The organism is Sphingomonas metalli (assembly GCF_014641735.1).
In the GTDB taxonomy this organism is placed as follows: domain Bacteria; phylum Pseudomonadota; class Alphaproteobacteria; order Sphingomonadales; family Sphingomonadaceae; genus Sphingomonas; species Sphingomonas metalli.
Genome location: NZ_BMIH01000002.1, coordinates 55,034 through 112,498, shown reverse-complemented (window position 1 = coordinate 112,498; position 57,465 = coordinate 55,034). Strand labels below are relative to the sequence as shown.

The 57,465-nt window shown below is 67.6% G+C and carries 47 protein-coding genes and 2 pseudogenes (1 of these 49 running past the window's edge); 27 read left to right on the top strand and 22 right to left on the bottom strand.

Annotated elements, in window-relative coordinates:
- Both IEX18_RS06670 and IEX18_RS06665 read right to left on the bottom strand, forming a co-directional pair.
- On the bottom strand, window positions 1–1,978 hold the 5' portion of the coding sequence (locus IEX18_RS06670; RefSeq protein WP_188657968.1) for an NAD(+) synthase. The gene continues 98 nt to the left of window position 1, outside the view; the window shows 1,978 of its 2,076 coding nt (coding positions 1–1,978); it begins with the start codon at window positions 1,976–1,978; its stop codon lies beyond the left edge, outside the window.
- Between the two features lie 309 nt (window positions 1,979–2,287).
- Complete coding sequence (locus tag IEX18_RS06665; protein WP_188657967.1) at window positions 2,288–2,848, bottom strand: hypothetical protein; 561 nt, start codon at window positions 2,846–2,848, stop codon at window positions 2,288–2,290.
- Window positions 2,849–3,007: 159 nt separating this feature from the next.
- On the opposite strand from IEX18_RS06665, the gene IEX18_RS06660 reads away from it, so the two are divergent.
- The 6 genes from IEX18_RS06660 to IEX18_RS06635 all read left to right on the top strand — a co-directional run bounded on the left by IEX18_RS06660 (window position 3,008) and on the right by IEX18_RS06635 (window position 8,288).
- Window positions 3,008–3,358 (top strand): ArsC family reductase, encoded by a 351-nt coding sequence (locus IEX18_RS06660; protein ID WP_188657966.1) that lies wholly within the window; start codon window positions 3,008–3,010, stop codon window positions 3,356–3,358.
- Between the two features lie 37 nt (window positions 3,359–3,395).
- Window positions 3,396–4,268, top strand: coding sequence for a 3-methyl-2-oxobutanoate hydroxymethyltransferase (panB, locus tag IEX18_RS06655; protein WP_188657965.1), 873 nt, complete (start codon window positions 3,396–3,398; stop codon window positions 4,266–4,268).
- 85 nt (window positions 4,269–4,353) lie between these two features.
- Window positions 4,354–5,067 (top strand): tetratricopeptide repeat protein, encoded by a 714-nt coding sequence (locus IEX18_RS06650; RefSeq protein ID WP_188657964.1) that lies wholly within the window; start codon window positions 4,354–4,356, stop codon window positions 5,065–5,067.
- A complete protein-coding gene (locus IEX18_RS06645) occupies window positions 5,064–6,392 on the top strand; it encodes an outer membrane protein assembly factor BamB family protein (RefSeq protein WP_188657963.1) in 1,329 nt (442 codons plus the stop codon). The genes IEX18_RS06650 and IEX18_RS06645 overlap by 4 nt, the downstream gene beginning before the upstream one ends.
- A 10-nt stretch (window positions 6,393–6,402) precedes the next feature.
- Window positions 6,403–7,773 (top strand): ribosome biogenesis GTPase Der, encoded by a 1,371-nt coding sequence (gene der, locus IEX18_RS06640; RefSeq protein WP_188657962.1) that lies wholly within the window; start codon window positions 6,403–6,405, stop codon window positions 7,771–7,773.
- Window positions 7,774–7,847: 74 nt separating this feature from the next.
- Window positions 7,848–8,288: an Hpt domain-containing protein gene (locus IEX18_RS06635; RefSeq protein WP_188657961.1), complete on the top strand. Its 441-nt coding sequence runs from the start codon at window positions 7,848–7,850 to the stop codon at window positions 8,286–8,288.
- Here the strand turns inward: IEX18_RS06635 and IEX18_RS06630 are convergent.
- The 4 genes and pseudogenes from IEX18_RS06630 to purL all read right to left on the bottom strand — a co-directional run bounded on the left by IEX18_RS06630 (window position 8,282) and on the right by purL (window position 13,122).
- Window positions 8,282–9,523, bottom strand: a complete 1,242-nt coding sequence (locus tag IEX18_RS06630; protein WP_188657960.1) for a DUF418 domain-containing protein — start codon at window positions 9,521–9,523, stop codon at window positions 8,282–8,284. The genes IEX18_RS06635 and IEX18_RS06630 overlap by 7 nt on opposite strands.
- 64 nt (window positions 9,524–9,587) lie before the next feature.
- Window positions 9,588–9,704 (bottom strand): annotated as a pseudogene (locus IEX18_RS18855) (PEPxxWA-CTERM sorting domain-containing protein); the annotation flags it as partial.
- A gap of 441 nt (window positions 9,705–10,145) precedes the next feature.
- Window positions 10,146–10,637: pseudogene (locus tag IEX18_RS18850) on the bottom strand (trypsin-like serine protease); the annotation flags it as partial.
- A 253-nt stretch (window positions 10,638–10,890) separates the two neighbouring features.
- A complete protein-coding gene (gene purL / locus IEX18_RS06620; RefSeq protein ID WP_188657958.1) occupies window positions 10,891–13,122 on the bottom strand; it encodes a phosphoribosylformylglycinamidine synthase subunit PurL in 2,232 nt (743 codons plus the stop codon).
- A 112-nt stretch (window positions 13,123–13,234) separates the two neighbouring features.
- Between purL and IEX18_RS06615 the strand changes: the two genes are divergently transcribed.
- Both IEX18_RS06615 and IEX18_RS06610 read left to right on the top strand, forming a co-directional pair.
- The gene (locus IEX18_RS06615; RefSeq protein WP_188657957.1) at window positions 13,235–13,507 is read left to right on the top strand and encodes a type II toxin-antitoxin system ParD family antitoxin; all 273 of its coding nucleotides are present in this window, start codon (window positions 13,235–13,237) and stop codon (window positions 13,505–13,507) included.
- Entirely contained in the window at window positions 13,504–13,800 is a 297-nt protein-coding gene (locus tag IEX18_RS06610) for a type II toxin-antitoxin system RelE/ParE family toxin (protein WP_188657956.1), read from the top strand. The genes IEX18_RS06615 and IEX18_RS06610 overlap by 4 nt, the downstream gene beginning before the upstream one ends.
- Before the next feature lie 76 nt (window positions 13,801–13,876).
- Here the strand turns inward: IEX18_RS06610 and ahpF are convergent, their stop codons facing one another.
- The 3 genes from ahpF to map all read right to left on the bottom strand — a co-directional run bounded on the left by ahpF (window position 13,877) and on the right by map (window position 17,149).
- On the bottom strand, window positions 13,877–15,457 hold the full coding sequence (gene ahpF, locus IEX18_RS06605; protein ID WP_188657955.1) for an alkyl hydroperoxide reductase subunit F: 1,581 nt from the start codon (window positions 15,455–15,457) through the stop codon (window positions 13,877–13,879).
- A 152-nt stretch (window positions 15,458–15,609) separates the two neighbouring features.
- Window positions 15,610–16,173 carry an alkyl hydroperoxide reductase subunit C gene (gene ahpC / locus IEX18_RS06600; RefSeq protein ID WP_188657954.1) on the bottom strand — a complete coding sequence of 188 codons (564 nt, stop codon included), beginning with the start codon at window positions 16,171–16,173 and terminating at the stop codon, window positions 15,610–15,612.
- Between the two features lie 148 nt (window positions 16,174–16,321).
- Entirely contained in the window at window positions 16,322–17,149 is an 828-nt protein-coding gene (gene map, locus IEX18_RS06595) for a type I methionyl aminopeptidase (RefSeq protein WP_188657953.1), read from the bottom strand.
- 62 nt (window positions 17,150–17,211) lie between these two features.
- Here map and IEX18_RS06590 point away from each other — a divergent pair, with 62 nt between their 5' ends.
- Entirely contained in the window at window positions 17,212–17,973 is a 762-nt protein-coding gene (locus IEX18_RS06590; protein ID WP_188657952.1) for a competence/damage-inducible protein A, read from the top strand.
- Window positions 17,974–18,007: 34 nt separating this feature from the next.
- On the opposite strand, the gene IEX18_RS06585 is transcribed toward IEX18_RS06590, so the two are convergent.
- Window positions 18,008–18,928: a PAS domain-containing protein gene (locus IEX18_RS06585; protein WP_188657951.1), complete on the bottom strand. Its 921-nt coding sequence runs from the start codon at window positions 18,926–18,928 to the stop codon at window positions 18,008–18,010.
- On the opposite strand from IEX18_RS06585, the gene IEX18_RS06580 reads away from it, so the two are divergent.
- Genes IEX18_RS06580 through treS form a run of 4 tightly spaced genes read left to right on the top strand, consistent with a single transcriptional unit; the run spans window position 18,918 to window position 24,772 of the window.
- Window positions 18,918–19,223, top strand: a complete 306-nt coding sequence (locus IEX18_RS06580) for a hypothetical protein (RefSeq protein WP_188657950.1) — start codon at window positions 18,918–18,920, stop codon at window positions 19,221–19,223. The two genes, IEX18_RS06585 and IEX18_RS06580, sit on opposite strands and share 11 nt — an antisense overlap.
- 27 nt (window positions 19,224–19,250) lie before the next feature.
- On the top strand, window positions 19,251–19,556 hold the full coding sequence (locus IEX18_RS06575; protein WP_188657949.1) for a DUF2934 domain-containing protein: 306 nt from the start codon (window positions 19,251–19,253) through the stop codon (window positions 19,554–19,556).
- Window positions 19,557–19,568: 12 nt separating this feature from the next.
- A complete protein-coding gene (locus IEX18_RS06570; RefSeq protein ID WP_188657948.1) occupies window positions 19,569–21,578 on the top strand; it encodes an alpha-1,4-glucan--maltose-1-phosphate maltosyltransferase in 2,010 nt (669 codons plus the stop codon).
- Window positions 21,575–24,772: a maltose alpha-D-glucosyltransferase gene (gene treS, locus IEX18_RS06565; protein WP_188657947.1), complete on the top strand. Its 3,198-nt coding sequence runs from the start codon at window positions 21,575–21,577 to the stop codon at window positions 24,770–24,772. The genes IEX18_RS06570 and treS overlap by 4 nt, the downstream gene beginning before the upstream one ends.
- A gap of 114 nt (window positions 24,773–24,886) precedes the next feature.
- Here the strand turns inward: treS and ligD are convergent, their stop codons facing one another.
- On the bottom strand, window positions 24,887–27,397 hold the full coding sequence (ligD, locus tag IEX18_RS06560) for a DNA ligase D (protein ID WP_188657946.1): 2,511 nt from the start codon (window positions 27,395–27,397) through the stop codon (window positions 24,887–24,889).
- Window positions 27,390–28,277: a non-homologous end joining protein Ku gene (gene ku / locus IEX18_RS06555; protein ID WP_188657945.1), complete on the bottom strand. Its 888-nt coding sequence runs from the start codon at window positions 28,275–28,277 to the stop codon at window positions 27,390–27,392. Before ku ends, ligD begins: the two co-directional genes overlap by 8 nt.
- 88 nt (window positions 28,278–28,365) lie before the next feature.
- On the opposite strand from ku, the gene pdxH reads away from it, so the two are divergent.
- From pdxH to IEX18_RS06540, 3 genes are read left to right on the top strand one after another with little or no spacing between them, the layout of a single operon-like run.
- Window positions 28,366–28,941 (top strand): pyridoxamine 5'-phosphate oxidase, encoded by a 576-nt coding sequence (gene pdxH / locus IEX18_RS06550; protein WP_188657944.1) that lies wholly within the window; start codon window positions 28,366–28,368, stop codon window positions 28,939–28,941.
- The gene (locus IEX18_RS06545) at window positions 28,938–29,885 is read left to right on the top strand and encodes a cation diffusion facilitator family transporter (protein WP_188657943.1); all 948 of its coding nucleotides are present in this window, start codon (window positions 28,938–28,940) and stop codon (window positions 29,883–29,885) included. The genes pdxH and IEX18_RS06545 overlap by 4 nt, the downstream gene beginning before the upstream one ends.
- Window positions 29,886–29,929: 44 nt before the next feature.
- Window positions 29,930–30,709 (top strand): PhzF family phenazine biosynthesis protein, encoded by a 780-nt coding sequence (locus tag IEX18_RS06540; protein WP_229664417.1) that lies wholly within the window; start codon window positions 29,930–29,932, stop codon window positions 30,707–30,709.
- A gap of 283 nt (window positions 30,710–30,992) precedes the next feature.
- Here IEX18_RS06540 and mnmA read toward each other — a convergent pair whose 3' ends face one another.
- Window positions 30,993–32,114, bottom strand: coding sequence for a tRNA 2-thiouridine(34) synthase MnmA (gene mnmA, locus IEX18_RS06535; protein WP_188658619.1), 1,122 nt, complete (start codon window positions 32,112–32,114; stop codon window positions 30,993–30,995).
- A gap of 134 nt (window positions 32,115–32,248) precedes the next feature.
- Here mnmA and IEX18_RS06530 point away from each other — a divergent pair, with 134 nt between their 5' ends.
- The 3 genes from IEX18_RS06530 to IEX18_RS06520 all read left to right on the top strand — a co-directional run bounded on the left by IEX18_RS06530 (window position 32,249) and on the right by IEX18_RS06520 (window position 33,156).
- Window positions 32,249–32,404: a hypothetical protein gene (locus tag IEX18_RS06530; protein WP_188657942.1), complete on the top strand. Its 156-nt coding sequence runs from the start codon at window positions 32,249–32,251 to the stop codon at window positions 32,402–32,404.
- Window positions 32,405–32,508: 104 nt separating this feature from the next.
- Complete coding sequence (sciP, locus tag IEX18_RS06525; RefSeq protein WP_188657941.1) at window positions 32,509–32,808, top strand: CtrA inhibitor SciP; 300 nt, start codon at window positions 32,509–32,511, stop codon at window positions 32,806–32,808.
- Window positions 32,809–32,898: 90 nt separating this feature from the next.
- A complete protein-coding gene (locus tag IEX18_RS06520) occupies window positions 32,899–33,156 on the top strand; it encodes a GlsB/YeaQ/YmgE family stress response membrane protein (protein ID WP_188657940.1) in 258 nt (85 codons plus the stop codon).
- Between the two features lie 110 nt (window positions 33,157–33,266).
- On the opposite strand, the gene IEX18_RS06515 is transcribed toward IEX18_RS06520, so the two are convergent.
- A complete protein-coding gene (locus IEX18_RS06515; protein WP_188657939.1) occupies window positions 33,267–33,989 on the bottom strand; it encodes an SIMPL domain-containing protein in 723 nt (240 codons plus the stop codon).
- Between the two features lie 199 nt (window positions 33,990–34,188).
- On the opposite strand from IEX18_RS06515, the gene IEX18_RS06510 reads away from it, so the two are divergent.
- The 8 genes from IEX18_RS06510 to IEX18_RS06475 all read left to right on the top strand — a co-directional run bounded on the left by IEX18_RS06510 (window position 34,189) and on the right by IEX18_RS06475 (window position 44,115).
- Complete coding sequence (locus IEX18_RS06510) at window positions 34,189–35,364, top strand: efflux RND transporter periplasmic adaptor subunit (RefSeq protein ID WP_188658618.1); 1,176 nt, start codon at window positions 34,189–34,191, stop codon at window positions 35,362–35,364.
- A 5-nt stretch (window positions 35,365–35,369) separates the two neighbouring features.
- Entirely contained in the window at window positions 35,370–38,516 is a 3,147-nt protein-coding gene (locus IEX18_RS06505) for an efflux RND transporter permease subunit (protein WP_188657938.1), read from the top strand.
- 51 nt (window positions 38,517–38,567) lie between these two features.
- Window positions 38,568–39,827 carry a DUF445 domain-containing protein gene (locus IEX18_RS06500; RefSeq protein WP_229664416.1) on the top strand — a complete coding sequence of 420 codons (1,260 nt, stop codon included), beginning with the start codon at window positions 38,568–38,570 and terminating at the stop codon, window positions 39,825–39,827.
- A 109-nt stretch (window positions 39,828–39,936) separates the two neighbouring features.
- Complete coding sequence (locus IEX18_RS06495; protein WP_188657937.1) at window positions 39,937–41,034, top strand: ABC transporter permease; 1,098 nt, start codon at window positions 39,937–39,939, stop codon at window positions 41,032–41,034.
- Window positions 41,034–41,951, top strand: coding sequence for an ABC transporter ATP-binding protein (locus IEX18_RS06490; RefSeq protein ID WP_188657936.1), 918 nt, complete (start codon window positions 41,034–41,036; stop codon window positions 41,949–41,951). Before IEX18_RS06495 ends, IEX18_RS06490 begins: the two co-directional genes overlap by 1 nt.
- Entirely contained in the window at window positions 41,951–42,913 is a 963-nt protein-coding gene (locus tag IEX18_RS06485; protein WP_188657935.1) for an MlaD family protein, read from the top strand. The genes IEX18_RS06490 and IEX18_RS06485 overlap by 1 nt, the downstream gene beginning before the upstream one ends.
- 8 nt (window positions 42,914–42,921) lie before the next feature.
- Entirely contained in the window at window positions 42,922–43,521 is a 600-nt protein-coding gene (locus tag IEX18_RS06480; RefSeq protein WP_188657934.1) for an ABC-type transport auxiliary lipoprotein family protein, read from the top strand.
- Between the two features lie 111 nt (window positions 43,522–43,632).
- Complete coding sequence (locus IEX18_RS06475; RefSeq protein WP_229664415.1) at window positions 43,633–44,115, top strand: DUF4142 domain-containing protein; 483 nt, start codon at window positions 43,633–43,635, stop codon at window positions 44,113–44,115.
- A gap of 40 nt (window positions 44,116–44,155) precedes the next feature.
- Here IEX18_RS06475 and IEX18_RS06470 read toward each other — a convergent pair whose 3' ends face one another.
- The 8 genes from IEX18_RS06470 to IEX18_RS06435 form a co-directional block, all read right to left on the bottom strand.
- Entirely contained in the window at window positions 44,156–45,001 is an 846-nt protein-coding gene (locus tag IEX18_RS06470; RefSeq protein WP_188657933.1) for an HpcH/HpaI aldolase/citrate lyase family protein, read from the bottom strand.
- The gene (gene treA / locus IEX18_RS06465; RefSeq protein ID WP_188657932.1) at window positions 44,998–46,533 is read right to left on the bottom strand and encodes an alpha,alpha-trehalase TreA; all 1,536 of its coding nucleotides are present in this window, start codon (window positions 46,531–46,533) and stop codon (window positions 44,998–45,000) included. The genes IEX18_RS06470 and treA overlap by 4 nt, the downstream gene beginning before the upstream one ends.
- Window positions 46,530–48,335: a glycogen debranching protein GlgX gene (gene glgX / locus IEX18_RS06460; RefSeq protein ID WP_188658615.1), complete on the bottom strand. Its 1,806-nt coding sequence runs from the start codon at window positions 48,333–48,335 to the stop codon at window positions 46,530–46,532. Before glgX ends, treA begins: the two co-directional genes overlap by 4 nt.
- A gap of 65 nt (window positions 48,336–48,400) precedes the next feature.
- On the bottom strand, window positions 48,401–50,014 hold the full coding sequence (locus IEX18_RS06455) for an alpha-D-glucose phosphate-specific phosphoglucomutase (protein ID WP_188657931.1): 1,614 nt from the start codon (window positions 50,012–50,014) through the stop codon (window positions 48,401–48,403).
- Window positions 50,011–51,498: a glycogen synthase GlgA gene (gene glgA / locus IEX18_RS06450; RefSeq protein WP_188657930.1), complete on the bottom strand. Its 1,488-nt coding sequence runs from the start codon at window positions 51,496–51,498 to the stop codon at window positions 50,011–50,013. Before glgA ends, IEX18_RS06455 begins: the two co-directional genes overlap by 4 nt.
- Window positions 51,495–52,754: a glucose-1-phosphate adenylyltransferase gene (gene glgC / locus IEX18_RS06445; protein WP_188657929.1), complete on the bottom strand. Its 1,260-nt coding sequence runs from the start codon at window positions 52,752–52,754 to the stop codon at window positions 51,495–51,497. Before glgC ends, glgA begins: the two co-directional genes overlap by 4 nt.
- 113 nt (window positions 52,755–52,867) lie before the next feature.
- A complete protein-coding gene (gene glgB, locus IEX18_RS06440; RefSeq protein WP_188657928.1) occupies window positions 52,868–55,033 on the bottom strand; it encodes a 1,4-alpha-glucan branching protein GlgB in 2,166 nt (721 codons plus the stop codon).
- Entirely contained in the window at window positions 55,030–57,456 is a 2,427-nt protein-coding gene (locus IEX18_RS06435; protein ID WP_229664413.1) for a glycogen/starch/alpha-glucan phosphorylase, read from the bottom strand. Before IEX18_RS06435 ends, glgB begins: the two co-directional genes overlap by 4 nt.
- Between the last annotated feature and the right edge of the window lie 9 nt (window positions 57,457–57,465).

Genomic DNA, 57,465 nt, shown 5'->3' with positions numbered 1-57,465 from the left:
ACACCTTCGGGCCGTTGGGCAGGGCCGACCGCTTGAACTGGCTGGTCTGAAAGAAGCGCCGGCAGAAGCGCTCCAGCCAGACCCGGATCGTCGGCAGGTCGTAGGCGACCTGCGCCTCTGCCGGGACATCCGTCGGCCAGCGCCCGGCCGCCGCATCGCGCCACGTATGCCAGGCGAGGAAAGCGATCTTGGACGGGCTCAGTCCGTGGCGCAGCACATAATGCGCGAAGAAGTCGTTGAGGGCATAGGGGCCGATCATGTCCTCGGTGGACTGGAGCGCGCCGGTCGTTTCATCCGCCGGCACCAGTTCGGGGCTGATTTCCTGCGCCAGGATCGCGGCCAGTACCCGATTGGTCTCGTCGTCATATTGGCCGGTGCGGATGCACCAGCGGATCAGGAACTGGATCAGCGTTTTGGGCACGCCGGCATTGACCGCATAATGGCTCATCTGGTCGCCGACGCCATAGGTGCACCAGCCCAGCGCCAGCTCCGACAGGTCGCCCGTCCCCAGCACCAGCCCGCCGCGCTGGTTGGCGAGGCGGAAGAGATAGTCGGTGCGCAGCCCGGCCTGCACATTCTCGAAGGTCACGTCATAGACCGGCTCTCCGGCCGCGAAGGGGTGGCCCATATCGGCCAGCATCTGGCGCGCAGCGGGTCGGATATCGATTTCCGCGGCGGTAATGCCCAGCGCGCGCATCAGCGCCCAGGCATGGGCCTTGGTCCCCTCGCCGGTGGCGAAGCCCGGCATGGTGAAGCCGAGGATCGTGTCGCGCCCGCGGCCCAGCCGATCCATCGCCTTGGCCGCGACGATCAGCGCGTGGGTCGAATCCAGCCCGCCCGACACGCCGATCACCAGCGTCGACGCGCGCGCCGCCTCCAGCCGCTTCGCCAGACCCTCCACTTGGATGTTGAAGGCCTCGTAGCAGTCCGCGTCGCGCTTGGCGGGATCGTTCGGCACGAAGGGGAAGCGGCGGATATCGCGCGCCAGCCCGCCGCGCTCCGCGACGTCGTCCAGATCCTCGCCATGGGTGAAGGCGATCAGACGGAACCGGGTCTCCGGGTGCCCCGCCTCGCGCGCGGCATCGTTGAAGGTGCCGAAGCGGGTCCGCTCCTGGATCAGGCGCTCGGCATCGACATCGGCGAGCACGAGTTGGGGCCCGCGCGCGAAGCGCTCGGATTCGGCGAGCAGCTCGCCCAGTTCGTAGACGAAGCCCTGCCCGTCCCACGACAGGTCGGTGGTGCTCTCCCCGATCCCCGCCGCCGAATAGACATAGGCGGAGGCGGTCCGGGCCGACTGGGCCGCGGCGAGCAGCATCCGCTCGCGCGCCTTGCCGATCACGATGTTGCTCGCCGACAGGTTGCAGCAGATGAGCGCTCCGGCCAGCGCGCCCATGGTCGAGGGTGGGGTAGGGGCCCAGTAATCCTCGCAAATCTCGGCATGGAAGGTGAAGAAGGGCAGGTCGTCCGCCGCGAACATGAGGTCGGCGCCGAAGGGCACCGGCCCGGCGGCGTCGAGCCCCCCGCCCAGGTCGATCGTCAGCCCGGTCAGGCCGCCGCCGCTCGCGAACCACCGCTTCTCGTAATATTCGCGATAGTTGGGCAGATAGGTCTTGGGCACCACGCCCAGCACCCGCCCGCGCGCGATCACGACCGCGCAGTTATAGAGCCGCCCGGCCCGCTCGATCGCGGCACCGACCAGCAGCACGGGCTTCAGCGTCACGCTCGCCGCCGCCACCGCGCGGATGCCGGCGAGCGTCGCCGCCTGTTGCGCCGATTGCAGGTGAAGATCGTCGATCGCGTAGCTGGTGAGGTTCAGCTCGGGGAAGACGACGAGGTCGCAGCCCTTGGCGTGCGCCTCCTGCGCCAGCGCGATCGTGCGCGCGGTGTTGGCGGGCACATCCCCCACGCTCGCCGGCGGCGTCGCCGCCGCGACCCGGATCATGCGATGGTGATGGAGCGAGAAGAAGCGATGGGTCATCGCTTCACTAATCATGTGGGGAGGGGTTTGCACCATCCTCGGTCAAGTGGGGCCGGGTTGGATCGGGGTGTGTGGTGGCTCTGTTCTGTCCATCATGCCCGTAACTGCGGGACCCCTGTGCAAGTCGCGACGATAGCCTCCTACAATCGTCATCCCGGACCTGTTCCGTGATTCATGATTTGGCAGAATGAAGGGCTTGTATGCGAGTGGGACGGTGGATGCGGGAACGAGTACGGCATCGGGGTAGTATTTTCGCACAGGTCTCGCAAATGCGGGAACAAGGGCTCTACAGGTCGTGGAAGCCAAGGATCAAAGGTGGACGACACCCAGAATGACGACATGGTCTGCGTTCCACGACGTGGGCCGCGGCACGTCGTCGCTGCACGGGCCACCGTCAGGCATCACAACTTCGATGGCGCCGTGTGCTTTGAGTTCACGTGCAACGGATTCTAGGGAGCGGATTCCGCCGCTATAGTCTCGTCCTTGGGAGGCTGAGCGATAGCAGATGATAAATCTCTGCAAATTCAAGTCCGTCCACTGACGCACCGCATTTTCAGCGACGCCTCGCGATTGCTCATCTATTTCGCCGTCAGGGGTCATGCGAACGATGAAGGGCCCACTTTGCGGGTCGTAGATTTCTGGAGGCGGTGGCGGCGTCGGTGGCACGCCATGCGTCCTGCTCGCTGAATGGTTCGCGCTGGGCTGAGATAATTGGAGGCCGTTCAGCGCGGCTGTTGCTGTTGTCAGCGTGATGACCGCTGAAAAGGCAAAGGACATGACATTCAGCCTCATGATGCGAAGCCGGAACCGTATAGACCGCTCGTATTTCCGGACGATGACCGCTACGATGCTTCCGGCCTGCGAAATCATGGGTCGATCATATTAGATCTGACAACCGCAATGATTCTCACTGCCGCCTACACTGAACGAATGATTGATGTTTTTTGAAGGTTTATCGCTCCCGTGTCGCGGGAGGTCGCGGCGTTCGGTAGTAAAGCGGTCGACTCATCCCCGCCGATTGGACCTACAATGACCGCCACCCTCTACGGCATCCCCAATTGCGACACCGTCAAGAAGGCCCGCACTTGGCTCGATCAGGCGGGCATCCCATTCGCCTTTCACGACTATAAGAAGGCCGGCATCGACCCCGACACATTGCGCGGCTGGGTGGAGCGGCTCGGCTGGGAGGCGGTGCTGAACCGCTCCGGCACCACCTTCCGAAAGCTGCCCGAGACCGACCGGACGGACCTCGATGCGGAGCGGGCGATCGCGTTGATGGTGGCGCAGCCGTCGATGATCCGGCGGCCGATGCTGGTTCATGGCGAGGTGCTGGAAGCAGGGTTCAAGCCTGATCGCTACGCGGCGATCTTCGCGCGCTGACTGGCCGCACCATCGGACTGCGGCTAGAAGCGCGCAAATGTCCACCACCTACACGCTCGACACCGCGACCAGCCGCGCGAACCCGACGCCCGCGCCGCTCAAGCGGCTGACCGTTCCGGCGATCCGCGCGCGAAAGGTCGATGGCACGACGGCGGAGCCGCTGGTGATGCTGACCGCCTATACGGTGCGCACCGCGCAGTTGCTCGACGCGCATTGCGACCTGCTGCTGGTCGGGGACAGTCTGGGGCAGGTGGTCTATGGCCTGCCCTCGACCGTACCCGTCACGCTCGCGATGATGGCGGCGCACGGCGCGGCGGTGGTGCGCGGCAGTTGGCATGCCGTCGTCGCGATCGACATGCCTTTCGGCAGCTACGAAGCCTCGCCCGAGAAGGCGTTCGAGAGCGCCGCCTGGCTGCTCAAGGAAACCGGCGCCGCCGCCGTCAAGCTGGAGGGGGGTGAGGCGATGGCGCCCACCGTCCGCTTCCTGACCGAACGCGGCATTCCCGTCATCGGCCATGTCGGGCTGACCCCGCAGGCGGTGAACATGCTGGGCGGCTATGGCGCGCGCGGACGCAGCGACGCCGAAGCCGCCAAGATCGAGGGCGACGCCCGCGCCGTGGCGGAGGCGGGCGCCTTCGCGGTGGTGGTGGAGGGCGTGGTCGAGCCGATCGCGATCGCCATCACCCGCGCGCTCGCCTGCCCGGTGATTGGGATCGGCGCCTCGGCGCAATGCGACGGGCAGGTGCTGGTGGCGGAGGACATGCTCGGCCTGTTCGAGAGGGTGCCGCGCTTCGTGAAGAAATACGACGATCTCGGCGCTCGGATCGGCGAGGCCGCGGCCCGCTATGCCGAGGAGGTGCGGGCGCGCAGCTTTCCCACCGACGACCAGGTCTATGCGCCGCGGGATTGATCGGCTTCCGTTTGGCGGTGAGTGCGGCTAAAGGCGCTGATCGCCCCTTTCCTGTCCGTTCCCCTCCACAACCCGGAGCCGCTCCTTGGCGCTGTCGCCCGAATCCAACGAAGCCTTCCTGCGCGAGGTCGATGACGAGGTCCGCCGCGACGATCTGGTCCGGTTCTGGAAACGTTGGGGCATCGCGGTCGGGGCCGTCGTCCTGATCGGACTGGCGGCATTCGGCGCCTATCTGTTCTGGCAGCATCGCCAGGGCGAATCGGCCGGGCAGGAGGGCGAACGGCTCCAGGCCGCCTATGACGCGCTGTCGACCGGCCAGATGGACAAGGCGCAGCCGCTGCTGGCGGAGCTGAGCAAGTCGGATCGTGATGCCTATCGCGTCCTCGCCCTGTTCAGCGAGGCGGACATCCTGCTCCGCCGCGGCGACACCAAGGGCGCGGCCGCGAAGTTCGCCGCCGTGGCGGGCGACAGCGGCGTCGCCCAGCCGTTCCGCGACCTTGCGCTGGTCCGCCAGACCGCGACCGAGTTCGACACGCTGCCGCCGCAGCAGGTGGTCGACCGCCTGCGCCCGCTCGCGGTGCCGGGCAATCCGTGGCTGGGAAGCGCGGGCGAGATGATGGCGGTGGCGCAGATGCGGCTCGGCCAGCGTGGTCCCGCGGGCCAGCTCTTCGCCCGCGTCGCGCAGGATGAAGGCGTGCCCGAGTCGATCCGTCAACGTGCGGTTCAGATGGCGTCCCTATTGGGAGTCGATGCGAGCCCCGCCGGCGGCCGGGCCAATCAGGATAGTCCCGCGCAATGATGAAGCAGTTTCGCGCGCCCGCGATGGTCGCGGCGCTGGTGGCGCTCAGCGCGTGCGGCGTGTTCAAGGGCGGTGGCCCGAAGAAGACGCCGACAGTCGGCCAGCGCGTGCCGATCCTCACGTCCGAGAACGGGGTAGAGGCGGACGCCGCGCTCGCCCAGATGGCGGTCACGCTGCCCGCCGCCGAGGTCAACGACGCCTGGGCGCAGCCCGGCGGCAATGCGGCCAAGTCGGTCGGCCAGCTCGCGCTCGGTGAGACGCCGGCCCGGGCCTGGCGCACGACCATCGCCGGCGGCTCGCCCCGCGAGCGACTGGGCGCGGCGCCGGTCATGGCCGACGGCAAGGTGTTCGTCGTCGACGTCACCGCGACGCTGCATGCCCTGTCGGCGGACACGGGCGCGTCGCTCTGGACCGCGCAGCTCGCGGCCGACACCAAGAAGAACCGGCCGGCGCGTTTCGGCGGGGGCGTCAGCTTCGACAACGGCCGGGTCTATGCCACCGACGGGCTGGGCGACGTCGTCGCGTACGACTCGGGTAGCGGCAAGGAATTGTGGCGGGCACGGCCAGGCGGGCCGCTGCGCGGCGCGCCGACCCTGGCGAACGGCAACGTCTATGTGCTGACCCAGGACAACCAGATCTATGCACTCGGCGACGCCGACGGCAAGGTCCAGTGGGTCCAGTCCGGCACTGTCGAGACGCAGGGCGTCTATGGCGTGGCCGCGCCCTCGGCCAGCCAGGGCTCGGTCGTGGCGGGCTACAGCTCGGGCGAGCTGTCGGCCTATCGCTACGAGAACGGGCGCGTGCTGTGGCAGGACGCGCTGTCGCGCTCCTCGACCACGACCGCGGTCGGCAGTCTTGCCGACATCGACGCCTCGCCGGTGGTCGACCAGGGCCGCGTCTATGCGGTCGGGCAGGGGGGGCGCATGGTCGCGCTGGAGCTGTCGACCGGTCAGCGGCTGTGGGAACAGAATATCGCCGGCATCTCCACGCCCTGGCTGGCGGGCGACTGGCTGTTCGTCGTCACCGACGACGCGCGGCTGGCCTGTCTGTCGCGGGCCAGCGGCAAGGCGAAGTGGATCGCGCAGCTGCCGCGCTTCCGCAAGCCGAAGGGGAAGAAGGGGCCGATCACCTGGTTCGGTCCGGTGCTCGCGGGCGGTCGCCTGACCATGACCAACTCGCTGGGCCAGATCGTCATGGCCTCGCCCGCCGATGGCAGCGTGGTGCAGACGATCGAGACCAAGGTGCCCTTCGCGCTGCCGCCGATCGTCGCCAACAACACCCTGTTCACCCTCGACCAGAAGGGGCAGGTCACCGCCTGGCGGTGACGCGAACGGCATGGCCCGGCTTCCCACCGTCGCGATCGTCGGCCGACCCAATGTCGGCAAGTCGACGCTGTTCAACCGCCTGGTCGGCAAGAAGCTGGCGCTGGTCGACGACCGACCCGGCGTGACCCGAGACCGGCGCGAGGGCGACGCGCACCTCCTCGGCCTCGACTTCCGCGTCATCGACACGGCGGGCTATGAGGATCACGACGCCCAGACGCTGCCCGGCCGGATGCGGATGCAGACCGAGGCGGCGTTGCGCCAGGCCGATGTCGCGCTGTTCCTAGTCGACGCGCGCGCGGGCGTCGTGCCGCTCGACGAAGAGATCGCCCGGTGGCTGCGCCAGTCGACCACCCCGGTCGTACTGGCGGCCAACAAGGCCGAAGGGCGTGCGGGCGAGCAGGGCATTCTCGAATCGCTGGCGCTCGGCTTTGGCGATCCGGTCCAGCTCTCCGCCGAACATGGCGAGGGCGTCGGCGACCTGTTCGAGGCGCTGCTGCCCCATCTGGAAAAGACGGAAGACGAGGCCGAGGACGAAGAGGATGAAAGCCCCGACGCGCCGCTGAAGCTGGCGATCGTCGGACGTCCCAACGCGGGCAAGTCGACCCTCATCAACCGGATGCTCGGCGAGGAACGGCTGATCACCGGCCCCGAGGCGGGGATTACCCGCGACTCGATCGCGATCGACTGGGAGTGGCACAGCCCGGCCGGCGAGACGCGGGCGGTGCGGCTGATCGACACCGCCGGGATGCGCAAGAAGGCCAAGGTGCAGGACAAGCTGGAGAAGCTTTCCGTTGCCGACGCCCTGCACGCGATCGACTTCGCCGAGGTGGTGGTGCTGCTGCTCGACGCGACCCTGGGACTGGAGGCGCAGGATCTGCGGATCGCCGACCGGGTGCTGCAGGAAGGGCGGGCGCTGGTGATCGCGCTCAACAAATGGGACATCGCCGAGAACGCCTCGTCGCTGTTCAACGGCGTGAAGAAGGCGCTGGAAGACGGGCTGAGCCAGGTGAAGGGCGTGATCGTCATCACCGTCTCCGGCGCGACCGGCAAGGGTATCGACCAGCTGCTCGGCGCGGCCTTCGAGGTGCGCGAGGCCTGGTCGAAGCGGGTCGGCACCGGCGAGCTCAACCGCTGGTTCGAGCGGGCGGTCGAGGCCAATCCGCCCCCCGCGCCGGGCGGCAAGCGGATCAAGATGCGCTACGTCACCCAGGTGAAGACGCGGCCGCCCAGCTTCGTCATCTTCGGCACGCGCGTCGACCAGCTGCCCGCCAGCTACGAACGCTATCTGGTGAATTCGATGCGGCGCGAACTCGGCTTCGGTGCGGTACCGGTGCGCCTGACCCTGCGCGCGCCGAAGAACCCCTTCGACAAACAGGACTAATTGCCGGGCGCAACCCGCTGTTTACCTTCGCCCGGTAAGCGGACGACTGGGGTTTAGACAGCCGGAGCAGGGCCGTGTCGTTCGAGGGAAGCACTTTGGTGGACTGGACCGCCTATCATGCCGCGCGGGCGGAGCTGGGCAGCGGGTTCGTGCGCATCCTCGGCTATTTCCGCGAGGACGGCGTGAAGTCGGTGGCGGCGATCGAGGCAGCGATGCGCGCGAATCAGGCGGCGGCGCTGGTGATCCCGGCGCACACGCTGAAGGGCGAGGCCCGCCAGTTCGGTGCGGAGCCGCTCGCGATGTTGGCCGAAACGATCGAGATGACGGCGCGGGACTGCGTCGAGCGACAGGATACACCGGAGCACGCCTTGCAGGACGTGACCCGGCTGCGCCCGTTGTTCGAGGAGACGCTGGCGCTCTTGGAGCGTGAAGCGAGCCCGCTGGTCACCCAGCGTCGGCCCACACCGCCCGCCGCTGGCGGCTTCGGTCGCCGCTCGGGACCGACCGGCTACTGAACGCGCCGCCAGCGCTGCCACTCCGCCCGTGACAGGCTGCGCCACAGCCATTCGAACGGGCCATAAGGATGGCGGCGGAGCCAGGGCGCGCTCCACGCCAGCATCGTGATCCATGCGAGCGGCGCCAAGGCATAGACCGATGCGCGGCTCCACTGGCCGAACTGCGCCAGACCCCAATTGAAGAAGAACGTCATCACGAGGCTGGTGCCGAGATAGTTGGTGAAGGCGCAGCGCCCGGCTGCGGCGACCCGCGAGGTCAGCCGGCCGCCGGGCCGCATCGCCAAGATGATCAGCGCCGCAAAGCCCAGGACACCGGCCTGTCGCAGCGGCTCGGCGACCGCGATCGAGGCGAAATAGACGGCGGGCATAGCGAAGCCCCGGACGATGGTGTTGCAGCCCAGGGCCGTATAGCCGGCGAGGGACAGAAGGAGTCCGGTGGTCGCCCACCGCCGGTAGCGCTCGCGCTCCCACCGGCCGGTCAGGAACCCCGAGCGCAGGCCGGCCATGCCGAGAAACATGGAGCCCAGTGTCTCGGGTCCCACCGCCAGCAGCGCCGTGAGCGGACCGGTAGCGTGATGCCACCGCCAGCCGAACTCGCTCAGCCATCCACCGCGCTGGGCCGCGACCTCCGCCGCGATCTCGCGCGCTGGCGGAACGCCAAATACGGCTGCGAAGCCGTTCCACGTCGCCTGTGCCGACGCGGTCGCTCTCGGGGCGCTCTCCAGCAGCGCTACGAGGCCCGCCACAGCCATCACCATGCTCAGGACGAGGCAGCCGATCCCGATCATGATCAGTGTCCGCGTCCGGTAGCGGGTCATCGGATAGGCGATCAGCCCGCACAGCGCATAATGCGCCAGGATATCGCCCCACCAGATCAGATAGAGATGGATCAGGCCGATGCCGAACAGCACCGCCATCCGCCCGCCATGGACGGCCAGCGGATCGTCGCCAGCCGCGCGGGCTCTTTCGATCACCAGCAGCAGCGATGCGCCGAAGAGGAAGGCGAACAGCCCGCGCATCTTCCCCTCGATCAGGACGAAGTTGATCAGCCACAAAGCGATATCGAGGGGCCGGGTGCCGCCCGCCGCCAGCGGCGAGAAATAGGCGGCGGAGGGCAGGCCGAAGGCGGGCAGGTTGGCGGTGACGATGCCCATCACCGCAACGCCGCGAATGACGTCGAGCGACAGATGACGGTCGGCGTGCGGGATTGCCGGGGCGGAAACGGCTGCGGTCATGCACCCGCGCCTGTCATGGCAATGTGGCGAGCGGACGGCATCCGCCCGCTCGCCGCCCCTTGGGTCAGGACATCGAGAAACGGATACGGGTGCGCGTGCGACGACGCATCGATCCGCCGATCAGACCAAATCCGGCGATCATCAGGGCCCAGGTCGATGGTTCCGGCACGGCCAGGACGCTGTTGATCCAATTGCGATGGATCGACGTGGGGACGAAGCCGCTATATTCGCCGAAGGAGTCGTTATAGACTTTGTCGATGTCGCCGAGATTGTAATAGGTGAGGCCGAACGACGTCACGCTCGCCAGCTTGCCGTCGACGAACTGCGGCCCGCCGGAATCGCCGGGCGCCGTGGTTGCTTCGGTCGGACCGCGACCCAAATCGCAGAATTTGTAGCTCTGTACCCCGACGAAGCCGGTCAGGACACAGGCAGCATCGTTGGCGCGCTTGCCGTTGTCGAAATCGGCGAGATAGACGTGGCTGTAGTCGGCCTTGCCGAATTCATCATCGAAGGCGCCGTTGAGGATCGGGTCCCCCAGCCTGAACTCGTAGCGATTGTCGCCCTGCCGCCGGCGCCCGACTCCCGCATCGACCCCGAGATCTCCACCGACGGTCGAGCGGCGACCATAGCCGGCGGTGTTGAAGTCGGTCAGACTGAGATCGTCACCGTCATAAAGGTCGTAGCTGTTGGCGAAGAGCGGCGCCAACTCGGACAGGCGCAGGACGGCGATGTCATTCTGGTCGATGACCTCGCCGGTATAGGCCGCGTTGACGAAATAGTCGCTGACGTCGACGGCGGTCGCCGCGCTGCTTTGCCACGGAATCGTGTCGGGATCGCTGCCGTTATAGAAATAGGCGGTCGTCTTGATGGGGGCGGCCGTCCCCGCCCCGTCGCTAACACAATGGCCCGCGGTCAGGATCGAGCGCCGATCACCCAGCAGCGATCCCGAGCATACGAAGCTGCCCGCCGCGCCGCGGTCCATCAGAAGGGCGACGACACCGCTATATTTCTGCGCAGTCGCGAAATATCGCGGGTCTCCACCAAAGGCTACACTGGCAGTGGAGGTGCGTCCAACAATAGCATTAGACGCCTCGAATTTTAGTCCGTTTGCCATAGTACTAGTCACCGTGGCGGCGACGGAAGGAACAGGGAGCGCCATGATCAGCGAAACAGCTGCAGCATAAAAAGCTTTGTTTTGCATATCTTTGTCCCCTTGTTTAGCGTGCGAGCCAAAAGTCTGGCGGCAACTGAAGGTTAACAAAGATCATCGGCGCGTAAAGAATGCGTCACGCCTTTTTCTCGCACTTGCAACATAAACGCGAGGTCGTCAGATCTGGAAGTTTTGGCCGCAGGTGCCAGCGTGGGCCCTATGCCAGCGCGGCGTCTGCACCCATCAGGCGGGGAAAGAAGCCCTCATGTGCCGTCCGCAGATCCGCCAGAGACACCACGTCATCGCGGTCGGGCCGCTCGAAGATCAGGCGGCTGCCACCGGTGCGTCCCTGCGGCTCCACCTCCACGCCCGCGGCATGGGCCGCGCCGAGGAAATCGAGCAGCGCATGGTCGTGGACGGTGACGATGTAGACGCCCTGATCCTCGGCGAAGAAGCTGCGTGCGCAATCGAAGGGCTGCTTGCGGTCGATCATCGCGCCGATGTTGCCGGCGAGCGCCATCTCGGCGATCGCCACCGCCACGCCGCCGTCCGAGACGTCGTGGCAGGCGGTCACCTGACCGGCGGCGATGGCGGCGCGGAGAAAGTCACCGGTGCGGCGCTCGGCGGCGAGATCGACGGGCGGCGGCGGACCCTCTTCGCGGCCATGGCATTCGCGCAGCCAGAGCGACTGGCCGAGATGCCCGCCGCGCGTGCCGACCGCCAGGATCACGTCGCCCGTTCCCTTGAAGGCGATGGTCACGTTCCGCTGCCAGTCCGGCATCAGGCCGACGCCGCCGATCGCGGGCGTGGGCAGGATCGCCGAACCGCCGCCGGTCGCCTTTGATTCATTGTAGAGCGAGACGTTGCCCGACACGATCGGGAAGTCGAGCGCACGGCACGCTTCGCCCATGCCCTCCAGGCAACCGACGATCTGGCCCATAATCTTGGGCCTCTGGGGATTGGCGAAGTTGAGGCAGTTGGTGATCGCGAGCGGTGTCGCGCCCACCGCGGTCAGATTCCGCCACGCCTCCGCTACGGCCTGCTTGCCGCCCTCGACCGGGTCGGCAAAGCAATAGCGCGGCGTGCAGTCGGTGGTGATCGCCAGCGCCTTGTCGGTGCCATGGATGCGTACGACCGCGGCGTCGCCGCCGGGGCGCTGGACGGTGTCCGCGCCGACCATATGGTCGTACTGCTCCCAGATCCAGCGGCGCGAGGCGATGTCCGGCGAACCCATCAGGGTCAGGAGATCGGCGGCGATGTCGCGGCTGTGCGGAGCATCGGCGAGCGGTGCAGGCTTCGGCGTCGGCACATGCGGACGGTCGTAGAGGGGCGCCTCGTCGGCGAGCGGGCCGAGCGGAATGTCACAGACCGTCTCGCCCTGCCATTTCAGGACCATGCGGCCGGTATCGGTGACATGGCCGATCACGGCGAAGTCGAGCTCCCATTTGCGGAAGATCGCTTCCGCAAAGGCTTCGCGGCCGGGCTTCAGCACCATGAGCATCCGCTCCTGGCTCTCCGACAGCATCATCTCATAGGGCGTCATGCCCTCCTCGCGCTGCGGCACATCGTCCATGACGAGTTCGATGCCGACGCCGCCCTTCGACGCCATCTCGACCGAGGAGGAGGTGAGGCCGGCCGCGCCCATGTCCTGGATCGCGACGATCGCGTCCGACGCCATGAGTTCGAGGCAGGCTTCGATCAGCAGCTTTTCGGTGAACGGATCGCCGACCTGCACTGTCGGGCGCTTGGCATCGGCGTCCTCGCCGAAGTCGGCCGAGGCCATGGTGGCGCCATGGATGCCGTCGCGACCGGTCTTGGAGCCGACATAGACGATCGGATTGCCGATGCCGGAGGCCGCCGAGTAGAAGATCTTGTCCTGATCCGCGACTCCCACGGTCATCGCATTGACCAGGATGTTGCCGTCATAGGCGGGGTGGAAGTTCACCTCGCCGCCCACGGTCGGCACGCCCACGCAATTGCCATAGCCGCCGATGCCCGACACGACGCCCGAGATCAGGTGCCGCATCTTGGGGTGATCGGGCCGGCCGAAGCGCAGCGCGTTCATGTTCGCCACCGGCCGCGCGCCCATGGTGAAGACGTCGCGCAAAATGCCGCCGACGCCCGTCGCCGCGCCCTGATAGGGCTCGATGTACGAGGGATGGTTGTGGCTCTCCATCTTGAAGATCGCCGCCTGACCGTCGCCGATATCGATCACGCCGGCATTCTCGCCGGGACCGCAGATCACCTGCGGCCCCTCGGTCGGCAGCTTCTTCAGGTGTATGCGGCTCGACTTGTAGCTGCAATGCTCCGACCACATGACGGAGAAGATGCCGAGCTCGACCAGGTTCGGCTCCCGCCCCAAAGCGTGGAGAACGCGGTCATATTCCTCCGGAGACAGGCCATGCTCGGCGACGAGTTCGGGCGTGATCTGGGGCGCGGTCTGAGTCATGGCAGCGCCTTTAGCGATGCAGCGCTGGCGCGTCACCCCGGGAGGTGGGGGAGGCTATTGCAACCACGGTCTCGCGATGCCATTTTTTGCCATCATGCATCAGGAGGCGCCCATGGCCACGATGAACATCTCGCTGCCCGATCTCATGCGCGACTATGTCGAAAGTCGGATCGATAGCGGTCATTATGCCAGCGCCAGCGATTATGTTCGCGACCTAATCCGCCGCGATCAGGATGCGCTGGATGACGAAGCGCGCTGGTTGCGCGATCTGGATGCGTCGATAGCCGAGAGCCTTACGGAGATGCGCGCCAGCGGAGGCATCGATCTCGATGCCGCCTGTGATCGCGCGTTGGAGGAGACTGCGAACCCCGCCGAACCGAAATGAGGGTAATCCTGTCTTCCCGCGCCTCAGCCGATCTGACGCGCATCGGCGGGTTCATCGCGCGTGACAATCCGGCGCGGGCCAGAAGCTTTGTCGGTGAGCTGCGCGAGACTGCGCTGACGCTGGCCGCGATGCCAAACGCCTTTCCGCTCGTTCCGCGATACGAGGCGGAAGGAATACGCCGACGATCGTGGAAGGGCTATGGCATACTCTACTCGGTGCTGCCTGACCGTATCTTCATCCATCGTATTCTGGGGCCGGGTCAGGACCATGACCGTGCCTTGCGGCTGCGTTAGTGCGTAACGTCGATAGGCAGAGCAGCTGAACCGTCGACGGGGAGGACGGTTCAGCTGCTCACAATCCCATACCGCGTCAAGCCGCCACCGTCTCCACCTCGGCCGGCAGGCGGATCAGATAGTCGAAGGCGGACAGCAAGGCCTTCGAGCCTTCGCCCATGGCGATCACGATCTGCTTGAACGGCACGGTCGTGACGTCGCCCGCCGCGAAGATGCCGGCGACGGAGGTTTCGCCGCGGGCATCGACCTCGATCTCGCCGTGCAGCGTCAGCGCGACCGTGTCCTTCAGCCATTCGGTGTTGGGGACGAGACCGATCTGGACGAACACGCCCTCCAGCGGCAGCTCATGCGCTTCGCCGCTATTGCGATCCTTATAGTGGAGGGCGGTGACGCGGGTGCCGTCGCCCTGCACTTCGGTGGTGAGGGCGGACGTCACGACGCTGACATTCGGCAGGCTGGCGAGCTTGCGCTGGAGCACCGCATCCGCCTTCAGGTCGGCGGCATATTCGATCAGCGTGACATGCGCGACGAGGCCGGCAAGGTCGATCGCGGCCTCGACGCCCGAATTGCCGCCGCCGATCACCGCGACGCGCTTGCCGCGGAAGAGGGGGCCGTCACAATGCGGGCAATAGGTCACGCCCTTGTTCCGGTACGCCTCTTCGCCCGGCACGTTCATCGAGCGCCAGCGCGCGCCGGTCGACAGGATCACCGTGCGCGCCTTCAGCGTCGCGCCGCCCGCCAGCCGCAGCTCGTGCAGTCCGCCAGGGCTGCGCGCCGGAATCAGCCGCTCGGCGCGCTGCAGGTTCATCACGTCGACGCCATATTGGTCGACATGCGCCTCCAGCTGCTGGGCGAGCTTCGGCCCCTCGGTATGCTGGACCGAAATGAAGTTCTCGATCGCCATCGTGTCGAGCACCTGCCCACCGAAGCGCTCGGCGACGAGGCCGGTGCGGATGCCCTTGCGCGCGGCATAGATCGCCGCCGACGCGCCGGCCGGGCCGCCGCCGACGACGAGCACGTCGAACGGATCCTTGCCCGCGATCGTCGCGGCGGTCCGCGCGGCGGCGCCGGTGTCCAGCTTGGCGAGGATCTGCTCCACCTCCATGCGACCTTGCGCGAACGGCTCGCCGTTGAGGAAGACGGCGGGGACGGAGAGGATGTTGCGGCTCGCCACCTCGTCCTGGAACAGCCCGCCCTCGATCGCGGTATGGCGGATGCGCGGGTTAATGACGCTCATCACGTTGAGCGCCTGCACCACGTCCGGGCAGTTCTGGCAGGTCAGCGAGAAATAGGTTTCGAAATGCCAGTCGCCCTCCAGCGCGGCGATCTGCTCGATCACTTCGGGCGCGAGCTTGGGCGGGTGGCCGCCAACCTGAAGCAGGGCGAGGACCAGCGAGGTGAATTCATGGCCGAGCGGAATGCCGGCGAACCGAACCGCCACGTCTGTGCCGGTGCGGCGGATCAGGAAGGAGGGGCGGCGCGCATCGTCGTCGCCCTGTGCGACCGATACCTTGTCCGACAGCGCGGCGATCTCGCCGAGCAGTTCGACCATCTCGCGCGACTTGGGGCTGTCATCGGCCGCCGCGACCAGTTCGATCGGCTGGCGGATATTGGCGAGATAGGTCTTGAGCTGGGTCTTGAGCGCGGTGTCGAGCACGGATGCCTCCGTTGGTTATACAATCCTCCCCGGCACGGGGAGGGGAACCGCCGCACAGCGGCGGTGGAGGGTGGCTGCCGCCAGTAAACCGTATGCGGCGGCCCCCCTCCGTCAGCCCTGACGGGCCGCCACCTCCCCAAATTGGGGAGGAGTTAGATCTTGCCGACGAGGTCGAGCGACGGGGCCAGCGTGGTCTCGCCCTCTTCCCACTTGGCGGGGCAGACCTCACCCGGATGGGCGGCGATATACTGCGCGGCCTTGATCTTGCGGAGCAGCTCCATCGCGTTGCGGCCGACGCCCTCGCTGGTGATCTCCATCAGCTGGATCGTACCCTCCGGATCGACGACAAAGGTGCCGCGGTCCGCCAGGCCCTGGCCCTCACGCATCACGCCGAAATTGTTGGTCACGACACCCGAGGGGTCGCCCAGCATCGTGAAGTTGATCTTGCCGATCGCCGGCGAGGTGTCGTGCCACGCCTTGTGGCTGAAATGAGTATCGGTCGACACCGAGTAGATCTCGACGCCCATCTTCTCGAAGGTGGCGTAATTGTCCGCCAGATCCTCGAGTTCGGTCGGGCAGACGAAGGTGAAGTCGGCCGGATAGAAGAAGAAGACCGCCCACTTGCCCAGCACGTCACCCTCGGAGACGGTCAGGAACTTGCCCTGGCGATAGGCCTGGGTGGTGAAGGGCTTCAGCTGGGTGCCGATGATCGACATGCTCGTATCTCCAGTTGTGCAATGCGGTAACGACACGCCATGTAGTGCGCCGCGATGCAGCAGGAAAGGGCGATTATTTCACTGCGAATAATCGCCTGTGTCGATCAGTGTGAGTCGATGAAGATCAACATATGCTGAGCCGTGCAGCTCAGGCGTAGGGTGGCTGATCCAAGCCCTTCGGGCTGAGGGTGAAAATCTCGCAACCGGATTCGGTGATGCCGATCGAATGCTCGAACTGCGCCGAGAGCGACCGGTCCCGGGTCACGGCCGTCCAGCCATCGTCGAGCAGCTTCACGTCCGGGCGGCCGATGTTGATCATGGGCTCGATCGTGAAGATCATCCCCGGCCGCAATTCCGGCCCGGTGCCCGGACGGCCGACATGCACCACCTCCGGCGCGTCGTGGAACAGGCGGCCGAGCCCGTGACCGCAGAAGTCGCGGACGACGCCGTAGCGATGCCTTTCGGCATGGGTCTGGATCGCGTGCGCGACATCGCCCATGCGGTTGCCGGGCCGAGCCTGCTCGATGCCCAGCATCAGGCATTCATACGTGACCTCCACCAGCCGCCGGGCCTTCAGCGGAACGTCGCCGATCAGGTACATGCGGCTGGAATCACCGTGCCAGCCATCAAGGATCGGCGTGACGTCGACATTGACGATGTCGCCGGACTTCAGCGTCTTCTCGCTCGGTATGCCATGGCAGACGACATGGTTGATCGAGATACAGGTCGAGTGCGCATAGCCGCGATAGCCCAGCGTGGCGGGCACGCCGCCATTGGCGGTGACGAAGTCGTAGATCAGCCGGTCGAGCTCCGCGGTCGTCACGCCCGGCACCATATGCGGCACCAGCATGTCGAGCGTCTCGGCAGCGAGCCGCCCGGCCTTATGCATGCCGGCAAAGGCGGCGGGGCCATGAAGCTTGATCGCGCCGTTGCGACCCATCGGCGCGTCGGACGTTACGGTCACATATTCGGTCATCCGGGGCATATAGCGCAACCGGCCGGATTTTGCGAGATGGTGGCGTGGTGGCAGGAGCGGGGATGGCCGAGCAGGAACGGGTTTGGACGGCGGCGCTGGTCGTGATCGGCGACGAGATCCTGTCGGGACGCACGCAGGACAAGAACGTCGCCCAGCTGGCGAGCTGGCTCAACGTGCAGGGCATCCGCCTGGCCGAGGTGCGCATCGTCGGCGATCGCGAGGACGCGATCGTCAAGGCGGTCAATACGCTGCGGGCCCGCAACGACTATCTTTTCACCACCGGCGGCATCGGGCCGACACATGACGACATCACGGTCGACGCGATCGCTGCGGCGCTGGGGCGGGGCGTCGTCCATCATCCGCAGGCCTTGGCGGTGCTCGAACGCTATTACGAGACCCGCGGTGGTATGACCGACGCGCGCGCCCGCATGGCGCGGGTGCCCGAGGGTGCGGATCTGATCGAGAACCGCGTATCGGGCGCGCCCGGCATCCATGTCGAGAACATCTTCATCATGGCGGGCGTGCCGCATATCACCGCGGGGATGCTCGACCGGCTGACCGGTACGCTGGAAGGCGGCCGGCCGGTCGTCTCCGGCACGATCGGCTGCTGGGTTGCGGAAAGCGAGGTCGCCGACCTGCTGCGCGCGACCGAAAAGGCGCATGAGGGCGTGTCGATCGGCAGCTATCCCTTCTTCCGCGACGGCCGGACGGGCGCCAATTTCGTGGCGCGCAGTCCCGATGAAGCCGTGGTCGGAACCTGCCTGGCCGCGCTGACCGCGGCGCTCGAGGCGGACGGGCGCGTGGTGGTGCCGGGCGGGATCTGACCGGCGCATGGCCGATACGCCGACGTCCCCCTAGCTATTGCGCTGCCGGTCGAGCGGCGCCGCTCTCTTCGAAGGGAAGGGTCATCGTCACGTCGAGGCCGTCGTCGTGCCATTCGAGCGCGATCGCCCCGCCACGGGTACGGACGATCCGCGACATGAGCGTGAGGCCCTGTCCGCCCTGACGCGAGCGTTGCCGGATCGCGCGCAGGGCGCGCTCCTTCCAGCGCACGGTCAGGATGCCCTTGTCGGCGATCGAGCTGACATGGATCTCGCCGCCATGGTTGAGCGCGCCGTGCTTGGCCGAATTTACCGACAGCTCGCCGAGCACCAGTGCGATCGCGTCCGCCACGCCCTGGTCGACGATCGCGGGCGATTGCTCGTCGACGAAGACCGGGCAGCCCGGATTGTCGAACGGCGCGAGCAGGACGGGAATGAGGTGCGAGATCTGGCAGTGCGCCTCGTCGGACAGGAACAGGGACTGTGCCGTGCTCAGCGAGGCGAGCCGCTCGGTCATCGCGGCGGCGAAGGCTTCGGTGCCCTTGTTGCCGCGGGCGAAGGCGTTGAGCAGGCCGCCGACCATCGTATAGGTGTTCTTCAGCCGGTGCTTGATTTCCGCCGAGCTGATTTCGAGCGCCTCGCGGGCCGCATGGCTCTCGGTCACGTCGCGGGAAACGCAGAGATAGCCCTGAAGCTCGCCGCCATCGTCGGAGATCGGCGAGACGGTGACGTCGCACCAGCGCGGCAGTCCGGCGCGGGTGGGGCAGAAAGCCCGAAAACGCGACGTCTCGCCGCCCGCCGCCTTGCCATAGGCGAGCGCGACGAGCCGGCTAGTGTTCGTGGGCAGCAGCGCATCCCAGCGCAACCCGGCGACCTGTTCGAAGCTCTCGACCTCCAGCATCTGGAGGCCGGCGGGATTGACGTAAAGGATCTCGCCCTGGATCCCAATGAGCTTCACGCAGTCAGGACTTCCGTCCAGCACGCCGCCAAGCGCGGCGGGCGAAAGCCTGAAGATCGCCGCAGAGGACGCCAGCCGTTCCATCCATGCCCCCGCGATGCGGGTGCAGGATGCACCGTATCGCTGCCAACTTTATAACAGCGTGTCGCGCCGGGGAAATAAATCCATGTATATCGACCGGCATTGCAATGTGGAACCTACCGTACAGAAGCGGCGACGAACCCATGCAACCCTATCGCTTTGCCGGTTGTTTCGCGTGAGGGTTGCCCTGCCGATGCGATGCCCCGCATCGTGACCGGCAGTCACGGAGGAGAAGCCGACCATGTCCGACGATCGTCATCACGCCATCAGCCGCCGCGCCTATGAGCTGTGGGAGCAGGGCGGGGGCGAGCATGGCCGTCACGAGGAGCATTGGCACCAGGCGGCGGGCGAGGTCGGCGGCGACGATCCTTCTGCATCGCAGACGGCAACGGGCGATGCGCCGGCTGAGTCCCCGAAGGACCGCGCTGCCTCCAAGCAGACGGCGGCCGATGGCGGCGCGGTTCCGAAGGCGGCGCCCGCCTCGCCAGCATCCGCCGCCGCAAAGCCGGCAGCCAAGCCGCGCAAGCCGAAAACGCCTGCCAAGTAAAAGGCTGAATCCATGGCCGAACCCGTTACCGCCGCGCCGGTCGCGGCGACCGATCCCGTGTCGCTCGTGTCGGCCGACACCGCGGCCCGCGACTGGCCTCGTCTCGTCGTCGAGGAGTGGTCTCCCCGCGTCGATGGCGGCGACTTCGCCGTAAAGCGGGTGGTGGGTGAGACCGTGACGGTCGAGGCGACGCTGTACGGCGATGGCCACGAGCAGCTAGCGGCGGAGCTGCTGTGGCGCGGGCCGGGTTCGGAAACGTGGCAGCGCGTGCGCATGACCGCGCTGCCGACCGATCGATGGACCGCCGAGTGGCGGCTGGAAGAGATCGGCCGGCACGAATATGTCATCGAGGGCTGGCTGGACATATGGGGCGGCTTCCGTCGCGACTTCGCCAAGAAACTGGACGCGGGCGTCGCGCAGGATGTCGATGCGCAGGAGGGCCGCGGGTTCGTCTCCGCCGCCGCCGAGCGCGCGCCGGCGCCGCTGGCGACGCGGCTGCGGGCGTGGTTGGAGCGGCTGGAGGGTGCGCCGCCCGAGCTGCTGCTGGACGCCGAACTGGCCACGCTGATGGCGGAGGCGGACGAACGGCCGTTTCGCGTCCGGTCGCCGCGCCAGCTCGTCGATGCGGAGCGGATCGCCGCGCGCTTCTCCAGCTGGTATGAGCTTTTCCCGCGGTCGATCACCGACAGCGAGGATCGGCACGGCACGTTCGACGACGTGATCGGGCGACTGCCGCAGATCCGCGACATGGGCTTCGATACGCTCTACTTCCCGCCGATCCATCCGATCGGGCGGACCAATCGCAAGGGGCCCAACAACACGCTGAGCGCTGGGCCGGGCGATCCCGGCAGCCCCTATGCGATCGGCGCCGAGGAGGGCGGGCACGATGCCGTCCATCCCGAATTGGGCGGCTTCGCGGCGTTCGGCCGGCTGGTCGAGGCGGCGCGGCAGCATGGCCTCGAGATCGCGCTGGATTTCGCGATCCAATGCTCGCCCGACCATCCCTGGCTGAAGGATCATCCGGGTTGGTTCGCCTGGCGGTCCGACGGCTCGATGAAATACGCCGAGAACCCGCCGAAGAAATATCAGGACATCGTCAATGTCGACTTCTACGGTCCGGACGCGATCCCGGACCTTTGGGTGGCCCTGCGCGACGTCGTGCTGCTCTGGATCGAGCACGGCGTGAAGACCTTCCGCGTCGACAATCCCCACACCAAGCCGCTGCCCTTCTGGGAGTGGATGATCGGCGACGTGCGCGCGCGGCATCCGGACGCCATCTTCCTTGCGGAGGCCTTTACCCGGCCGACGATGATGTACCGGCTCGCCAAGATCGGCTTCAGCCAGTCCTACACCTATTTCACCTGGCGCGACACCAAGGTGGAACTGACGGAATATATCACCGAGCTGACGACCACCGCGCCCAAGGAGTTCTACCGCCCGCACTTTTTCGTCAACACGCCCGACATCAATCCGGTCTATCTCCAGACGTCGGGCCGGCCCGGCTTCCGCATCCGCGCGGTACTGGCGGCGACCCTGTCGGGACTGTTCGGCGTCTATTCGGGCTTCGAACTGTGCGAGGCCGATCCGGTGCCGGGCAAGGAAGAGTATAACGATTCCGAGAAGTATATCGTCAAGCCGCGCGATTGGAACGCGCCGGGCAACATCATCCTCGACATCGCGATGCTCAACCGCATCCGCCGCCGCTATCCGGCCCTCCAGACGCACCTCGGCACGAAGTTCTTCGTTGCGCATGACGACAATATCATCTGGTACGGGCGGCCCGATCCGGACGGCGGCGAGGGGATGATCTGCGTGATGATCAATCTCGATCCGCACAATGCGCATGAGTGTCGTTTCGAGGTACCGCTTTGGGAGTTCGGCCTCGGCGACGACGGCGACGTCGCGGTCGAGGATCTGGCCGAGGGCTATCGCTTCCGCTGGTACGGCAAGGAGCAGACCATCCGCATCGCGCCCGACCAGCCCTATCGGATCTGGCGCCTGACCCGGGAGCATGAGGCATGAGCGGTGAGAGCGCAGCGACGCACGAAGCGAGCGTCGGCGACGATCCGCTCTGGTACAAGGACGCGGTGATCTACCAGGTCCATGTGAAGTCCTTCTTCGATTCCAACAATGACGGGATCGGCGACTTCAAGGGATTGATCGAGAAGCTCGACTATATCGCCGACCTCGGCGTCACCTGCATCTGGCTGCTGCCCTTCTACCCCAGCCCGCGGCGCGACGACGGCTACGACATCGCACTCTACGAGGGCGTCTCGCCCGATTACGGCACGATGGACGATGCGACCGCGTTCATCGCGGCCGCCCATGCCCGCGGCATCCGCGTCATCACCGAACTGGTCATCAACCACACATCCGACCAGCATCCCTGGTTCCAGGCGGCACGCAAGGCGCCGCCGGGAAGCCCGGAGCGCGACTTCTACGTCTGGTCTGACGACGACAAGCTCTACAGCGGCACCCGCATCATCTTCCTCGATACCGAAAAATCGAACTGGACCTGGGACGAGGAGGCGGGCGCCTATTTCTGGCACCGCTTCTACAGCCACCAGCCGGACCTGAACTTCGACAATCCACGCGTGCTCGAAGAAGTGCTGAAGGTCATGCGCTACTGGCTCGACCTTGGCGTCGACGGCCTGCGGCTCGACGCGATCCCCTATCTGATCGAGCGCGACGGCACGTCGAACGAGAATTTGCCCGAGACCCATGCGGTGCTGAAGAAGATCCGCGCCGCGCTCGACGCCGAATATCCCGACCGGATGCTGCTCGCCGAGGCGAATATGTGGCCGGAGGATACGCAGCAATATTTCGGGGACGACGACGAATGCCATATGGCGTTCCACTTCCCGCTGATGCCGCGCATGTACATGGCGGTGGCACAGGAGGATCGCTTTCCGATCACCGACATCATGCGCCAGACGCCCGATATTCCGCCCAGCTGCCAATGGGCGATCTTCCTGCGCAACCATGACGAACTGACGCTGGAGATGGTGACCGACGCCGAGCGCGACTATCTCTGGAACACCTATGCCGCCGACAAGCGCGCGCGCATCAACCTGGGCATCCGCCGCCGCCTCGCGCCGCTGATGGAGCGGGATCGTCGCCGTATCGAGCTGATGAATGCGATGCTGCTGACGATGCCGGGCACGCCCGTGCTCTATTATGGCGACGAGATCGGGATGGGCGACAATATCCATCTCGGCGACCGCGACGGCGTCCGCACGCCGATGCAATGGTCGGTCGACCGCAATGGCGGCTTCAGCCGCTGCGATCCGCCCGATCTGACGCTGCCGGCGATCCAGGATCCGCTCTACGGCTTCTATGCGGTCAATGTGGAGGCGCAGGAACGCGACCGGCATTCGCTCCTCAACGCGGTGAAGCGAATGCTGGCGGTGCGTCGCGAGCATTCCGCCTTCGGGCGTGGCACCCAGACCTTCCTGCGGCCCGCCAACCGCAAGATCCTGGCCTATGTCCGCGAGCATGAGGGCGACGCGATCCTGTGCGTCTTCAATCTCGGCCGTACCGCACAGGCGGTCGAGCTGGAGCTGCCCGACTTCGAGGGGCGCACGCCGATCGAGCTGACCGGCGGCACCGCCTTTCCGGCGGTCGGCCACGCCCCCTATGTGCTGACCCTGCCGCCCTATGGCTTTTTGTGGTTCGCGCTGTCCGAACAGGCCAATGCGCCGAGCTGGGCGACCGCGCCGGTCGCGCTCGAGGCGGAGCGGTTCACCTTCGTGCTGCGCCCCGCCTTCGAGGACATCGCGGTCGGCAGCAACCGCTCGGTCCTAGAACGCGATGTGCTGCCCGGCTATGTCCAGCAACGCCGCTGGTTCGGCGCGAAGGACGAGGATCTGCACAGTGTCGCTATCAGGCACCTACAGCCGCTGCCCGGCGCGGCCGATCTGCTGCTCGCCGAGATCGCGGTCGAGACCGACCGGACGGCCTATCGCTATGCGCTGCCGCTCGGAATCGCCTGGGAAGGCGAGGCGCAGAGCCGCGTCGCCGGCGGGCTGGCGCTGGCGCGGGTGCGGCGAGGGCGGCAGGTCGGGCTGCTGACCGACGGCTTCGCGGTCGCCGACTTCGCCCGCGCGATCGTGGACGCGATGCGGGCGGGCGCGACGATCGGCGAGGGGGAAGCCGCGCTGGCCTGCACGTCGGACGGACTCGATCTGCCGGAAGATGCCACGATCGAGTGGCTGACCGCCGAACAGTCCAACAGCTCGCTGGTCATCGGTCAGTCGGTCGTTCTCAAGCTGCTGCGGCGACTGGAGTCGGGCGTGCATCCCGACGCCGAGATGGTTCGCTACCTCTCCGCCCACGGCTTCGAGGCGGTGCCGCCGGTGCTCGGCGAGGCGCGGCGTGCCGCCGACGACACGCTCGTGCTGCTGGCGCAGCGCTTCGTCCACAATCAGGGCGACGCATGGGGCTGGACCCTCGGCGTGCTCGAGCGCCTCGCGACCGACGACACCACCACCTTCGCCAATTACGCGAGCTTCGCGACCACGCTGGGGCGGCGGCTGGCGGAGATGCACGCCGTACTTGCCGCGCAGACCGACGATGCCGCCTTTGCGGCCGAGACGATGGACGCCGCGCGATCCGGCGAACTGGCGGAGGGGATCCTGGCCGACTGGCGCAACGCCGTCGACCGGATCGCCGCGGCGGGACTGGGGAGCGACGCGGCGACATGGCTGCTCGACCATCGCGACCAGGTCGCCGATGCGGTGCGGCGGGGGGCCGCCGGGGCCGAAGGTCAGCGCCTCACCCGAATTCATGGCGACCTTCATCTCGGCCAGCTGCTGGTGAGCGGCGGAGACGTCACCTTCATCGACTTCGAGGGGCAGCCTGCCTTGCCGCTCGCGGCGCGCCGGGCGAAGGATCTGCCGCTCCGCGACGTGGCGGGCATCTTGCGCTCGTTCGACTATGCGACCGCCGTGGCAGACCGTTCGCGGCCACCTGGCCCGGAGACCGAGGCTCTGCGTGCCGAACACCGCTATGCCCAATTCTGCCATCATGCGCGCGAGACGTTCCTCGACGCCTATCGCTCGGCGAGCACGGATGCGGTGGACACCGGCTTGCTCGACCTGCTGCTGGTGGCGAAAGCTGCCTATGAGGTGGGGTACGAGGCGGCGAACCGGCCCGACTGGATCGAGGTGCCGACCGATGGATTGTACCGGGCGGCGAAGCGGCTGGTCGCGGAGTAGGGGGCAAGTTCGAATAGTGGCTTCGACCAGGTAGCCGTCGCCCCGGCGAAGGCCGGGGTGACGATGGATGTTGGAGGCCGCAGGTCCAATCGAGCTTTCGCCGATTCGCCCGGGCTATAGATCCGGCAGGACCTGATCCGCCACGCCCCAGCCTTTCAGCGCACGGCTGGCCGCACGGGCGATCAGCGCGTCGCCATCCGTGACGCTCCAGCGCGCCGCCGTATCGAGGTCGCGCAATTCGGTCCATGAGACCGGCGCTGCGACTGGCGCACCCTCGCGCGCCCTTGCCGAGTACGGCATGATCGCTGTCGCACCGCGCTGGTTGCGCAGCCAATCGATGAAGATGCGTCCCTTGCGCTTGGCCTTCGCCATGGTCGCGACGAACCGCTCGGGCTCCGCCTGCGCCAGCGCCTGGGCGAAGCGGCTGGCGAAGTCCTTCACCGCGGGCCATTCCGCCTGCGGAGTCAGCGGCACCACGACGTGCACGCCCTTGCCGCCCGACAGGAGCGGGAAGCTGGTCAACCCAAGTTCGGCGAGCTGCTCCTTCAGATGCTCGGCCGCCTTCTTGGTCTCGGCGAAGCCCAGGCCCTCGTCGGGATCGAGGTCGAAGATCATACGGTCGGGCTTCTCCACCGCCTCGATCCGCGCGCCCCAGCCGTGGAACTCGATCGAGCCCATCTGGACGCAGGTGACGAGGCCATCGGGGTCGTCGATCCACAGATAGTTCTCGGTCGAGCCATCCTTCTCGCGGATCGGCACCTGATGGACCGCCTCGCCGAAGCTGCCGGCGTCATGCTTCTGGAAGAAGCAGGCGCGGGACCGGCCCTGCGGACAGCGCACGAGGCTGACCGGGCGATGGCCGGTCCAGGGCAGCATGATCCCCGCGACGTGCTGGTAATAGTCTGCGAGGTCGCCCTTGGTCACCTTCGATTCGGGGAAGATCATCCGGTCGCGGTTGCTGATCGTGACGGCGCTGGCGGCGGGCTTCGTCGGGGACGGATCGGGCCGCTCGTCGACCACCTCCGCGGCGGGCTTGTCGCCCCGCAGCCCGATGAAGCTGGCGTGGCGCAGCATGCCGTCGGGCGTCACCTCGGCATAGGCGATCTCGGCGACGAGCTTGGGCGTGACCCAATGCGCACCCCGAACCATGGCGCGCGGCGCCTGCACCGGCGCGATCTTGCGCTCGAGCCGTTCGAGCTGCGGCAGCAGCGCGTCGATCGTGTCATGGGTAAAGCCGGTGCCGACCTTTCCACGATAGGCGAAGCCGTCGCCGTTGCGAACGCCCAGCAGCAGCGAGGCAAAGCCGCGGCCGCGCGTGGAAGGTTGCCAGCCGAGGATCACGAATTCCTGGCGGGCGATGCACTTCGCCTTGAGCCATGCACCCGTTCGTCCACTTCGATAGGGTGCGTCTGCGCGCTTGGAGACGATGCCTTCCAGCCCCTCGGCGCACATCCGCGTGAACAGGGCTTCGCCCGACCCCTCGACATGTTCCGAGAAGCGCAAGGCCGCACTGCCTTCACCGATCAGCGCTCGCAGCCGTGTCTTGCGAGCGGTGAGGGGCAGGGGAGCGAGGTCCTCGCCATCCTGTTCGAGGAGATCGAAGGCGAAGAGCGTCATCGCGCCCCCTTCGGTGATCGCGCTCTTGAGCGCGGCGAAATCGGGCTTGCCGTCCTTCAGCGTGACGATCTCGCCGTCGAGCAGCAAACGGCCGGGCAGCGTTGCGGCAGCCTTGGCGATGACCGGAAACTTGTCGGTCCAGTCGAGACCCTTGCGGGTGTAGACGGTCGCCCGGCCGTCGGCGACCGCGATCAGGGCGCGATAGCCGTCATATTTCACTTCGTGAAGCCAATTGCTGCCTGTGGGCGCGGTGTCGACAAGGGTGCAGAGGGCGGGATCGCGGAAGGCGAGACTATCATTTGACGCGGAAGCGGTGGCGGCGCGGCTTGGCCGGGTAGGGGACGCTTTCTCGCGGGTGGTGCGCTTGGGGCGATCCCCCTCCACCCCCGCGCTGTCGCGCGGCGGTCCCCCTCCCCGTGCCGGGGAGGATCTGCCTTCCGCGATTTCGGCCATGGTGCGGCCCGTTGTGATGCTGGTCAGGCCCTCTTCGACCAGCGTATCGGTGCCGCCCGCCTCGGCATCGTCGATCTTGCGCAGCAGCCAGTTCTCGCGCTTCTCCTTGCCGCGCGGCTTCAGGCGGATGAGGAGCCATTCGCCTTTCATCCGCTCGCCGTCGAGGACGAAGTGGAGATGGCCCTTCTCCAGATCCTTCGCGCTCTTGCCCTTGATCGGCGACCAGGTGCCGCGATCCCAGAGCATCACCGTGCCGCCGCCATATTCGCCCGCCGGTATCGTACCTTCGAAGCTGGCATAGGACAGGGGATGATCCTCGGTACGGACGGCGAGGCGCTTCTCGTCGGGATCAAGGCTGGGTCCGCGCGTCACCGCCCAGCTCTTCAGCACGCCGTCGATCTCCAGCCGGAAATCCCAGTGGAGCCGGGTCGCGTCATGCTTCTGGACGATGAAGCTGTTTCCCTTGCCGGGCGCGAGCGTGCCGGCCGGTTCCGCCGTCTTCGCGAAGTCGCGCTTGGCGTTGTAGAGGGCGAGGGGGTCGCTGCGCTCAGGCACGTTTCTTCGCCGGCGCCTTTTTCGCCGGGGCCTTGCGGGCGGGCGCCTTCTTTGTCGCCGGCTTGTCGGGCGTCGCCCGGGCCGTCGCCGGTTTGTCGCCCATCGACTTGCGCAGCGCCGCCATCAGGTCGACGACGTTGCTGCCCTTGCGCGGCTCGCCGTCCTCCTTGTCCTCGATGATCTTGCGGCCCTTCGCCTTGCGCTTCTTTTCGATAAGCCCTTTCAGCGCATCGACATAGCGATCGTGAAACTCGGACGGATCGAACGGCCCGGTCTTGCGGTCGATCAGCGCCTCGGCGAGATCGAGCAGCTCGGGATCGGGCTTGTCGTCCGGAATGTCGCGGAAATAGCCCTGCGCCTTGTGCACCTCGTCGGCATAGCGCAGCGTCTCCAGCACGAGACCGCGCCCGCACGGCTTGAGGCTGACGACATATTCGCGACCGCGCATCGCCAGCTGGCCGAGCCCCACCTTCTTCGTCCGGCGCAGCGCCTCGCGCAGGACGATGAAGGCCTCTTCGGCCAGATCGTCCGCCGGGACGACGAAATAGGGCTTTTCGTAGTAGAGAACGTCGATGTCGCTAGCGTCGACGAACTGGGTCAGCTCCAACGTCTTCTTGGACTCGAGCTTGACCGCGTCGATCTCGTCCTGGTCGAGCAGGACATATTCGCCCTTCGAGATCTCATAGCCCTTCATGATGTCGTCGAGATCGACCGGGCCCACCCCGGTGGCGACCTTCTCGTAATGGATCGGCTGCCCCGTGGGCTCGTGGATCTGGCGGAACTGGACCGCGGACCCGCTGCGCGTCGCCGAATATATCTCGACCGGGATGGATACGAGCGCCAGCCGGATCTGCCCCTGCCAATATGCCCGCGCCGCCATCGCCTGACCCCTTCGTTGCGAGGCCGATTCAATGCCGGCGCGGCGGACTCGTTCCGTTCGCCCGGCAAATCGGCTATGGGGCGGGACGATGGACGATCCACTGACCCTGTTCGATGCCTGGCTGGCCGAAGCCGAGGCATCAGAACCTAACGATCCCAATGCCATGGCGTTGGCGACCGCCGATGCCGCGGGGCAGCCGGCGGTGCGCATGGTGCTGCTGAAAGGCCATGGGTCGGACGGTTTCGTCTTCTACACCAATCGCGGATCGGACAAGGCGTCCGATCTGGCGGAGAACCCCAAGGCCGCGCTGCTCTTCCACTGGAAGTCGCTGCGGCGGCAGGTCCGGGTCGAGGGTTCGGTATCGCTCGCCAGCGAAGCGCAGTCGGACGCCTATTTCGCCTCGCGCGGGCGCGACTCGCGGCTCGGTGCCTGGGCCTCCGACCAGTCGCGCCCGCTCGACGAACGCGCGACCTTCGAGGCGCGGTTCGAGGCGGCGAAGGCGCGGTTCGACGGGCAGGACGTGCCCCGGCCGCCGCATTGGGGCGGCTATGTCGTCGTGCCCGAACGCATCGAATTCTGGCAGGACCGTGCGCATCGCCTTCATGAACGACGCCTGTTCGTTCGCGACGGCAACGGCTGGACCGAAGGTTTGCTCTACCCATGACCAACGAGGAACGCCGCCGCCTGATGCCGCTCGCCACGCGTGCGGCGCTCGCCAGCGTCGCCATGGCGATGGCGCTTCTGGCGCTCAAGAGCTTCGCAGCTTGGCACACCGGGTCGGTGGCGATGCTGGGATCGCTGGCGGACACGGGGCTCGACCTGCTTGCCTCGCTAGTGACGCTCTATGGCGTGCGGCTGGCCGCGGAGCCGGCGGACCACGACCACCGCTTCGGCCATGGCAAGGCAGAGGCGCTGGCGGCCTTGTTCCAGGTGGCGCTGATCACCGCCTCCGCGGCCGGCATCGCCTGGCGGGCGGTTCAGGCGCTCGGCGATCCCGGGACGACGCAGGACGCCGATTTCGGCATCGGCGTGTCGCTCGTCGCGATGGCCGCGACGGGCGTGCTGCTCTGGTACCAGCGCCGGATCATCCGCCAGACGGGATCGGTCGCGATCCTGGCTGACAACGTCCATTATCAGTCGGACGTGATGCTCAACGCCTCGGTTATCGCGGCGCTGGTGCTCGACCAGTTCGTCGGGTGGCACGGTGCGGACGCGATCTTCGGCATCGCCATCGCGCTGTGGCTGGCCTGGGGCGCCTTCCAGGCTTCGTCCAATGCGATCGACCAGCTGATGGACAAGGAATGGCCCGAGGATCAGCGCGCGGCCTTTCTCGACGTCGCGGCGCGCCAGCCCGGGCTGCGCGGCATCCACGACTTCCGCACCCGCCGATCCGGCAGCCATGATTTCGCGCAATTCCATATGGAGGTCGATCCGACGATCACGGTCGCACGGGCCCATGATCTGGTCGAAGCGGTCGAGCGCAACCTCAAGTCGCGGTTTCCGAAGGTCGAGGTGCTGATCCATCTCGACCCCGAAGGTCACGTCGATACCGACAATCCGCTGGTCGAGGCGGATGTGACGCCGCATTGGTTCGGCAAGCGCCTCTGATCGGAACGCCGTCAGGATCGGCCGCGACGCCCATCCTGGTCGATGTGTTCGTCGGCCCGCCGCGGCTGCTCGGCAACCCGGCCGCGATCGTGGAGGTGCCCGCCTGGCCGGACGATGCCGCGATGCTCGCCGCGGCGCAGGCGATCGGTGCGCCGGATACCGCCTTTGTCATGCGCCCTGAGGATGGCGAGGCGGACCATGGGCTCCGCTGGTTCTCCCCGAAGGGCGAGGTGCAGCTATGCGGGCATGCGACGCTGGCGGCCGGGCATGTGCTGCTGACGCGAGATCCTCAACGGCAGCACGTCCGGTTCGCCACGCGCTTCGCCGGTATCCTGACGGTCGAACGGGCAGGGGACGAGACGGCGATATCGCTACCGAGGATCGATCCCGAACCGCATGATCTGCCCGACGTGATCGCAGCCCTGGGGTTGCAGATCGCCGTCGCTTCGCTGTGGCATCCGGCCGGCTACGCGGTGATCGTGCTGCCCGACGCGGCGGCGGTGCGGGCGGTCGTGCCGGACCTGACCGCCCTGGCGGCGGCACGCGGCGACGTGATGGCGATCGTCACCGCCCCGGGCGACATCGCCGATGTGGTCAGTCGCGTCTTCGTACCGCGCCACGGTGGCGAGGATGCGGTGACTGGTTCCGCGCATGCCGTGGTGGCCGCCTATTGGACGCAGCGGCTGGGAAGGACGGGCTTCGAGGCGGAGCAGGCGAGCCCGCGGGGCGGTCGCCTGACAGTCTCTCTCGACGGACCGACGGTCCGGCTCGCAGGGCGTTGCCTCTTCAAGCACACCGAAGCGTGCAGCAGGGGTGACGATTAACAAAATTGCATTCACGAGAAAACAAGTTGCACTTGCGAACAGTCTCGCTGCGATGCAAAAAGAGCGTGCCTTTCAGGCATCCTCTCCTAAAAACTTTTCAAGGCCGGCTCGTCCGGCCTTTTTTTTTGGTCCCGGCTCGTATAGCGGTCCGCTTGCCGTCGTTGAGCCGTCAATCAAAAGACGAATTACGGAGCGGAGCCGCCGGTCGAACCGGCACCGGCGACGCGATGGTGCGGGAGATCGAGCGCGTGGGAAGCCGCGCTCTCTCCCGCCTAATCTTTTCTCACGCTTGTAGAACGGCTTGCGGTGCGGCGATGGCCGGTTCCGTCGCTGCGATCCAACCGCCGCCGAGTACCCGCTCGCCAGCATAGAGCACGGCCGCCTGACCGGGCGCGACGCCATATTCGGGCGAATCGAAGACCAGCCGCTCGCCGAACAGGCGGGCCGGCGCCGGCCGGGCCATCGAGCGGACCTTCGCCATCACCGGCACGTCGGGCAGAGGCCCAATCCAGTTCACGTCGCTCAGCGTCACGGCGGTCACCGCAAGCGCGGCCCGCGGCCCGACGACGACGCGACGCGTTTCGGGCTCGAGGCGGATGACGTACAAGGGCTCGGGCTGCCCGCCGATCTCCAGCCCCCGCCGCTGGCCGACGGTGAAGTGCACCAGGCCCTGATGCTCGCCCAGCCTGTGTCCCGCCATATCGACGATGTCGCCGCCGGTCGCCGCCTGCGGGCGCAGCTTCTTGACGAGGGCGGCATAATTGCCGTCGGGCACGAAGCAGATGTCCTGGCTGTCGGGCTTGCCGGCGACGCTGAGACCGAGTTCCCCGGCGATCGCGCGCACCCGGTCCTTCGGCAGGCCGCCCAGGGGGAAGCGGAGAAAGTCGAGCTGGGCGCTGGTCGTGGCGAAGAGGAAATAGCTCTGGTCCCGCGCCGGATCGACGCCGCGATACAGTTCCGGTCCGGCCGGTCCGACGACGCGACGCACATAGTGGCCGGTGGCGAGGCAATCCGCCCCCAGATCGCGGGCCAGCGCGAACAGGTCGGTGAATTTCGGCCCCATATTGCACTGGACGCAGGGAATCGGGGTCCGCCCGGCGAGATATTCGTCGGCAAAGCGATCGACCACCGCGCTGCGGAAGGCGCTTTCGTGGTCATGGACGTAATGCGGGATACCCAGCCGGTCGCATACGGCGCGCGCGTCGCGGATGTCGCGCCCGGCGCAACAGGCACCGGGCCGGGCCGTCGCCTCGCCATGGTCGTAGAGTTGCAGCGTGACGCCGATCACTTCCGCGCCGCTCCGTACCGCCAGTGCGGCGACGACCGAGCTGTCGACCCCGCCCGACATGGCCACGACGATCCGCGGGCGCGCGCCCCGGCCTTCCAGATCGAAATCCGCCTTCATATCCACGGCTCGCAGATAGGCGCGCCCGGCGCTGGTTCAAAGCGGCTTTACCTTGCCTTCATTCCCATCGGGTTAGGAGGGCGACACGTTCGGTATTCCGGCGAAAGGGGAACGGGATGGAGCAGGGACGAGACATGCGCGTGGGGAACGCGGGCGCCGCCATGCCTGCGACGCCCGGATCGCTGCGCCCGAAAGATGCCGATCCGCTCGCCAGTCCGCCGGCCACGCCCGCGGCAGGCTGCTTCAATGCCGGTGTCGCGCGGATGCTTACGGATTGGAAGGAGAGTTGAAGACCCCGTTTACCGCGGCGTTTCAGGCGATCTTCAAGGCCTGACTGGTAAGCCGCTCGTACGCGTTGCGAACGGGGCCTCGCCGCCCCGATTGAGGTTAGAGAATGATCCAGAACGAAAAGATCCGTCCCGCCAAGGTCATCGGTCCGCTCGGCGAACCGCTGACGATCGACTCCTTGCCGCCCCCCAACACGACCCGCTGGGTCGTGCGGCGCAAGGCAGAGGTCGTGGCGGCGGTGAACGGCGGGCTGCTGTCGGTCGACGAGGTATGCCAGCGCTACAATCTCACGGTCGAGGAGTTCGCCGGCTGGCAGCGCGCGATCGACCGGTCGGGCATGCCCGGGCTCCGGGTCACGCGCATCCAGCATTACCGTACCCTCTACGAACGCCAGCAGAAATACTGATTAGGATCGGGGCCGGAACAAGTCGGAGCCATCGCGGTTTTCCCTTCAACACCCGCGCCGTTCGCGGGTCGCAAACGGAGGGAACGGAAAATGGGCATCATTCTGTGGCTGATCATCGGCGGTGTCATCGGCTGGCTGGCGAGCATCATCATGCGGACCGACGCGCAGCAGGGCATCTTCCTGAACATCGTCGTCGGCATCATCGGCGCGTTCCTCGGTGGCCTGATCCTGTCGGGCGGCTCGATCAACAACTCGCCGCTGACGGTCACCTCGTTCCTCGTTTCGCTGCTGGGCGCGGTCGTCCTGCTTGCGATCGTGAACCTGGTTCGCCGCGGTCGGGTTCGCTAAGTCGCTGATCTAGCGAGATCGCAAACGAAAGGGCCGTCCGGGAGACCGGGCGGCCCTTTCCGCATCTGCCTGCTGCCCGATCCTCCTGCCGACAGCCGCGGCCGCCCGCCTCAGCTTCCGAGAAGGAAGCGGACCTGCACGGTCGCGGTGATGTCCTTCTCGCCCGGCGCGATCTCCGTCTTGGCGCTCATGTCGGACGCGCGCGCCAGCGCCATCATCGGTGGGCGACTTGGGCCGCCATCGTCCTGCCCCGCTTCGCTGATCGAGACCATGCGCAACACGCGCAAGCCGGCGGCGCGCGCATAGAGATCGGCCCGGGCCCGCGCACGGCGGATCGCGTCCGTACGGGCCTCGTCGAGCGCCTGGTCGGGTTCGGCGAGCGAGAGGTTGGGCCCGTCGATCTGATTCGCGCCCTCCGCGACGAGGGTGTCGAGGATCGCGCCCGACCGCGCGACATCGCGGAAGCGGACCGATACGCTGTTGTTCGCCTGATACCCCGTCACGTGCGGCGGCTGATTGTCCTGGTAGCGATATTGCGGTGACAGCTGCACCGTCGCCGTCGCCAGGTCGCGCGGGGCGACCCCGGCCTTGCGCAGGGCGCCCAGCACCCGGTTCATCGCGGTGGCATTGTCGCGGAGCGCCTGCGCGGCCGTCGGGGCGGTCGAAACCACGCCGGCCCGGATCGTCGCGAGATCCGGCACGCGCGTGGTGCGGCCCATCGCGGTGACGTCGAGAAGCGTGCCGCTCGCCGGAACCATTGGTACCGCCGGCTCGGCTTGCGCGAAGGCGGCGACAGGCGTGGCTGCCAGCAGCAGGATGGCGGCGTAGCGCATGGCTTTTTCCCTTTTTCTGTGCCATTTGCAGGCGGTTTGTGGGGCGATGGGTGACCATCGCGGGGTTCGAGCAACTATGCTCCGCGTCAGTTCAACTGCGGATGAACGTACCGCGTTCCGGCCTTGAGCCCAGTGATATATTTGTGTAACACAGTGGCAGGGGGGAGCGTTGCGCACCCCGGACGGGGTCGAAGACGGCATGAATTACGAGGCGGGTGCGATGAATCAGGAGCGGCTGACCGGACCGGTGGAGACCCGTTCGCGGCGCCGCTGGATCCTGATTGCGGCCATCGTCGCGATCGTCGCGCTCGCGATCGGCTATGTCGCGATGCGCGGCAAGGGCGGCGGTGCGGCGCCGGCGGCGAGCGCCGGCGGCGAGCAGCTGTCGCCGGTCACCGTCGTCGTGCCCGGGCGCAAGACCGCCGATCGCACGATCACCGCGACGGGCTCGCTCGCCGCACGGCGCGACATGCCGATCGGCATCGCCGGTGAGGGCGGGCTGGTGACGCGGGTGCTGGTCGAGCCTGGCCAATGGGTCCGCCGCGGCCAGGTACTCGCGACCGTCGACCGGTCGGTGCAGGTGCAAAGCGCGCAGTCGCTGGGTGCTCAGGTCAATGTCGCCCGGGCAGACCTGACGCTGGCGCAGGCGGAGCTCGATCGCGCCGCCGCACTGGTCGACCGTGGCTTCATCTCCAAGGCTGATCTGCAGCGCCGTACGGCGACGCGCGACGCCGCCGCCGCGCGGGTGAAGGTCGCTGCCGCCAATTTCGCCGAGGCCCGCGCGCGGAACGGCCGGCTCGACATCCGCGCGCCGAACGACGGTCTGATCCTGACGCGCCAGATCGAGGTCGGGCAGATCGTCGGCTCGGGCAGCGGCACGCTGTTCCGCATGGCCGACCAGGGCCTGATCGAACTGCGCGCACAGATGAGCGAGAGCGATCTGGCGGGGCTGCATGTCGGCGCCCGGGCGGAGGTCACGCCGACCGGCTCGACCCAGCGCTTCCCGGGCGAGGTGTGGCAGATCGCGCCGGTGGTCGATCCCTCCACGCGCCAGGGCATCGCCCGCGTCGCGGTGCGCTACGATCCCGCCTTGCGACCCGGCGGCTTCGCCAGCGCGCAGATCGTGGCGGGCGCGAGTTCGCAGCCGCTCCTGCCGGAATCGGCGGTGCTCAACGACGGCAAGGGCAGCTATGTCTATGTCGTGGGCGCGGGCGACAAGGTCGAACGCCGCGACGTGACGGTGGGCACCGTTTCCGAAGCCGGCGTGGCGATCGCCCAGGGCCTGAACGGGACGGAGCGCGTGGTTCTTTCAGCCGGCGCGTTCCTCAATCCCGGCCAGAAGGTGAAGCCGGTGCGCCAGGCGCAGAAGGGCTGACGGCCATGAACTTCCGCAATATGTCCGCCTGGGCGATCCGTAACCCGGTCCCGCCCATCGTCCTGTTCCTGGCGCTGACCATCGCCGGTCTCGTCTCGTTCAGCCGGATGCCGATCAACAACAGCCCGGAAATCACCTTCCCGGCCGTCTATGTCAGCATCAGCCAGCCGGGCGCTGCCCCGACCGAGATCGAGACGCAGATCACCCAGCGCGTCGAGGCGGCGATCCGCGGCCTCGAAGGCGTGGACGAGATCAACTCGACCATCACCGAAGGCAGCAGCGGCACCTTCGTCCAGTTCAGCTTCGATACGCCCGTCGACCGTGCCGTCACCGACGTGCGCGATGCGGTCGCGTCGGTGCGCGGCGAACTGCCCGAAGGGATCATCGAGCCGCGCGTCGAGCGGATCATCATCAACAACGGCTCGATCGCGACCTGGTCGGTCGAGGGCAACGACATGACCATGGAGGAGCTGTCGAACTTCGTCGACCGCGTCGTCCGCAAGCGTCTTCTCGCCGTGCCCGGCATGCAGAATATCGAGCTGACCGGCGGCGTCGACCGGGCCATCCGCGTCATCCTCGATCCGGACAAGATGCAGGCGCTGGGCATCACCGCCTCGCAGGTCAATCAGGCGCTGCGCGCCGCGAACACCAACGCGGCGGGCGGCCGGTCCGAGCTGGGCGGCGGCGAGCAGTCGTTGCGCATCGTCGGCAACGCGCAGGACGCCTATACGCTCGGGCAGACGCAGATCCCGATCACCGGCAACGTCATGGCCTCGAACGGCCAGGCCATTCCAGGCCTCAGCCGCACCGTCCGCCTGTCGGACATCGCGCAGGTGCGCGACAGCTCGCTCGAACAGCGGGCGCTGGCGAAGGTGCGCGGGCGGCAGGTCGTCGGCTTCGGCATCCAGCGCGCCCGCGGTACGTCGGAAGTTGCGCTGTACGACGCGACCGTGAAGGAGCTGGCCAAGCTCGAGAAGGAAAATCCGAAGGTCCGCTTCGTCCAGCAGTTCACGAGCACCGGCTATACCAAGGACCAGTACAAGTCGGCGATCCATGCCCTGTTCGAGGGCGCGGTGCTGGCCGTCATCGTCGTCTACCTGTTCCTGCGCGACAAGCGGGCGACCCTGATCTCGGCGCTCGCCATCCCGCTATCGGCCATCCCGACCTTCTGGATCATGTCGCTCATGGGGTTCAGCCTGAACTTCATGACGCTGCTCGGCCTCAGCCTGGTGGCGGGCGTGCTGGTCGACGACGCGATCGTCGAGATCGAGAACATCGTCCGCCACATGCGGATGGGCAAGACGGCCTATCAGGCGTCGATCGATGCCGCAGACGAGATCGGCCTTGCGGTGGTCGCCACCACCTTCTCGATCGTCGCGGTGTTCCTGCCGGTCGGGCTGATGCCCGGCATCGCCGGCCAGTTCTTCAAGAATTTCGGCTTCACCGTCGTCGTCGCCGTACTGATGAGCCTCCTCGTCGCGCGTCTCATCACGCCGATGGTCGCGGCCTATTTCCTGAAGGCGCAGGGCCATCAGGAACATGGCGGCGGCTGGGCGATGGACCGCTACATGGACGTGCTCGGCTGGACGCTGCGCAACCGCTGGAAGACGGTGGGGCTGGGCGTCGTCTCGTTCCTGGCGACGATCGGTGCCTTCGCGACGCTGCCCTTCACCTTCCAGCCTCCGCAGGACGTCGACTTCTCGACCCTCTCGATCCAGATGACGCCGGGCACGACGCTGGCGCAGACCGAGGCGGTCGCGGACCGGGCGGTCGAGATCCTCGGCCAGCAGTCCGAGGTGCTGACCTCGGTCGAGAAGGTGAAGCCCGGCTCGGCGACGATCGACATCACGCTGCGCAAGGACCGGGCCCGCAGCTCGATCAACTTCGAGCGCGAGACGGCGGTGCTGCTGAACGAGATCCCCGATGCCCGGATCAGCTTCGCCTCCAACGATGGCGGCGGCGGCAGCAGCCGGCCGGTCGCGATCATGCTGGCGGGCGACGATCCCAAGGCGCTCCTGTCGGCCGCGAACCGGCTGGCGGAGGAGATGAAGACGCTGCCGAACCTGCGCGCGCCGCGGGTCGAGGGCGACATGCCGCGCCCCGAGCTGATCATCAGGCCGCGCCTCGACCTCGCCGCCGATCTCGGCGTCAGCACCGCGGCGCTGAGCCAGACGATCCGGATCGCCACCCAGGGCGAAATCGAGCAGAATGCGGCCAAATTCTCGCTGCCCGACCGGCAGATCCCGATCGGCGTCGCGCTCGACCCCTATGCCCGGCGCGACCTGGCGACGATCCAGAACCTGCCGGTGCAGGTCCAGCGTGGCGGCACCGTGCCGCTGCGGGTCGTGGCCGATATCAGCTATGGTGCGGGTCCGGCGGAGATCAAGCACTTCAACCAGGAACGCCGGATCATCGTCGACGCCGATCTTGCCCCGGGGGCGATCAGCGGCGAGGAGCGGACGAAGGCGATGGCGCTGCCGGTGATGAAGGAACTGCCCGCCGGCGTCCACTATGCCGCGTCCGGCTCGGCCAAGTGGCAGGCGGAGATGATCCAGAACTTCATCGTCGCGGTGATCGCGGGCATCATGCTCGTGCTGGCGGTGCTGATCCTCCTCTACCGCCGCGCCATGCCGCCGTTCGTCAATCTGGGCTCGCTGCTGCTGGCCCCGCTGGGCGGTGCGCTGGCGCTGCACATCTGCAGCATGCCGGTCTCGCTGCCGGTGCTGATCGGCCTGCTGATGCTGCTCGGCATCGTTGCCAAGAACTCGATCCTGCTGATCGACTTCGCGCTGGAGGAAATGCGCGCCGGCGTGCCGCCGATGGACGCGATCCTGGATGCGGGGCACAAGCGCGCGCAGCCGATCGTGATGACGACGGTGGCGATGGTCGCGGGCATGATCCCGACCGCGCTGTCGCTGGGCGGCGACGGTTCGTTCAACCAGCCGATGGCGGTGACGGTCATCGGCGGGCTGCTGCTGTCGACCGTGCTGACGCTGGTGATCGTGCCGGCGACCTTCAGCCTGTCGATCGGCGCGGAGGAGTGGATCGGGCCGCGGCTCGGCCGCCGCCTGCTCACCTATCGGCCGGGCGACGAAACCGGCCCGCTGATCGAGCAGGGCGGCCGTCCGCAGCTCGGGCCGGCGGCGGAATGATCGTTACCGAACCGGTATGAACAAAGCCGGGCGTCGCGTATTGTCCAGGGGATGATCGTCACCGGCGCGCGCCCAGACCCTGCCCCTCCGGGCCTGATCCGGATGCAACGCGTCGCCACGCTGCTGCTCGTGTTCATGGCGGCGCTGTTCCTGGTCAGCCGGGCCCTGGCGATGCGCGATCCGGCCTGGGGCTTCGTCCGCAGCTTCGCCGAGGCGGCGATGATCGGCGGGCTGGCGGACTGGTTCGCGGTCACCGCCCTGTTCCGGCATCCGCTCGGCCTGCCAATCCCGCACACGGCGATCGTCCCGCGCAACAAGGACCGGATCGGCGACCAGCTTGCCGTCTTTCTGCGCGCCAACTTCCTGGTGCCGGCGGTCGTGGCGCGGCGGATGCGGCGCCTCGACGTGGCGGCGGCGCTGGCGCGCTGGCTCACCGATCCCCCCGAGGGCGCCGGCGGACAGTTCCGCCGGGGTGCGTCGAAGCTGGTCGCGCAGGTTCTCGAGGGATTGGATCCGGCTCGGCTCGGCGGCATGGTCAAGGCGGCGGCGGCGGCGCGGTTGCGCGAAGCACAGGTCGCGCCGATGGCCGGCCAGCTGCTGCGCGCCGCGATGGCCGAGGGCCGGCACAAGCCGCTGCTCGACGCCGGCATTCGCTGGGCCGCGGACGCGCTGGCGAGCAACGACAGCCTGATCCGCCAGATGGTGCATCAGCGCGCCGGCGCGATCCTGCGCTGGACGGGACTGGACGAGACGGTCGCCGACAAGCTGATCGGTGGCCTCGACACCCTGCTGGCCGACATGGCGGAGGATCCCGAGCACCCGCTTCGCCAGAAGGCCGAGGAAGGTCTGGACCGGCTCGCCTGGGACTTGCAGTTCGATCCGGAGGTCCGCGCCCGCGTCGAGTCGCTGAAGGAAGAGCTGATCGCCAATCCGGCGATGGCGCGCTGGCTCGACGGCTTGTGGGAGCAGGCGCGCAGCGGCCTTTTGCGGATCGCCAGCGATCCGGAAGCGGCGATGCGCGGTCAGCTGGGCGACATCCTGCGCCAGATCGGCGGCGCGCTGCGCGACAATCCGGATCTGTCCGGACGGATCAACCGCTTCGTCCGGCGGACGGTCGCCGCCGTTGCGTCCGACTATGGCGACGGGATCGTCCGACTCGTTTCGGAAACGATCCGTGGGTGGGACGTTCGTACGGTGACCGGGCGCTTGGAGAATGCGGTGGGGCGCGACCTGCAATATATCCGGATCAATGGCACGCTGGTCGGCGGATTGGTCGGGCTGGCGATCCACAGCATCGACCGGCTCCTCTGAGAGTGGCTGCGGCTGAACCGCGGCTGAGCGTCGGACCGTCCCGGCAGCGGTCCACCGCGCCGCTCTATCGGCTTGCCGCCGTCCCGCTTTTCGCCCAAGGAGGGTCGTCATGAGCGCGACCGCCGATTTCGAGCAGGAGCAGGGCACGGTCCGCTTCACCGGCGACCTGTCGCTCGCGCGACTCGGCCGCCTGCCCGAACGGCTCGACGGCGTGACCGGATCCGTATCCCGCGTCGACCTGTCGGCGATCGACCGGATCGATACGGTCGGCGCCTGGATCGTCCACCGCTTCGCCGCGCGTCACGACGCGCAGGTGGACGGCCTCAACGACGATAGCCGACGGCTGTTTGAGCAGGTCGTCAATGCGGACGAACCCGTCGTCTCGCGCGATACCTCGGTCCCTTCCTATCAGCGTGTGCTGGGGGAGGTCGGCGACGCCGTGGTCGCCACGGGCCGGACGCTTCTGGGCCTGCTCGGCTTTCTCGGGTCGACGACGCTCGCCTTCCTCCACGTCATACGCCATCCGCGCCGCTTTCGCTTCAATGCGGTCGTGCACGAATTCGAGACGGTGGGAGTCAGCGCCCTCGCCATCGTCGGGCTGATGAGCTTCCTGATCGGCATCGTCATCGCCCAGCAGGGCGCGGTCCAGCTTCGCCAGTTCGGCGCGGAGGTCTTCACGATCAACCTGGTCGGACGGCTGACGCTGCGCGAGCTCGGCGTGCTGATGACCGCGATCATGGTCGCGGGCCGCTCCGGTTCGGCCTTCGCGGCGCAACTCGGCACGATGAAGCTGACCGAGGAAATCGACGCGATGCGGACCATCGGCGTCTCGCCGATGGAGGCGCTGGTGCTGCCACGGACGCTGGCGGCCGTCATCCTGATGCCGCTCCTCGGCTTCTACTCCAGCCTGATCGCGATGATCGGCGGCTGCCTGCTCGCCTGGGCGTCGCTCGGCATCCCGCCGGTCACCTTCATCGCCCGGATCCGCGAGGTCGTGCCGATCACGGATCTCTATGTGGGCCTGATCAAGGCGCCGGTGTTCGGCGCGATCATCGCCATCGCCGGCTGCTTCCAGGGCATGTCGGTCGAGGCGGATGCGGAGCAGGTCGGCCTGCGTACCACCGCGGCGGTGGTGCAGGGCATCTTCCTCGTCATCGTGCTCGACGCGTTCTTCGCGGTCTTCTTCACCTGGATCGGCTGGGACTGATGCCGCGCGATCGCAACGAGGTGGTGGTCGACGTGCGCGGTCTGCGCAACAGTTTCGGCGATCAGGTCATCCACGAGAATCTCGACCTTCAGGTCCGCCGGGGCGAGATCCTGGGCGTGGTCGGCGGATCGGGTACCGGCAAGTCGGTGCTGATGCGCTCGATCATCGGTCTCCAGACGCCGGATGCGGGCGAGATCACCGTCTTCGGCGAGCCGACGATCGGTCGCGAGGAGACCGAGGCCACCGACATCCGCAAGCGCTGGGGCGTGCTCTTCCAGAACGGCGCGCTCTTCTCGACGCTGACCGTCGCGGAGAATGTGCAGGTGCCGCTGCGCGAATTCTATCGCGAGCTGTCGCCGGCGCTGCTCGAGGAGATCGCGGCCTACAAGGTCGTGATGACCGGACTGCCGGCCAATGCCGGTCCGAAATATCCGGCCGAGCTGTCGGGCGGGATGCGCAAGCGGGCGGGCCTCGCCCGGGCGCTGGCGCTCGATCCCGAACTGCTCTTCCTCGACGAGCCGACCGCGGGCCTCGACCCGATCGGCGCCGCGGCGTTCGACGAGCTGATCCGCTCCCTCAGCCGCACGCTCGGGCTGACCGTGTTCCTGATCACCCACGATCTCGATACGCTCTACGCGATCTGCGACCGGGTGGCGGTGCTCGCGGATCGCAAGGTGATCGCGGTCGGCACGATACCGGAACTGATCGCGACCGATCACCCCTGGATACAGGAATATTTCGAGGGGCCGCGCGGACGCGCCGCCGCCTCGACACAGGAGCTTGGCGACGATGCGGATGCCGTCGCCGCGCGCCATCCGACCGAAATCGACGCGACCGTGACAGATGCGCGGTCGCAGGGCAGCCGCGCGGACGAACACGCCCGCGACGCCGCCGGTAACAGCCTGGGGACACGCTGATGGAAACCCGTTCGAACCACGTCCTGGTCGGCGCCGTCGTGCTGATCCTGCTGGCGGTGCTGGCGCTCTTCACCGTCTGGATCGCGCGGCTGGGCGGCGCATCCGAGAAGGAATATGACATCTTCTTCCGCCAGTCGGTCGATGGACTGGCACGCGGCTCGGCGGTGACCTATTCGGGCGTGCCCTCCGGCCAGGTGAAGACGATCGCCCTGTGGCCGAACGATCCGCAATTCGTGCGGGTGCGCATCAGCGTCAACGACGACACGCCGGTCCTGCAGGGCACGACCGCCACGGTGGTCGGCAGCTTCACGGGCACCAGCACCGTGTCGCTCGACGGCGCGCGCAAGGGTGCGGCACCGATCGCCTGTCCGGACAGCAACGCGACCAGCGTGTGCCCCTATGGCGTGCCGGTGATCCCGACCAAGCAGGGTGGCCTCGGCGCGATTCTCAATTCGGCGCCGCAGTTGCTCGAGCGTCTCTCGACCCTGACCGAGCGGCTGACCGGGCTGTTGACCGATCGCAACCAGGCGTCGATCGCCGGCATCCTCGACAATACCAACCGCCTGACCGACGCGCTCGCCGATCGCGGGCCGGAGATCGCGGCGACGCTGGCGCAGACCCGCGTGGCCATCCAGCAGGCGGGCGAGGCGTCGCAGCAGATCGGCCAGCTGGCCGCGACGACCAACGGCCTGCTCGCCAACGACATCCAGCCGACGATCCAGAACCTGAACGGCGCGATCGCCTCGGCGCAGAAGTCTGCCGAGACGCTCAATGCCGCGATCACCGACGCGCGGCCGGGCCTGCAGACCTTCTCCCGCCAGACCGTGCCGGAGGCCAACCGGCTGGTGCGCGACCTGCGCACCACTGCGGCGGCGCTTTCGTCGATCGCCGAGAAGGTCGACCAGCAGGGTGCCAGCTCGCTGATCGGATCGCAGAAGCTGCCGGATTATAAGGGTAAGTGAGGAACGCCATGACGAACCGCCGCACGCGCCTGCCCTTGGCCATCCTTGCCGCCGCGATACCGCTGGCCGGCTGCATCAGCTTCGGTCCGAAGCCGCCCAAGCAGCTCCTGACGCTGACCCCGGCGGCCGCCGTGCCGGTCGGGCCGGAGACGCGGACCGGCGGCGGTCGCGCGATCGTCGTGACGGTGCCGGTGGCGCCCGCCGCCGTGGCGGTGCCGCGCATTCCGGTGCAGACCAGCCCGACCGCACTCGCCTATGTCAAGGATGCGCAATGGGCGGAGGCGCCGACGCGGCTGTTCGCGCGGCTGATCTCCGACACCCTGGCGGCGCGGTCCGGTCGCGTCGTCGTGAGCCAGGTTCAGGCGGTCGGCGAGGCCAATGACCAGCTCGATGGCGAGCTGCGCGCCTTCGGCCTGGATGCGACCACGCGCGAGGCTGTGGTGACCTTCGACGCCGCCCTGTCGCGGGCCGGCCAGAACAATGTCGAGAAGCGGCGCTTCGAGGCGCGGGTGCCGGTCGCGGCGATCGATGCCGAAAGCGCCGGTCCGGCGATCAATCAGGCGGCCAATCAGGTCGCCTCGCAGATTGCGGACTGGGTCGGCCGCTGATCTGCATCAAGGACCTGAAGTAAAAGCATTTTTCTGCACTTTCCCGGGGAACGCCGAACGCGGACGCGCGCTTGGCCGTCATGGGTGGGGGCCTGTGGGAGAATTGCTGCGATGATGCGTTTCCTGACTCCGATGGCTGCGACGCTGCTCGTCGCCGCGCCGGCTGTGGCGCAGACTGTGTCGCCGGCCACCTATGTCGCCAAGGCCGGCGCCAGCGACCGGTTCGAGATGGAGTCGAGCCGGCTGGTGCTCGGCTCGACCAAGGACCCCAAGGTCCGCGACTTCGCCAACCAGATGATCGCCGATCACACCCAGAGCACGCAGCAGGTCAAGGCCGCCGCCAAGCAGGCCGGCATCACCGTGCCGCCGCCCAAGCTCGAGCCGATGCAGGCGAAGAACGTCGCAGAGCTGCGCCGCGCCACCGGTACCGCCCGCGATCAGCTGTACATGCAGCAGCAGCGCACCGCGCACCAGATGGCGCTCGATCTGCACCAGGGCTACGCCCAGAACGGTAGCTCGGCCCCGCTCAAGGCGGTTGCCGCGCAGATCACCCCCGTGGTGCAGTCGCACATGCAGCACCTGACCGCGATGTGATCATCGTCCGGCCCCGCCCGCTGCGGGTGGGGCCGGAGGGTTACTCGCCGATCAGGGCGAGAATCCGGCGGGCCTCGGCCAGGTGGAGCCGTTCGACCATTGCGCCGTCGAGGCTGACCGCCCCCAGACTGGCATTGGCGGGATCTGCAAACAGGGCGATGACCCGGCGCGCCCATTCCACGGTGCCATCGTCCGGCCCGAACGCGGCATTGGCCGTGGCGATCTGGGCCGGATGGATCAGGCTCTTGCCGTCGAACCCGAACATGGCGCCTTGCGCGCATTCCGCCGCGAGGCGCTCGATATCGTCATGCGCATTGAGCACCCCGTCGAGCGCCGTCATGCCGCCGGCCCGCGCCGCGGCGACGATCTGGGCGAGCGCCGGCAGCAGGGGCGTGCGGTTCGGGTCGGGGCGTACCCGCAAGTCGAGGGCGAGGTCGTTGGTGCCGGCAACCAGAGCTTCCAGCCGCACGGCGGGCGCGGCGGCGGCGAGCGACGGCAGCGCCATCAGGCCTCGCGCGGTCTCGATCATCGCCCAGAGCGGCGGTCCGCTCGCGCCCAACGCAGAACGCGCCGCCTCGAGCTGCTCGGCGCCGCCGACCTTCGGCAGCAGCACTGCATCGACTCGCGCCGTGGCGAGGAGCGCGAGGTCGTCGGCACCCCACTCCGTATCGGCGCCATTGACCCGCACGACGGTTTCCCGCTCGCCAAAGCCCTGCGCCAGAGCCGCCAGGGCCGCCTCCCGCGCCTCGCGCTTCCTTTCGGGTGCGACCGCATCCTCGAGGTCGAGGATCACGACATCGCACGGCAGGCTCCGCGCCTTTTGGACCGCGCGCGGATTGGAGGCAGGCAGGAACAGGGCGCTTCGCCGCCGTGGGAGTGCCGTCATCGCGGATCCTCCGCCAGCAGCGCGCGGGTGACGCCATTGGTCCAGCCGAAGCCGTCCTGATTGGGATATTCGCCGCCGCCGCCGGGTCGTCGCTCCACCACGTCGTATTTCTCCATCAGCTTGCCCGATGCTGCATATTCGCGGGTGACGCTGGCAAGCCATCCTGCGCGGATACGGTCGGCGGGCGCGGCGAGGCGATAGGCGCGCAGCCCCTGGATCGCGATCCATTGCAGCGGCGCCCAGCCGTTCGGCTCGTCCCATTGCTGCCCGGAATGGACGCCGGTGGTGCTGAGGCCGCCTTCGCCGATCAGGGGGGCGAGCGCCGCTGCAGTCGCCTGCGCCTGCTCGGGCGTGGCGACGCGGACGAAGAGCGGGAAGGCCGCGGCCGCCGTGACCCTGTCATTGGCACCGCGGCGGTCGAGATCGTAATCGGCAAAGACGTGGCCGTTCCACAGATGCCGGCGGATCGCGGTGGCGCGTGCCTCTGCGCGGGCGGTGAACGCGTCGGCGCAGCCTGCGTCGCCGAGCTGGCGGCAATTGCTCGCGATCGCCGTCTCCAGGCCATAGAGCAGGCTGTTGAGATCGACCGGCACCAGCCGGGTCGTGCGGATCGTCGCCAGCGTGCGCCCGTCCTCCAGCCAGCGCGACGAGAAGTCCCAGCCGCTCTCCGCCGCGGCGCGCAAGTCCCGGTAGAGCTCCCGGCGGGCCCGATCAGGAGCCGCATCGGCGAGCATCACGTCCTCGCGATAGCTCTCGTCACGCGGCGTGTCCGAATCGTCCCAATAGCGGTTGAGCAAGGTTCCGTCGCGCAGACGCACCACGCGGCGCCGCGCCTCGCCCGGCTTCAGGGTATCGGCGCCCGCCATCCAGAAGCCATGTTCGGCGCGCAATTGGCGGGTGCGGACCGCCAGCGTCTTCGGATCGCGCGACATCGCCGCCATCAGGTAGAAGAAGGGAGGCTGCGACCGGGTGAGATAATAGGTGCGCGTTCCGTTGGGGATATGGCCATAGCGGTCGATCAACGACCCGAAGTCGGCGATCATGTCCTCGACTAGATCCTGCCGCCCGGCAAGCGGAAGGCCGAGCATCGAGAACCAGCTGTCCCAGTAATACATCTCGCGGAAGCGCCCGCCCGGCACGACATAGGGACGGGGCAGGGCAAGCGCGGTGGAGCCGGCGGGGACCGTCGGCGTCGATCGGGTCAGCAGCGGCCAGAGCCGGTCGATATGCGCGACCAGCGGCAGCTTCTCCTGCGGGCGCACCGTCGGCTTCTCGGGCAGGATGAAGTGCGTGCGGACGAAGGCACGCAGCTTCGCGTCGTCCTCGGTACAGCGGCAGGCACGCCAGGCGGCCATGATCGCCGCATCGGACCGCCGTGGCACCGCGTCGACGAAGGTCTTCCCGTCCGGAAAGACCTGCCGCATCTGCACCGCATGGAAGAGCGGACCAAAGCGTGTCTGCGGGCCGGGGGGATAGGGGGCCGCCGCTAGGGCCATGAGGCCGAATGCGGCGAGGCAGAGGCGGACGATCATGCACGGCTCTCCAACAGATCGGCTCGGGCGAGGGTGACGCGGCGCTCCCCGCGATCGATGCGGACATAGAATTGCCGTTCGCCATCGGGCAGGCGCAGCAGAAGTCCGCCCATCTCCGACCAGCGCTCGGGCGTCATCGGCCGATCGGTCATGTCGCGCCAGTCCGCGGCCTCGAGCCAGGCCTGTTCGCGCAGGGGACTTTCGCGGCGAAAGCGCGAGAGTCGCGCCACGAACGCCTCCAACTCGGTGTCGCGCCCTTCCCAATCCAGCCAGCTGGTCTCGTTGTCCTGGGCATAGGCGTTGTTGTTGCCGTGCTGGGTGCGGCCGAACTCGTCGCCGGCCGTCAGCATCGGGGTGCCGCGCGCTGCGAAGAGGATGGCGAGGAGCGCGCGCACATCCGCGTCTCGCGTCACCCGGATACCGGGATCGTCGCTCGACCCCTCGACGCCGCGGTTCCAGCTGACCTCGTCGGCATGGCCGTCGCGATTGTCCTCGCCATTGGCGTGATTGTGGCGCTCGGCATAAGCGACCACATCGGCTAGCGCGAAGCCGTCGTGCGCGGCAACGAAGTTGACGCTGCGGGTTACGGGCCCCGAGGCGGCGAATACGTCCGAAGAGCCGGCGAGCCGCGTCGCCAATGCCCCCGCCGCGCCCTCGCCACGCCAGAAGCGGCGCACATCGTCGCGGAACCGGTCGTTCCATTCGAGCCAGTCCGGCGGAAATGCGCCGAGCTGATAGCCGCCGGGCCCGATGTCCCACGGCTCGGCGATCATCTGGCGGGTCGACAGCACGGGGTCCGCGGCGATCGCGGCGAAGATCGGCGCAGCGCGGTCGAAGCCTGGCCCCCGCGCCATGACGGGCGCGAGATCGAAGCGGAAGCCCTCGACTCCCAGCCGCGCGAAATGGCGCAGCGTATCGAGCGCGAGATCGCGGACATGCGGCTGTCCGAAATCGAGCATGTTGCCGGTCCCGGCATCGTTGATCAGCCGGCCCTGCGCGTCGTGCGCATAGCTTGCGGGATCGAGCCCGCGGAAGCACAGGGTCGGCCCACCCAGATCGCTTTCGCCGGTATGGTTGAACACCACATCCAGGATCACGCCGATCCCCGCCTCGCGCAGGACGGCGATCGTCCGGCGCAATTCCTCGGTTCCGCCCGGAGCCAGCCGCGGGTCGAGCGCCATCATCGTCACGGGATTATAGCCCCAGGCGTTGCGCAGGCCCAAGGCATGGAGGTGGCGTTCGTCGATCCAGGCAGCGACCGGCATCAGCTCGACCGCAGCGACGCCGAGCGTCTGGAGATGCGCGACGATCACCGGGTGGGCAAGTGCGCCGATCGTGCCGCGCTGCTCCTGCGGCACATCGGGATGGCGCATGGTAAAGCCGCGAACGTTGAGCTCGTAGATCAGCCCGCCGGGCTGGAAGAGCCGCGGGGGCAGGGGGGCATCCGTCCAGGGACGCGGCACCACTGCCTTGGGCATCAGCGCAGCGGTGTCCTCGCCGTGCCTGCCGAGCCGGGGATCGTAGACGAAGGGACCGTCCAGCTCGATCGCATAGGGATCGACCAGCAATTTGGCCGGATCGAAGCCGCGGTCCGCGGGTCCGTCCGCGCGATAGCCATAGCGCTGTCCCGGCCCGACGCCGGGCGCCGCCGCGATCCAGTGCGCGCCCGCCCGGGCCATCGGCAGCCGGCGCTCGGACTCGCCGTCGAACAAGCAGAGCCAGACCGCACTGGCTTCCGGGGCTCGCACGGCGAAGTCGGTGCGTCCGTCGGCCGGATGTGCGCCGAGCGTGCCTGGAGGCACCGGCGCTGCCCGGAAATAGTCGCCGACCCGGCGCAGGAGCGAGCGGCGTGGACTCTCGTCCGCGCTCACGTCACCACGTCGGGCTGCGTCCGGCCGGTGTGGCGGACGATGCCGGCGATCGCATCGGCTGCCGCGACGATGTCGGCGAGCATTGCCGTCGTATCCTCGTCGGTTCGCGCGGCGTCGAAGCGCTCCAGATAGACGCGCAGCGTCGCGCCGGACGTGCCGGTACCCGACAGCCGGAAGACCACCCGACTGCCCCCTTCGAAGAGGACGCGCACGCCCTGGTTGCGACTGATCGACCCGTCGGTCGGATCCTCATAGGCGAAATCGTCCGCTGCCTCGACGACCAGGTCGCCGAAGCGCTCGCCCGGCAGCGCGCCCAGCCTCCCGCGTAGCTCGGACATCAGCGCGTCGGCGCGCTCGCTTTCCACCCCTTCATAGTCATGGCGCGCATAGTAGTTGCGGCCGAAGGTCGCCCAGTGATCGCGCGCGATTTGGTCGACCGACTTGCCGGTCGCGGCGAGGATGTTGAGCCAGAGCAGCACCGCCCACAGTCCGTCCTTCTCGCGAACATGGTCGCTGCCGGTCCCCGCGCTCTCCTCTCCGCAGATCGTCGCCATGCCGGCGTCGAGCAGATTGCCGAAGAACTTCCAGCCGGTCGGCGTCTCGTAACAGGCGATGCCGAGTGCCGCGGCGACCCGATCGGCGGCAGCGCTGGTCGGCATCGATCGGGCGATGCCCTTCAACCCCTGGCTGTAGCCCGGCGCCAGATGCGCATTGGCGGCGAGCATGGCGAGACTGTCGGACGGCGTGACGAACCGGCTGCGCCCAATGATCAGGTTCCGATCGCCATCGCCGTCGGAGGCCGCGCCGAAATCGGGTGCATCGGGGCCCATCATCAGGTCGTAGAGCTCGCGGGCATGGACCAGATTGGGATCGGGGTGATGGCCGCCGAAGTCGGGCAGCGGGGTGCCGTTCCGCACCGTGCCGGGCGCGAAGCCAAGCCGCTTCTCGAGGATCTCGGTCGCATAGGGTCCGGTGACGGCACTCATGGCGTCGAAGGCCATGGTCAGACCGGCCGCGCGGATCGCGGCGAAGTCGAACAGCTGCTCCATCAGCGCCGCGTAATCGGCGACCGGATCGACCACCTCGACCGTCATGTCGCCGACGCGGGTCTCGCCGAGCGCGTCGAGATCGATGTCGCTCCCCTCGACCTCGCGCCAGACTTCGATCGTCCGGGTGCGGGCATGGATCGCTTCGGTCACCTTCTCCGGCGCGGGACCGCCATTGGCGATGTTGTACTTGATCCCGAAATCCTCGTCCGGACCGCCCGGATTGTGGCTTGCCGACAGGACCAGACCGCCCAGTGCGCCGCGGATGCGGATCAGATTGCTCGCCGCCGGGGTGGACAGGATGCCGCCCTGGCCGACGACGACCCGGCCGAAGCCGGCTGCCGCGGCCATGCGGATCGCGACCTGGATCACCTCGCGATTGAGGAAGCGGCCGTCGCCGCCGATGACCAGCGTCGCCCCCTCCTTGCCCTCGACCACGTCGAATACCGACTGGACGAAGTTCTCGGCGTAATTGGCCTGCTGGAACACCCGTACCTTCTTGCGCAGCCCGGAGGTGCCGGGCTTCTGGTCGGTATAGGCTGTGGTCGGATGCTCGCGGATCATGGCTGTTCCAGAAGGCTGTGATAAAGATCGGCATAGCGCCGGCCGCTCTCGTCCCACGAGAAGTCAGCCGCCATGCCGTTGCGCTGGATCTGCCGCCAGCGCTCGGCGTCGGCATACAGCGCCACCGCACGGGCGATGGCGTGGAGACATGACTCGGGTGTGACACCGTCATGCACGATCCCCGTCGCCACCCCGGCGGCGAGCGCCGCCTCGTTGGCGTCGATCACCGTGTCGGCCAGGCCGCCGGTGCGCGCCACGACCGGCACGCAGCCATAGGCGAGGCCGTAGAGCTGGGTGAGGCCGCAGGGCTCGAAGCGGCTGGGAATCAGGATGGCGTCGGCGCCGCCCTGCAGGAGGTGGGACAGCCGCTCGTCATAGCCGATGCGCACGCCGATCCGGCCGGGATGCCGATCGGCAGCCGCGCGGAAGGCGTCTTCGAGCGTCCGGTCGCCCGACCCGAGCAATGCCAGCCTTGCGCCAGTGGCGACGAGATCGTCGAGGATCGCGGCGAGCACGTCCATGCCCTTCTGCCAGGTCAGACGGCTGATTACCGTGAAGATCGGTCCCGAACCGGACGCCAGGCCGAAATTCGGCTCGACGGCGGCGCGGTTGGCGGCACGCGCGTCGAGCGTGACGGCATCGTAGCGGGCGGGCAGGGCAGGGTCGCTCGCCGGGCTCCACACCGCGGGATCGATGCCGTTGACGATGCCGGACACGCTGGCGGCGCGGGCGGCGATCAGGCCCTCCAGCCCCATGCCGAACTGGGGCTCGCGGATCTCGCGGGCATAGGTGGGCGAGACGGTGGTGATCGCATCCGCAGCCTGCAATCCCGCCTTCAGATAGCCGAGCGCATCATAATATTCGACGCCGTGGATGGAGTTCATCCAGTCCGGCAAGCCTAACGCCGCGAAGTGCGCGCGGTCGAACCTGCCCTGAAAGGCGATGTTGTGGACGGTCATCACCGTCTTCGCCTGCTGTCCGAAGGCGCGGACATAGGCGGGGGCGAGGCCCGCCTGCCAGTCATGCGCATGGAGCAGCGCGAACCGCTGCCCGGCGATGCGGCCGCCGGCCAGCTCGGCCCCGGCCCGCGCGAGCGCGGCGAAGCGCCGCCAATTGTCGTCCCAGTCGCGGCCCGATGGATCGGCATAGGGGCCGCCCGGCCGCTGGAAGAGCGCGGGCGCATCGAGGATCAGCAGCGGATGCTCGCCGAGCCGCGCGGCGACCAGCCGTGCATCGCTGCCGAACAGGTCGGCCCAGTGATGCACCGGCTCACCCTCCGCGACCAGATCGGCGAGGGCGGCATAGCCGGGCAGGAGGGTGGTGGTCTCGAATCCATGCGGCGCGAGCGCGTCGGGCAGCGCGCCGACGACATCGGCGAGGCCGCCGGTCTTGACGAGCGGATAGGCCTCGGACGCGACGGAGAGGATTGGTGTCACGTTCTTGATCCTCCCCGTGCCGAAGAGGATTTTCAACCTCGTCCTCATCCCAGCCGGTCGATCATCGGCTGCGTGATCAGGCAGACGCCCTTGTCCGTCCGCCGGAACCGGGCGGCGTCGATGTCCGGATCGTCACCCACGACGAGCCCGTTCGGGATCTTCACCCCCGCATCGATCACCACGCGCCGCAGCCGTGCGCCGCGGCCGATCTCGCAATTGGGCAGCACCACCGCCTCGTCGAGCATCGAGAAGCTGTGCGCGCGAGTACCCGTCGACAGGAGCGAGCGGTTGATCGAGGAGCCGGAGACGATGCAATTGCCCGAGACGAGGCTCGCCACCGCCGAACCGCGCCGGCCGTCGATATCGTGGACGAACTTGGCCGGCGGGGTGATCTCCGAATAGGTCCAGAGCGGCCAGCTCTTGTCGTAGAGATCCAGCTCCGGCACCACGTCGGTCAGGTCGATATTGGCTTCCCAATAGGCATCGACCGTACCGACATCGCGCCAATAGGCCTTGGGCTCTTCCTCCGACCGGACGCAGCTGGCGCTGAAGCGATGCGCCTGCGCATGGCCGTTCTTGACCAGATAGGGGATGATGTCCTTGCCGAAATCGCGGCTGGAGCCCTCGGTCGCGGCGTCGCGGCGCAGCTCCTCGATTAGGAAGCGGGTCGCGAAGACATAGATGCCCAGGCTCGCCAGGGCGATGTCCGGGCTGCCGGGGATCGCGGGCGGATCGGCGGGCTTCTCGACGAAGTCGACGATCCGGTCCGTCGCATCGACATGCATCACGCCGAAAGCGCGCGCTTCCATCCGCGGCACCTCCATGCAGGCGACGGTGACGTCGGCGCCACTGTCGCAATGCTGCTGGAGCATGATCTCATAGTCCATCTTGTAGATGTGATCCCCGGCAAGGATCACCATGAACTCCGGACCATAGCTTTCGATGATGTCGATGTTCTGGAAGACCGCGTCGGCCGTCCCCTCATACCACTGGAACTCGCTGATCCGCTGGCTGGCCGGCAGGATGTCGAAGCTTTCGTTCCGCTCGGGGCGCAGGAAGTTCCAGCCGCGCTGAAGGTGGCGGATCAGGCTGTGCGCCTTGTACTGGGTCGCGACGCCGATGCGCCGGATGCCGGAGTTCAGGGCGTTGGAAAGGGCGAAATCGATGATCCGGCTCTTTCCCCCGAAATAGACGGCCGGCTTGGCGCGCGTGTCGGTCATCTCGAACAGGCGGCTGCCTCGTCCGCCTGCCAGCACATAGGCCATCGCGTCGCGCGCAAGCGGCTGGCCCCTGCGATGTTCCATGTCCCTGCCTCTCCTTCCATGCCGGTGTTCCGGCGAACGCCCCCGCGCTGCAATCGACTGTGGGGCAGCCATCGCACCCCGGCAAGAGCGTGCAGGCGCGGTTTACCCGATTATCAGCCCTCGAATTCCAGCATGATCGTCGCGAGCGGGGGCAGGGTGACCCAGGCCGCTCCGTCCTTCGCTTCGACCCCGCCCAGATTGCCGAGGTCCGAACCCCAATAGGCCGCGGCGTCCGAGTTCATGATCTCGCGCCACCGGCCGGCATGGGGCAGCGGCACGCGATAGGGCGCCCGCGCGACGGGGGTCATGTTGACGATGACCGCGACCGGCTTGGCGCCCGGCGCCTTGCGCAGCCAGGCGAAGACCGAATTGGCGGCATCGTCGCCGACCAGCCATTCGAACCCTTCCGGCTCGCAGTCGCGGGCATGCAGCGCGGGCGTGTCGCGATAGAGGCGGTTGAGGTCGCGGACGAGGTTGCGCACCCCTTCATGCGCGTGGCTGCACCGGAGATGCCAGTCGAGCGGACGCGCCTCCGACCATTCCTCGCGCTGGGCGAACTCCTGTCCCATGAACAGCAGCTTCTTGCCCGGATAGCCCCACATGAACGCGTAATAGAGGCGGACGTTGGCGAACTTCTGCCAGTCGTCGCCGGGCATGCGGGTCAGGATCGTGCCCTTGCCGTGCACCACCTCGTCATGGCTCAGCGGCAGGACGAAGTTCTCGGAATAGGCATAGACCATCCCGAAGGTGATCTCGCCATGATGATGCTGACGGTGGATCGCCTCGCGCCCCATATATTGGAGCGTGTCGTGCATCCAGCCCATGTTCCACTTGAAGCCGAAGCCCAGTCCTCCGCTCCGTTCGCCGGGCGGCGGGGCCGGATGGCTGACGCCGGGCCAGCTGGTCGATTCTTCGGCGACGGTGAAGATGCCGGGATGCTCGGCATAGACGGCGCGGTTGACCGCGCGCAGGAACTCGACGGCCTCCCAATTCTCGCGGCCACCCTCGGCATTGGGGATCCACTCGCCCGCCTTGCGGCTGTAATCGCGGTAGAGCATCGAGGCGACGGCATCGACGCGCAGGCCGTCGATATGATAGCGCTCGGCCCAGAACAGCGCATTGTTGACGAGATAGTTCGACACCTCGCGGCGGCCGAAATTGTAGATCGCGGTGTTCCAGTCGGGATGATAGCCCTGCCGCGGATCGTCATGCTCGTAGAGCGCCGTGCCGTCGAAGCGCGCGAGCCCGTGCGCGTCGAGCGGGAAATGCGCCGGCACCCAGTCGAGCAACACGCCGATCCCCGCCTGATGCGCCCCGTCAACGAAGCGGGCGAAGCCCTCGTGATCGCCGAACCGGGCGGAGGGCGCGTAGAGGCCGGTCGTCTGATATCCCCATGACGGATCATAGGGATGCTCGCTGATCGGCATGAACTCGATATGGGTGAACCCCATATCGACGACATAGGGGATCAGCCGGTCGGCGAGCTGGTCCCAGCTGAGGAAGCGGCCCTCCTCGTCACGGTCCCAGGAGCCGGCATGCACCTCGTAGATCGCAATCGGCACGCGGCGCGGGTCGACCGAAGCCCAGTGCGCGCGGTGCCCGTCATCCTGCCACTCGTGCGCGAAGGGGCGGGTGGTGAGCGAGGCGGTGCGCGGGCGCAACTCGGCGGCGAAGGCATAGGGATCGGCCTTTTGCGGCAGCAGCGCGCCGTCGGGGCCGATCAGCTCGAACTTATAGGCTTCGCCGGCCGGCAGGTCGGGCAGGAAGATCTCCCACACTCCAACCGAGCCACGGCGGCGCATCACGTGCCGACGGCCGTCCCAGCCGTTGAAATTTCCGACCACCGACACGCGGCGGGCATTGGGCGCCCAGACGGCGAAATGGGTGCCGGGTATATCCTGGTGCGTGATCTGGTGGGCGCCCATCCGCTCCCACAGGCGGTGGTGCGTACCTTCGCCGAACAGATACTCGTCCATCTCGCCCAGCACGGGCGAGAAACTGTAGGGATCGGTGACGGTCCAGCTGTCCGTGCCGCGGGTCGCCCGGTAGCGGAGCGGCTGCGGATCGCCGGCGACCTGCCCCTCGAACAGCCCGCCGCCGACCGCGGTCAGATCGCCGAGCTGCTTTCCTGACAGGTTTTCCGCAACGACGCTTTCCGCGCCCGGAATCCAGGTTCGTGCGAAGCTGCCTTCCGGTCCGGGGAACATACCCAGGAGCGAGAAGGGATCGTCGTGACGCCCCTCCAACAGGGCGGTGAGCGCGTCACTTGGTGGCTTCACAGCACTCCCCAGATGTCCTTCGCATATTCGCGGATTGTTCGATCCGAGGAGAACCAACCGACGCGGGCGACGTTCCGTATCGCCATCGCATTCCAGAGGCCGCGATCGTCCCACCAGCCGTCGACCTGGCGCTGGGCGGCGGCATAGCTGTCGAAATCGGCCGCCAGCATGAACCAGTCGCCGTCGTACAGGCCGCCGATCAGGCCCTTGTACCGGTCGCGGTCGTCGGGCGAGAAGACGCCGGAGGCGATGGCGGACAGCGCCTGCGCCAGTTCCGGCGATCCCTCGATCACCGCCCGCGGATTGTAGCCGTCGGCACGGCGCTTGGCGACCTCGTCTGCGGTGAGGCCGAAGATCATGATGTTGTCCGCGCCCACCCGGTCGCGGATTTCGACGTTCGCGCCGTCGAGCGTGCCGATGGTCAGTGCGCCGTTGAGCGCGAACTTCATGTTGCCGGTGCCGGACGCTTCCATGCCCGCGGTGCTGATCTGCTCGGACAGGTCGGCGGCGGGGATGATCTTCTCCGCCAGGCTGACATTGTAGTTGGGAACGAACGCGACCTTGAGCAGGCCGCCGATCGCCGGGTCCGAATTGACGCGGCGGGCGACGTCGTTGGCCAGCTTTATGATGAGCTTGGCGTTGTGATAGCTCGACGCCGCCTTGCCGGCGAACAGCTTGACCCGCGGCACCCAGTCGAGCTCGGGATGGCTGCGGATCTGGTCGTAGAGCGCCACCGTCTCGATGATATTGAGGAGCTGCCGCTTATATTCGTGGATGCGCTTGATCTGGACGTCGAACATCGCCGCCGGATCGATCCGCAACCCCATCAGGTCCTTGAGGTGCTGCGCCAGCGCAGCCTTGTTCGCGCGCTTCACCGCGGCGAACTTCTCCTGGAACGCCGCGTCCTCGGCATGCGCGGCAAGCGGCTCGAGCGCCTCGGTGTCATCGAGAAAGGCGTCGCCGACCGCCTCGCGGATCAGCGCCGTCAGCCCGGGATTGCACTGCTGCAACCAGCGCCGCGGCGTGATGCCGTTGGTCTTGTTGTTGATCCGATCGGGATAGAGGCGGTGCAGGTCGGCGAACACCGTCTGCTTCATCAGGTCGGTATGGAGCGCGGCCACGCCGTTGACGCTGTGCGCCCCGGCAAAGGCCAGGTTCGCCATGCGCACCCGGCGGGAGCCGCCCTCGTCGATCAGGCTGATCGCGGCGATCGCACGATCGTCCGCCCCCGTCGCGCGCGCCTCGCGCAGCAGCTTGGCGTTGATCGCATAGATCAGCTGCATGTGCCGCGGCAGCAGCCGTTCGAACAGCGGCAGCGGCCAGCTCTCCAGCGCTTCGGGCAGCAGCGTGTGGTTGGTATAGCCGAAGGTCGCGCGGGTGATGTCCCACGCCTCGTCGAAGCCGAGATCGTGGAAGTCGACGAGGAGGCGCATCAGCTCGGCGACCGATACCGCCGGGTGCGTGTCGTTGAGCTGGATCGCCGCCTTGTCCGACAGCGTGCGGATGTCGCCGAAATACTGAATGTGCCGGCGGACGATGTCCTGGATGGAGGCGGAGGAGAAGAAATACTCCTGCCGCAGTCGCAGTTCCTGGCCCGCCTCGGTCGAATCATTAGGATAGAGGACGCGCGTCAGCGTCTCGGCGCGGAGCTGGTCGGCCAGCGCCCCCTGGAAATCGCCGCGGTTGAACGCATCCAGCTTGATCGGATCGAGCGAGCGCGCCGTCCAAAGTCGCAGCGTGTTGACGCGCTTGCCGCGCCAGCCGACCATCGGCGTGTCGACCGCCATCGCCTCGACGGCTTCGCCGACCTTCCAATGGACATGGCCGGTGTCCGTGCCGACCACCTCGCCGCCGAAGCCGACGAAATAGGCGCTCTCGCGCCGTTCGAACTCCCACGGATTGCCGTGCTGGAGCCAGTTCTCGGGCAACTCGACCTGGAAGCCGTCGTCGATCCGCTGGCGGAACATGCCGTTCACATAGCGGATGCCATAGCCATAGGCGGGCAGGTCGAGGCTCGCCATGCTCTCCATGAAACAGGCGGCGAGACGGCCCAGGCCGCCATTGCCGAGTGCGGCATCGGGCTCGATCTCCTCGATCTCGGCCAGATCGACGCCCAGCGACGCCAGCGCCTCGGCGATCGCCTTGGTCTGGTCGAGGTTCGACAGCGCATCGCGCAGCAGCCGGCCGATAAGAAATTCGAGGCTGAGATAATAGACGCGCTTGGCGCCCTTGGCATGAGCGTCGCGAGTGGAGGCCATCCACCGCTCGATGACGTCGTTGCGCACGGTCTGGATGGTCGCCGCGAGCCAGTCGTGCGGGCGCGCGGCCTTCTGGTCCTTGCCGATGCGGTGGACCAGCGTGTCGAGGATCGCGTCGGCGAGCGGGGTCGCGGGCGTCTGCCCGGCGGGAGCGATAGTGGCCAAGGAATGCCC

What these genes read in the sequence shown, in the direction of transcription:
- IEX18_RS06665 (WP_188657967.1), bottom strand. Translation starts at nt 2,848, where the DNA reads ATGATTTCGCAGGCCGGAAGCATCGTAGCGGTCATCGTCCGGAAATAC.
- IEX18_RS06660 (WP_188657966.1), top strand. Translation starts at nt 3,008, where the DNA reads ATGACCGCCACCCTCTACGGCATCCCCAATTGCGACACCGTCAAGAAG.
- panB (WP_188657965.1), top strand. Translation starts at nt 3,396, where the DNA reads ATGTCCACCACCTACACGCTCGACACCGCGACCAGCCGCGCGAACCCG.
- IEX18_RS06645 (WP_188657963.1), top strand. Translation starts at nt 5,064, where the DNA reads ATGATGAAGCAGTTTCGCGCGCCCGCGATGGTCGCGGCGCTGGTGGCG.
- der (WP_188657962.1), top strand. Translation starts at nt 6,403, where the DNA reads ATGGCCCGGCTTCCCACCGTCGCGATCGTCGGCCGACCCAATGTCGGC.
- IEX18_RS06630 (WP_188657960.1), bottom strand. Translation starts at nt 9,523, where the DNA reads ATGACCGCAGCCGTTTCCGCCCCGGCAATCCCGCACGCCGACCGTCAT.
- purL (WP_188657958.1), bottom strand. Translation starts at nt 13,122, where the DNA reads ATGACTCAGACCGCGCCCCAGATCACGCCCGAACTCGTCGCCGAGCAT.
- IEX18_RS06615 (WP_188657957.1), top strand. Translation starts at nt 13,235, where the DNA reads ATGGCCACGATGAACATCTCGCTGCCCGATCTCATGCGCGACTATGTC.
- IEX18_RS06610 (WP_188657956.1), top strand. Translation starts at nt 13,504, where the DNA reads ATGAGGGTAATCCTGTCTTCCCGCGCCTCAGCCGATCTGACGCGCATC.
- ahpC (WP_188657954.1), bottom strand. Translation starts at nt 16,173, where the DNA reads ATGTCGATCATCGGCACCCAGCTGAAGCCCTTCACCACCCAGGCCTAT.
- map (WP_188657953.1), bottom strand. Translation starts at nt 17,149, where the DNA reads ATGACCGAATATGTGACCGTAACGTCCGACGCGCCGATGGGTCGCAAC.
- IEX18_RS06590 (WP_188657952.1), top strand. Translation starts at nt 17,212, where the DNA reads ATGGCCGAGCAGGAACGGGTTTGGACGGCGGCGCTGGTCGTGATCGGC.
- IEX18_RS06580 (WP_188657950.1), top strand. Translation starts at nt 18,918, where the DNA reads ATGAGCTTCACGCAGTCAGGACTTCCGTCCAGCACGCCGCCAAGCGCG.
- IEX18_RS06575 (WP_188657949.1), top strand. Translation starts at nt 19,251, where the DNA reads ATGTCCGACGATCGTCATCACGCCATCAGCCGCCGCGCCTATGAGCTG.
- IEX18_RS06570 (WP_188657948.1), top strand. Translation starts at nt 19,569, where the DNA reads ATGGCCGAACCCGTTACCGCCGCGCCGGTCGCGGCGACCGATCCCGTG.
- treS (WP_188657947.1), top strand. Translation starts at nt 21,575, where the DNA reads ATGAGCGGTGAGAGCGCAGCGACGCACGAAGCGAGCGTCGGCGACGAT.
- ku (WP_188657945.1), bottom strand. Translation starts at nt 28,277, where the DNA reads ATGGCGGCGCGGGCATATTGGCAGGGGCAGATCCGGCTGGCGCTCGTA.
- pdxH (WP_188657944.1), top strand. Translation starts at nt 28,366, where the DNA reads ATGGACGATCCACTGACCCTGTTCGATGCCTGGCTGGCCGAAGCCGAG.
- IEX18_RS06545 (WP_188657943.1), top strand. Translation starts at nt 28,938, where the DNA reads ATGACCAACGAGGAACGCCGCCGCCTGATGCCGCTCGCCACGCGTGCG.
- mnmA (WP_188658619.1), bottom strand. Translation starts at nt 32,114, where the DNA reads ATGAAGGCGGATTTCGATCTGGAAGGCCGGGGCGCGCGCCCGCGGATC.
- IEX18_RS06530 (WP_188657942.1), top strand. Translation starts at nt 32,249, where the DNA reads ATGCGCGTGGGGAACGCGGGCGCCGCCATGCCTGCGACGCCCGGATCG.
- sciP (WP_188657941.1), top strand. Translation starts at nt 32,509, where the DNA reads ATGATCCAGAACGAAAAGATCCGTCCCGCCAAGGTCATCGGTCCGCTC.
- IEX18_RS06520 (WP_188657940.1), top strand. Translation starts at nt 32,899, where the DNA reads ATGGGCATCATTCTGTGGCTGATCATCGGCGGTGTCATCGGCTGGCTG.
- IEX18_RS06515 (WP_188657939.1), bottom strand. Translation starts at nt 33,989, where the DNA reads ATGCGCTACGCCGCCATCCTGCTGCTGGCAGCCACGCCTGTCGCCGCC.
- IEX18_RS06510 (WP_188658618.1), top strand. Translation starts at nt 34,189, where the DNA reads ATGAATTACGAGGCGGGTGCGATGAATCAGGAGCGGCTGACCGGACCG.
- IEX18_RS06505 (WP_188657938.1), top strand. Translation starts at nt 35,370, where the DNA reads ATGAACTTCCGCAATATGTCCGCCTGGGCGATCCGTAACCCGGTCCCG.
- IEX18_RS06500 (WP_229664416.1), top strand. Translation starts at nt 38,568, where the DNA reads ATGATCGTCACCGGCGCGCGCCCAGACCCTGCCCCTCCGGGCCTGATC.
- IEX18_RS06495 (WP_188657937.1), top strand. Translation starts at nt 39,937, where the DNA reads ATGAGCGCGACCGCCGATTTCGAGCAGGAGCAGGGCACGGTCCGCTTC.
- IEX18_RS06490 (WP_188657936.1), top strand. Translation starts at nt 41,034, where the DNA reads ATGCCGCGCGATCGCAACGAGGTGGTGGTCGACGTGCGCGGTCTGCGC.
- IEX18_RS06485 (WP_188657935.1), top strand. Translation starts at nt 41,951, where the DNA reads ATGGAAACCCGTTCGAACCACGTCCTGGTCGGCGCCGTCGTGCTGATC.
- IEX18_RS06480 (WP_188657934.1), top strand. Translation starts at nt 42,922, where the DNA reads ATGACGAACCGCCGCACGCGCCTGCCCTTGGCCATCCTTGCCGCCGCG.
- IEX18_RS06475 (WP_229664415.1), top strand. Translation starts at nt 43,633, where the DNA reads ATGATGCGTTTCCTGACTCCGATGGCTGCGACGCTGCTCGTCGCCGCG.
- IEX18_RS06470 (WP_188657933.1), bottom strand. Translation starts at nt 45,001, where the DNA reads ATGACGGCACTCCCACGGCGGCGAAGCGCCCTGTTCCTGCCTGCCTCC.
- treA (WP_188657932.1), bottom strand. Translation starts at nt 46,533, where the DNA reads ATGATCGTCCGCCTCTGCCTCGCCGCATTCGGCCTCATGGCCCTAGCG.
- IEX18_RS06455 (WP_188657931.1), bottom strand. Translation starts at nt 50,014, where the DNA reads ATGATCCGCGAGCATCCGACCACAGCCTATACCGACCAGAAGCCCGGC.
- glgA (WP_188657930.1), bottom strand. Translation starts at nt 51,498, where the DNA reads ATGAGGACGAGGTTGAAAATCCTCTTCGGCACGGGGAGGATCAAGAAC.
- glgC (WP_188657929.1), bottom strand. Translation starts at nt 52,754, where the DNA reads ATGGAACATCGCAGGGGCCAGCCGCTTGCGCGCGACGCGATGGCCTAT.